General features: G+C 61.5%; 42 protein-coding genes (1 of these 42 running past the window's edge). 21 read left to right on the plus strand and 21 right to left on the minus strand.

Annotated elements, in window-relative coordinates; genetic code table 11:
- From HX851_RS43905 to HX851_RS43955, 11 genes are all read right to left on the minus strand, one after another.
- On the minus strand, positions 1-224 hold the 5' end (the start) of the coding sequence (locus tag HX851_RS43905; protein WP_177065436.1) for a multifunctional CCA addition/repair protein. It extends 1,006 nt beyond the left edge of the window; 224 of the gene's 1,230 nt are visible here — the first part of the coding sequence; its start codon is at positions 222-224; the stop codon falls past the left edge of the window.
- A 64-nt stretch (positions 225-288) separates the two neighbouring features.
- Complete coding sequence (locus HX851_RS43910; protein WP_177063027.1) at positions 289-1,860, minus strand: SpoVR family protein; 1,572 nt, start codon at positions 1,858-1,860, stop codon at positions 289-291.
- Positions 1,857-3,128: a YeaH/YhbH family protein gene (locus HX851_RS43915; protein ID WP_017128690.1), complete on the minus strand. Its 1,272-nt coding sequence runs from the start codon at positions 3,126-3,128 to the stop codon at positions 1,857-1,859. The genes HX851_RS43910 and HX851_RS43915 overlap by 4 nt, the downstream gene beginning before the upstream one ends.
- A gap of 138 nt (positions 3,129-3,266) precedes the next feature.
- Positions 3,267-5,189 (minus strand): PrkA family serine protein kinase, encoded by a 1,923-nt coding sequence (locus HX851_RS43920; protein WP_177063028.1) that lies wholly within the window; start codon positions 5,187-5,189, stop codon positions 3,267-3,269.
- Positions 5,190-5,489: 300 nt separating this feature from the next.
- Positions 5,490-5,819: a thiosulfate sulfurtransferase GlpE gene (gene glpE, locus HX851_RS43925; protein ID WP_177065444.1), complete on the minus strand. Its 330-nt coding sequence runs from the start codon at positions 5,817-5,819 to the stop codon at positions 5,490-5,492.
- 35 nt (positions 5,820-5,854) lie between these two features.
- Complete coding sequence (locus HX851_RS43930) at positions 5,855-6,730, minus strand: symmetrical bis(5'-nucleosyl)-tetraphosphatase (RefSeq protein ID WP_177065446.1); 876 nt, start codon at positions 6,728-6,730, stop codon at positions 5,855-5,857.
- A complete protein-coding gene (apaG, locus tag HX851_RS43935) occupies positions 6,730-7,110 on the minus strand; it encodes a Co2+/Mg2+ efflux facilitator ApaG/CorD (RefSeq protein ID WP_177063031.1) in 381 nt (126 codons plus the stop codon). The genes HX851_RS43930 and apaG overlap by 1 nt, the downstream gene beginning before the upstream one ends.
- A gap of 119 nt (positions 7,111-7,229) precedes the next feature.
- On the minus strand, positions 7,230-8,048 hold the full coding sequence (gene rsmA / locus HX851_RS43940; protein WP_177063032.1) for a 16S rRNA (adenine(1518)-N(6)/adenine(1519)-N(6))-dimethyltransferase RsmA: 819 nt from the start codon (positions 8,046-8,048) through the stop codon (positions 7,230-7,232).
- Positions 8,045-9,034, minus strand: coding sequence for a 4-hydroxythreonine-4-phosphate dehydrogenase PdxA (gene pdxA / locus HX851_RS43945; RefSeq protein WP_177063033.1), 990 nt, complete (start codon positions 9,032-9,034; stop codon positions 8,045-8,047). The genes rsmA and pdxA overlap by 4 nt, the downstream gene beginning before the upstream one ends.
- Entirely contained in the window at positions 9,031-10,347 is a 1,317-nt protein-coding gene (locus HX851_RS43950) for a peptidylprolyl isomerase (protein ID WP_177063034.1), read from the minus strand. The genes pdxA and HX851_RS43950 overlap by 4 nt, the downstream gene beginning before the upstream one ends.
- Positions 10,328-13,156 carry an LPS-assembly protein LptD gene (locus HX851_RS43955; protein ID WP_177065448.1) on the minus strand — a complete coding sequence of 943 codons (2,829 nt, stop codon included), beginning with the start codon at positions 13,154-13,156 and terminating at the stop codon, positions 10,328-10,330. The genes HX851_RS43950 and HX851_RS43955 overlap by 20 nt, the downstream gene beginning before the upstream one ends.
- Before the next feature lie 131 nt (positions 13,157-13,287).
- On the opposite strand from HX851_RS43955, the gene HX851_RS43960 reads away from it, so the two are divergent.
- The 3 genes from HX851_RS43960 to HX851_RS43970 are packed head-to-tail and all read left to right on the plus strand — an operon-like array spanning position 13,288 to position 15,753.
- Positions 13,288-14,313: an aminoglycoside phosphotransferase family protein gene (locus HX851_RS43960; RefSeq protein ID WP_177065450.1), complete on the plus strand. Its 1,026-nt coding sequence runs from the start codon at positions 13,288-13,290 to the stop codon at positions 14,311-14,313.
- Complete coding sequence (gene murU / locus HX851_RS43965) at positions 14,310-14,984, plus strand: N-acetylmuramate alpha-1-phosphate uridylyltransferase MurU (RefSeq protein ID WP_177065452.1); 675 nt, start codon at positions 14,310-14,312, stop codon at positions 14,982-14,984. Before HX851_RS43960 ends, murU begins: the two co-directional genes overlap by 4 nt.
- A 1-nt stretch (position 14,985) precedes the next feature.
- Entirely contained in the window at positions 14,986-15,753 is a 768-nt protein-coding gene (locus HX851_RS43970) for a TerB family tellurite resistance protein (protein ID WP_177063038.1), read from the plus strand.
- Between the two features lie 27 nt (positions 15,754-15,780).
- Here HX851_RS43970 and HX851_RS43975 read toward each other — a convergent pair whose 3' ends face one another.
- Complete coding sequence (locus HX851_RS43975) at positions 15,781-16,767, minus strand: alpha/beta hydrolase family protein (protein ID WP_177063039.1); 987 nt, start codon at positions 16,765-16,767, stop codon at positions 15,781-15,783.
- Between the two features lie 73 nt (positions 16,768-16,840).
- Between HX851_RS43975 and HX851_RS43980 the strand changes: the two genes are divergently transcribed.
- The 14 genes from HX851_RS43980 to HX851_RS44045 all read left to right on the plus strand — a co-directional run bounded on the left by HX851_RS43980 (position 16,841) and on the right by HX851_RS44045 (position 32,743).
- Positions 16,841-19,261 carry a PAS domain-containing sensor histidine kinase gene (locus tag HX851_RS43980; RefSeq protein WP_177063066.1) on the plus strand — a complete coding sequence of 807 codons (2,421 nt, stop codon included), beginning with the start codon at positions 16,841-16,843 and terminating at the stop codon, positions 19,259-19,261.
- Between the two features lie 26 nt (positions 19,262-19,287).
- Positions 19,288-19,917 carry a response regulator gene (locus tag HX851_RS43985; RefSeq protein WP_177063040.1) on the plus strand — a complete coding sequence of 210 codons (630 nt, stop codon included), beginning with the start codon at positions 19,288-19,290 and terminating at the stop codon, positions 19,915-19,917.
- Positions 19,918-20,236: 319 nt separating this feature from the next.
- The gene (locus HX851_RS43990; RefSeq protein WP_177063041.1) at positions 20,237-21,361 is read left to right on the plus strand and encodes an ABC transporter ATP-binding protein; all 1,125 of its coding nucleotides are present in this window, start codon (positions 20,237-20,239) and stop codon (positions 21,359-21,361) included.
- 70 nt (positions 21,362-21,431) lie between these two features.
- Entirely contained in the window at positions 21,432-22,475 is a 1,044-nt protein-coding gene (locus HX851_RS43995) for an ABC transporter substrate-binding protein (protein WP_177063042.1), read from the plus strand.
- A 222-nt stretch (positions 22,476-22,697) separates the two neighbouring features.
- Positions 22,698-23,945 (plus strand): ABC transporter permease, encoded by a 1,248-nt coding sequence (locus HX851_RS44000; protein WP_177063043.1) that lies wholly within the window; start codon positions 22,698-22,700, stop codon positions 23,943-23,945.
- Between the two features lie 13 nt (positions 23,946-23,958).
- Positions 23,959-24,783, plus strand: a complete 825-nt coding sequence (locus HX851_RS44005; protein ID WP_017128672.1) for an ABC transporter permease — start codon at positions 23,959-23,961, stop codon at positions 24,781-24,783.
- A 210-nt stretch (positions 24,784-24,993) separates the two neighbouring features.
- On the plus strand, positions 24,994-26,142 hold the full coding sequence (locus tag HX851_RS44010; protein ID WP_177063044.1) for an iron-containing alcohol dehydrogenase: 1,149 nt from the start codon (positions 24,994-24,996) through the stop codon (positions 26,140-26,142).
- Between the two features lie 116 nt (positions 26,143-26,258).
- Positions 26,259-26,933, plus strand: a complete 675-nt coding sequence (gene rpe / locus HX851_RS44015) for a ribulose-phosphate 3-epimerase (protein ID WP_177065454.1) — start codon at positions 26,259-26,261, stop codon at positions 26,931-26,933.
- Positions 26,930-27,748: a phosphoglycolate phosphatase gene (locus tag HX851_RS44020; RefSeq protein ID WP_177063046.1), complete on the plus strand. Its 819-nt coding sequence runs from the start codon at positions 26,930-26,932 to the stop codon at positions 27,746-27,748. Before rpe ends, HX851_RS44020 begins: the two co-directional genes overlap by 4 nt.
- Before the next feature lie 70 nt (positions 27,749-27,818).
- Entirely contained in the window at positions 27,819-29,306 is a 1,488-nt protein-coding gene (gene trpE / locus HX851_RS44025) for an anthranilate synthase component I (RefSeq protein WP_177063047.1), read from the plus strand.
- Positions 29,307-29,319: 13 nt separating this feature from the next.
- On the plus strand, positions 29,320-29,913 hold the full coding sequence (locus HX851_RS44030) for an aminodeoxychorismate/anthranilate synthase component II (RefSeq protein ID WP_177063048.1): 594 nt from the start codon (positions 29,320-29,322) through the stop codon (positions 29,911-29,913).
- A gap of 9 nt (positions 29,914-29,922) precedes the next feature.
- Complete coding sequence (gene trpD, locus HX851_RS44035; protein WP_177063049.1) at positions 29,923-30,972, plus strand: anthranilate phosphoribosyltransferase; 1,050 nt, start codon at positions 29,923-29,925, stop codon at positions 30,970-30,972.
- Entirely contained in the window at positions 30,969-31,808 is an 840-nt protein-coding gene (gene trpC / locus HX851_RS44040; RefSeq protein ID WP_177063050.1) for an indole-3-glycerol phosphate synthase TrpC, read from the plus strand. The genes trpD and trpC overlap by 4 nt, the downstream gene beginning before the upstream one ends.
- Positions 31,809-32,041: 233 nt before the next feature.
- Entirely contained in the window at positions 32,042-32,743 is a 702-nt protein-coding gene (locus HX851_RS44045) for a lipoate--protein ligase family protein (RefSeq protein WP_177065456.1), read from the plus strand.
- Here the strand turns inward: HX851_RS44045 and crp are convergent.
- Entirely contained in the window at positions 32,740-33,390 is a 651-nt protein-coding gene (gene crp, locus HX851_RS44050) for a cAMP-activated global transcriptional regulator CRP (RefSeq protein ID WP_017128663.1), read from the minus strand. The genes HX851_RS44045 and crp overlap by 4 nt on opposite strands.
- A 207-nt stretch (positions 33,391-33,597) precedes the next feature.
- Between crp and HX851_RS44055 the strand changes: the two genes are divergently transcribed.
- Complete coding sequence (locus tag HX851_RS44055; RefSeq protein WP_177063052.1) at positions 33,598-34,020, plus strand: OsmC family protein; 423 nt, start codon at positions 33,598-33,600, stop codon at positions 34,018-34,020.
- Between the two features lie 273 nt (positions 34,021-34,293).
- Here the strand turns inward: HX851_RS44055 and coq7 are convergent, their stop codons facing one another.
- From coq7 to hemJ, 6 genes are all read right to left on the minus strand, one after another.
- Entirely contained in the window at positions 34,294-34,941 is a 648-nt protein-coding gene (coq7, locus tag HX851_RS44060; RefSeq protein WP_177063053.1) for a 2-polyprenyl-3-methyl-6-methoxy-1,4-benzoquinone monooxygenase, read from the minus strand.
- Between the two features lie 239 nt (positions 34,942-35,180).
- Complete coding sequence (locus HX851_RS44065; protein WP_007956318.1) at positions 35,181-35,519, minus strand: histidine triad nucleotide-binding protein; 339 nt, start codon at positions 35,517-35,519, stop codon at positions 35,181-35,183.
- A 79-nt stretch (positions 35,520-35,598) separates the two neighbouring features.
- Positions 35,599-36,387: an SDR family NAD(P)-dependent oxidoreductase gene (locus HX851_RS44070; protein WP_177063054.1), complete on the minus strand. Its 789-nt coding sequence runs from the start codon at positions 36,385-36,387 to the stop codon at positions 35,599-35,601.
- Between the two features lie 61 nt (positions 36,388-36,448).
- Positions 36,449-37,339 (minus strand): DUF805 domain-containing protein, encoded by an 891-nt coding sequence (locus HX851_RS44075; RefSeq protein WP_177065459.1) that lies wholly within the window; start codon positions 37,337-37,339, stop codon positions 36,449-36,451.
- Positions 37,340-37,414: 75 nt separating this feature from the next.
- A complete protein-coding gene (locus HX851_RS44080; RefSeq protein ID WP_177065461.1) occupies positions 37,415-38,383 on the minus strand; it encodes an NAD(P)H-dependent flavin oxidoreductase in 969 nt (322 codons plus the stop codon).
- Between the two features lie 33 nt (positions 38,384-38,416).
- Positions 38,417-38,845 (minus strand): protoporphyrinogen oxidase HemJ, encoded by a 429-nt coding sequence (hemJ, locus tag HX851_RS44085; RefSeq protein ID WP_177063057.1) that lies wholly within the window; start codon positions 38,843-38,845, stop codon positions 38,417-38,419.
- Positions 38,846-38,979: 134 nt separating this feature from the next.
- Here hemJ and argC point away from each other — a divergent pair, with 134 nt between their 5' ends.
- Both argC and erpA read left to right on the plus strand, forming a co-directional pair.
- The gene (gene argC / locus HX851_RS44090; RefSeq protein ID WP_177063058.1) at positions 38,980-40,014 is read left to right on the plus strand and encodes an N-acetyl-gamma-glutamyl-phosphate reductase; all 1,035 of its coding nucleotides are present in this window, start codon (positions 38,980-38,982) and stop codon (positions 40,012-40,014) included.
- 169 nt (positions 40,015-40,183) lie between these two features.
- A complete protein-coding gene (gene erpA / locus HX851_RS44095) occupies positions 40,184-40,534 on the plus strand; it encodes an iron-sulfur cluster insertion protein ErpA (protein WP_003176443.1) in 351 nt (116 codons plus the stop codon).
- A 75-nt stretch (positions 40,535-40,609) separates the two neighbouring features.
- On the opposite strand, the gene HX851_RS44100 is transcribed toward erpA, so the two are convergent.
- A complete protein-coding gene (locus tag HX851_RS44100) occupies positions 40,610-41,713 on the minus strand; it encodes an anhydro-N-acetylmuramic acid kinase (protein ID WP_177065462.1) in 1,104 nt (367 codons plus the stop codon).
- Positions 41,714-41,716: 3 nt separating this feature from the next.
- On the minus strand, positions 41,717-43,135 hold the full coding sequence (locus HX851_RS44105) for a peptidoglycan DD-metalloendopeptidase family protein (protein ID WP_177063060.1): 1,419 nt from the start codon (positions 43,133-43,135) through the stop codon (positions 41,717-41,719).
- A 210-nt stretch (positions 43,136-43,345) separates the two neighbouring features.
- Here HX851_RS44105 and tyrS point away from each other — a divergent pair, with 210 nt between their 5' ends.
- Entirely contained in the window at positions 43,346-44,545 is a 1,200-nt protein-coding gene (gene tyrS / locus HX851_RS44110; RefSeq protein WP_177063061.1) for a tyrosine--tRNA ligase, read from the plus strand.
- The last annotated feature ends 57 nt before the right edge of the window (positions 44,546-44,602 follow it).

Below are 44,602 nucleotides of genomic sequence, written 5' to 3' on the forward strand. Positions count from 1 at the left end.
GTAAAGCCGCCGTAGCCACGTCCGCTTTTGCGTTCGGTGCGGGCCAGGGCGTATTCCTCGCCGCTCTTGGGGTGAAGAAAGACCGGGAAGTCGGCTCCGACCGGGCGAAAGCCCTTGGCGAGCATGTCTTCAGTGGTTGCGCCGACCACGACCCAGTCGATATCGGTGACGGGCTGGCCCAGCAGGCGATCACGAACCGCGCCGCCGACTTTATAGATCTGCATGAAAAACCTCCGTTAGCGCGACAGGATAACCTGTGTGTCCGGCCAACGGAGGCATCGCATGTGCTCAAAGGTGAATGACGGCCAGGTCCAGTCGACCGTAGTCACCCTCGCTGTGCTCGCCTCTGGGCGGTACGTGGTGGGTCTTCATGATCTGGTCGCCCTGCAGGGTTTCCAGGTGGATGTCGAAACCCCAGAGGCGGTGCAGATGCTTGAGCACCTCCTCGGTCGAGTCGCCCAGGGGTTTGCGGTCATGCTGTTGATGGCGCAAGGTCAGCGAGCGATCGCCACGACGGTCGATGCTCCAGATCTGCACGTTGGGTTCGCGGTTGCCGAGGTTGTATTGCGCGGCCAGGGTTTCACGAATGGTCCGGTAGCCGCCTTCGTCGTGGATGGCCGGGACCAGCAGGTCGTCGCGCTGATCGTCATCGAGGATGCTGAACAGCTTGAGGTCACGGATCACCTTGGGTGACAGGTACTGCAGGATAAAACTCTCGTCCTTGAAGCTGCTCATGGCGAACTTGATGCTGGACAACCAGTCGCTCCCGGCCAGTTCCGGGAACCAGCGGCGATCCTCCTCCGTCGGCTCCTCGCACATCCGCCGGATATCCCGATACATGGCGAAGCCCAGGGCGTAGGGGTTGATACCGCTGTAGTAGGGGCTGTCGAAGCCGGGCTGGAAGACCACGCTGGTGTGGGAGGTGAGGAACTCCATCATGAAGCCCTCGGTGACCAATCCCTCGTCGTAGAGATCGTTCATCAGGGTGTAGTGCCAGAACGTCGCCCAGCCTTCGTTCATCACCTGGGTCTGGCGCTGCGGGTAGAAATACTGGGCGATCTTGCGCACGATCCGGACGATTTCCCGTTGCCAAGGCTCCAGTAATGGCGCGTGTTTTTCGATGAAGTAAAGGATGTTCTCCTGGGGTTCGGCGGGGAAGCGCGCGTTGTCCTTGTCGCTGAACTTGTCCGCGCCCTTGGGAATGGTGCGCCACAGGTCGTTGATCTGCTTCTGCAGGTGTTCTTCGCGATCCTTCTGCCGCCGCCGCTCCTCTTCCGCGGAGATCGGGTAGGGGCGCTTGTAGCGGTCGACACCGTAGTTCATCAGGGCGTGGCAGGAGTCGAGCAAGTCTTCCACCGCATCGATGCCATGGCGTTCCTCGCATTGCATGATGTACTGCTTGGCAAAGACTAGGTAATCGATGATCGAGCTGGCATCGGTCCAGGTACGGAACAGGTAGTTGCCCTTGAAGAAGCTGTTATGGCCATAGCAGGCGTGGGCGACCACCAGTGCCTGCATACAGATGGTATTTTCTTCCATCAGGTAGGCGATGCAGGGATCGGAGTTGATCACGATTTCGTAGGCCAGGCCCATCTGGCCGCGGCTGTAAGATTTTTCCGTGCTGAGGAAGTGCTTGCCGTAGGACCAGTGGTGATAGCCCAGGGGCATGCCCACCGAGGCGTAGGCGTCCATCATCTGTTCTGCGGTGATCACTTCGATCTGGTTGGGATAGGTGTCCAGGGCATAACGTTCCGCGATACGGCTGATTTCGCGGTCGTAGGCCTGGATCAACTCGAACGTCCATTCCGAACCGGTGGAAATGGGTTGGCGCCTCTGTTGTTTCTGCTCTCTGGCGGTCATGTCACTAACCTGCGCTGGAAGAGTTCACGGAAGACCGGATAGATATCGCCGGCCGACACCAGCTGTTGCTGGGCAAACGTATCGCTGAACGCCTCGCTGATGCGCTCGTATTCGTACCACAGGGCCTGGTGTTCGCGGGGGGTGATCTCTACGTAAGTGTAGTACTGCACGAACGGCATGATCTGGTTGATCAGGATGTCGCGGCAGATCGGTGAGTCGTCGTTCCAGTTGTCACCGTCGGAGGCCTGGGCCGCATAGATGTTCCATTCGTTGGTCGGATAGCGCTCGGCCATGATCTCCTGCATCAGTTTCAGCGCGCTGGACACAATGGTGCCGCCGGTTTCCCGCGAGTAGAAGAACTCCTCCTCATCGACTTCCCGGGCGCTGGTGTGATGGCGGATGAACACCACTTCGATCTTGTCGTAGTTCCGCTTGAGAAACAGGTACAGCAGGATAAAGAAGCGCTTGGCGATGTCCTTGGTCGCCTGGGTCATGGAGCCGGAGACGTCCATCAGGCAGAACATCACCGCCTTGGAGCTGGGGTTGGGTTGCTTGACCAGCAGGTTGTATTTCAGGTCGAAGGTGTCGAGGAATGGCACGCGATGAATGCGTGCGCTGAGTTTCTCGATTTCCGCCTCGATTTCCTGGATATCGCCGAAATTGTCCGGTTCTTCACGTCTCAGTCGCTCAAGTTCGGCCTTGGCTTCCTTGAGTTTCGCGCGACTGCTGCCGGACAGGGCGATCCGCCGCGCATGGGCCGAGCGCAGGGTGCGGATGATATTGATGCGCGAGGGGTTACCCTCGTTGCTGATCCCGGCGCGGACGGTCTTGAAGGTGTCGGTGCCGGTGAGATTGCGTTTGACCAGGTTCGGCAGTTCCAGGTCTTCGAACATGAATTCGAGGAATTCTTCCTGGGTGATCTGGAAGACGAACTCATCCATCCCCTCGCCGGAATTGCCGGCCTTTCCGGGACCGCGGCCACCGCCGCCGCCCGGTGGCCTGGGGATATGCTCGCCGCTGGTGAATTCCTTGTTGCCGGGATGAACCACGGTCTGTTTGCCGCCGCGCCCATGGTGCAGCACCGGCTCATCGATATCGCGACCGGGAATGCTGATCTGCTCGCCGTGTTCCATGTCGGTGATGGAGCGGCGGCTCACGGCTTCCTCGACCGCCTTTTTGATATGGTCACGATAGCGCCGCAGGAAGCGCTGACGGTTCACCGTGCTCTTGTTCTTGCCATTGAGACGTCGGTCGATCACATAGCTCATGAGGAGCCCTCCGGGCAGCTTCAAGTTACAAGCTTCCAGCGGCAGGCTGGAAGCTTAAAGACAAGCGGTCGGCCGCGACGGTCGCGGGCACGTTCGACAGCGTGCCCGCGACCTGCAGCCTGGCGCTTGCAGCTGCCTTTACTGCGACTTCCTGACCCGCAGGTACCACTCGGAGAGCAGGCGTACCTGTTTGTCGGTGTAGCCGCGTTCGACCATGCGTGTGACGAAGTCGTTGTGTTTCTGCTGGTCTTCCTTGCTTGCCTTGGCGTTGAAGCTGATGACTGGCAGCAGGTCCTCGGTGTTGGAGAACATTTTCTTCTCGATCACCACCCGCAGCTTCTCGTAGCTGAGCCAGGTCGGATTCTTGCCGTTGTTGTTGGCCCGGGCGCGCAGGACGAAGTTGACGATCTCGTTGCGGAAATCCTTCGGATTGCTGATGCCGGCCGGTTTTTCGATTTTCTCCAGCTCTTCGTTCAGGGCGACGCGGTTGAGGATTTCGCCGGTTTCCGGGTCGCGGTATTCCTGGTCCTGGATCCAGAAATCGGCGTACAGCACATAACGATCGAAGATGTTCTGGCCGTACTCGCTGTAGGACTCCAGGTACGCGGTCTGGATTTCCTTGCCGATGAACTCGATATAGCGTGGTGCCAGGTATTCCTTGAGGAAGCGCAGGTAGCGCTCGCGGGTTTCGGCCTGGAACTGTTCCTGTTCGATCTGCTGCTCCAGCACGTACAGCAGGTGCACCGGGTTGGCGGCGATTTCATGGGGATCGAAGTTGAACACTTTCGACAGGATCTTGAAGGCGAAGCGTGTCGACAAGCCGTTCATGCCTTCGTCGACGCCCGCGCTGTCGCGGTATTCCTGGATCGACTTGGCCTTCGGATCGGTATCCTTGAGGTTCTCGCCGTCGTAGACCCGCATTTTCGAGTAGATATTCGAGTTTTCCGGCTCCTTGAGGCGCGAGAGCACGGTGAACTGGGCGAGCATCTTCAGGGTGTCGGGTGCGCAATGGGCCTTGGCCAGGGAGCTGTTGAACAACAACTTGTCGTAGATCTTCACTTCGTCGCTGACCCGCAGGCAGTACGGGACCTTGACGATGTAGATCCGGTCGATGAAGGCTTCGTTGTTCTTGTTGTTACGGAAGGTATGCCATTCCGATTCGTTGGAGTGGGCCAGCAGGATCCCGGTGAAGGGAATGGCGCCGAGGCCTTCGGTACTGTTGTAGTTGCCTTCCTGGGTCGCGGTCAGCAGCGGATGGAGCACCTTGATCGGTGCCTTGAACATTTCCACGAACTCCATCAGGCCCTGGTTGGCCCGGCACAGTGCGCCCGAATAGCTGTAGGCATCGGCGTCGTTCTGCGGGAATTCTTCCAGCTTGCGGATATCGACCTTGCCCACGAGGGCGGAGATATCCTGGTTGTTCTCGTCGCCCGGTTCGGTCTTGGCCACGCCGATCTGGTTGAGGATCGACGGGTAGAGCTTGACCACGCGGAACTGACTGATGTCGCCGCCGAATTCGGCCAGGCGCTTGGTGGCCCAGGGGGACATGATGGTGTTCAGGTAGCGCCGGGGGATGCCGAAGTCTTCCTCGAGGATCGCACCATCTTCCGTGGCGTTGAACAACCCCAGTGGCGACTCGAAGACCGGTGAGCCCTTGATGGCGTAGAAGGGGACTCTCTCGATCAGCTGTTTCAGTTTCTCGGCCAGGGACGACTTGCCGCCGCCGACGGGACCGAGCAGGTAGAGGATCTGCTTCTTCTCTTCCAGGCCTTGGGCGGCGTGGCGGAAATACGAAACGATCTGGTCGATGCATTCTTCCATCCCGTGGAAGTCTTCAAAGGCCGGATAGCGACGGATCACCTTGTTGGAGAAAATGCGCGACAACCGTGAGTTGGTGGACGTGTCCAGCAGTTCGGGTTCGCCGATTGCCAGTAGCAGCCGTTCGGCCGCCGACGCGTAGGCGCTGCGATCCTTTTTGCACAGCTCGAGATACTCCTGCAGCGTGAGTTCTTCTTGCCGTGTGGATTCGAAGCGTTGTTGGAAATGGCTGAATATGCTCATGACGTCACCTCGCTCGATACTTGGAGCCGGTGCCGGATCAGTCAGTCAAGTGCTGGCATGCAACCACGGAACAGTTGCTGTTTACCCCCCAGAACACCTCCAAGGCGACGATAGCCTTGAAAATTACTACCGATGACCCGTACGCCGGTGTACCGGCTCTCCCCTGATTTGGATGGCCTGGGCTTAAGGATAGTTCGGAATCCGGGAGATCAAGGTGAGATGCGCAATTAGTTGCGCCTGACCGTTCGTCAGCAAACGCTCTAGCCCGCTATTTGCGCGGGCTGGAGCGGAAGAAAAAAATTATTCGGAAATATCTTGGGCGGTTTCCGACGGAAAGGTCGCACGCCACAGCTCGAAGCCGCCATCCAGGCTATAGACGTTGGAGAAGCCCTGGCTGACCAGATAGGCCGCTGCACCCTGGCTGGAATTGCCGTGGTAGCAGCACACCACCAGGGGCTGGTCCAGGTCGGCCTTGGCGATGAAGTCGTGCAGGGAGTGATTGTCCAGGTGTCTCGAGCCACTGATGTGGTTCTGGGCAAATGCCTGCGGATCGCGGACGTCGACAACCACGGCACCTTGCTCACGCAGGGCCTGGGCTTGTTCGGGGGGGATGCGTTTGAATTCGCTCATCATGGGCTCCGTCTGGGGCGAGTAGGTCGTACAGTTTAGCGATAGAGCCAGGCCCGGAATCGCTCGGCCAGGGTCGGTGGCGGCGCGACGCCGCCCTGGGTGTCGCATTTGCAGCTCAGGCGTTCACCGGTATCGACGTTCATCAGGGTCATTGCTCCGCCCCAGACGCAGCCGGTATCGAGGGCAAAGATCCCCGGCTCGTCGCACTGGCCTTCGAGGGCCGCCCAATGGCCGAAGATGATCTTCAGGCCCTGGGTCTTGCGTTCCTTATAGCTGAACCACGGCGCGTAGCCGGCCGGTGCCGTGTCGGCGCCTTCCTTGCCCTTGAGATCAAGCTTACCTTCGGCGGTGCAGAAGCGCATGCGCGTGAAGTAGTTGGTGATCACCCGCAGGCGTGCGACACCGTGCAGGTCGCCATCCCACTTGTTCGGCTCGTTACCGTACATGCCATCCAGGAAGGGTGCGAACAGATTGTCGTCACGCAGGGCTTCTTCGACTTCCGCGGCGAGCTTCAGGGCTTTCTTGAGCGTCCACTGCGGTGGAATGCCGGCGTGAACCAGGGCCACATTACGCTCCGGGTCATGGTGCAGCAGTTTTTGCCGACGCAGCCAGTCGAGCAGGTCCGGGCCATCGGGCGCCTCGAGGATCTCGCGCAGGGTGTCGCTTTTCTTCAGGCGTTCGATGTTCCGTGCGGCAGCCAGCAGGTGCAGGTCGTGGTTGCCGAGCACACACACCAGGGACTCACGCATGCCATATAGGAAGCGTAGGGTTTCCAGGGATTGCGGGCCGCGGTTGACCAGGTCGCCCACCAGCCACAGGCGATCCTGGGCCGGATCGAACTTGACCCGCTCCAGCAGGCATTTGAGTGGTTCCAGGCAGCCTTGCAGATCGCCGACGGCGTATACCGCCATCAGTGCAGGGCTCCGGGCACGGCCAGGCGGAACGGGGCGATGATCGCATCGAAGTGCTGGCCGTCTTCGGCGAGCATCTGGTAGCTGCCCTGCATGTTGCCGACCTTGGTCGTCATCACGGTGCCGCTGCTGTAGGTGTGGCTATCGCCGGCTTCGATCAGCGGCTGCAGGCCGACCACGCCGGCACCACGGACTTCCTCGACATGACCGTCGCCATCGGTGATCACCCAATGCCGGGAAAGCAGCCGGGCGGGCAGTTGGCCGTTGTTCTGCACGGTAATCGTGTAGGCAAAGGCGAAGCGGTTCTGCTCGGGCTGTGATTGTTCAGCGAGGAAGCGGGTGACGACGCTGACGTCGACCTGGTAACGAGGATCGGGCATGCGAGAGGCCTTGGAAGCAAAAGCGGAAGACGCGACTGATGGTGCTCAGTCTAGGTCAAGTGCCGGGTAGTAGGCCAGATATGGAATCCGGCGGCGTACCCGGGCGCGATAATGCGGTGTCAGTCGGCGACGGTTGTCGTGTCGGATTGTTCGCTGAGCTTGTCGGCCAGGCGTACGAAAGCGGCGAGGTCCAGTTGTTCCGGGCGCAGGCTGCCATCGACACCGGCGGCTTCGATCTCGGCGCTGCCGAGCAGAGCCTTGAGCGTGTTGCGCAAGGTCTTGCGCCGTTGATTGAAGGCTTCGCGAACGACCCGCTCAAGCAGGCGATGGTCCTTGGCCGGGTGTGGCAGCACGGCGTGAGGCACCAGGCGGACAATGGCCGAGTCGACTTTCGGCGGCGGATTGAACGCGCCAGGGCCGACGTTGAACAGGTGTTCCACGCGGCAATGGTACTGGACCATGATCGACAGGCGACCCCAGTCGCCGCCACCCGGGCCGGCTGCCAGGCGCTCGACGACTTCCTTTTGCAGCATGAAATGCATGTCGCGGATCAGGCTGGCGTTGTGCAGCAGGTGAAAAATCAGCGGTGTGGAGATGTTGTACGGCAGGTTGCCGACCACCCGCAGGCTGCTCGGCGCTGCGTTCAGGCTGGTGAAGTCGAATTTCAGCGCATCGCCCTGATGCAGGTTGAAGTTAGCCTTGCCGGCGAACTGCTGGTTCAGGATCGGGATCAGGTCCTTGTCCAGTTCAACCACATCCAACTGTGCGCCACTGCCCAGCAAGCCTTCGGTCAAGGCGCCCTGGCCTGGACCGATTTCCAGCAGGCGGTCTTCGGGCTTGGCATGGATGGCGCGCAGGATGCGGTCGATCACCCCGGCGTCGTGCAGGAAGTTCTGCCCGAAACGCTTGCGCGCCCGGTGTTGGTATTGCTCGCTCATAAACGGGTCTCGGCCATCTGGTAGGCGGTTTCCAGGGCGACTTGCAGGCTGCCGGTATCGATTTTGCCGCTGCCGGCCAGATCCAGGGCGGTGCCATGGTCGACTGAGGTACGGATGATCGGCAAGCCCAGGGTCACATTGACTGCCGCGCCGAAACCTTTGTATTTCAGTACGGGCAGGCCCTGGTCGTGGTACATCGCCAGCACCGCATCGCAGTGCTCCAGATATTTGGGGGTAAACAGAGTGTCGGCGGGCAGCGGGCCACGCAGGTCCATGCCGTCGCTGCGCAGACGCTCCAGGGTGGGTTCGATGATGTCGATCTCTTCGTGGCCCAGGTGGCCGCCTTCGCCGGCATGGGGGTTGAGCCCGCAGACCAGGATGCGCGGTTGGGCAATGCCGAATTTTTCCTTGAGATCGGCATGCAGGATGCGTGTGACGCGCTCCAGGCGTTCCGGGGTAATCGCGTCCGCCACCTGGCGCAAGGGCAGGTGAGTGGTGACCAGCGCCACTCGCAGTCCGCGGGTGGCCAGCATCATGACAACCTGGCGGGTGTGGGTCAGGTCCGCAAGGAACTCCGTGTGGCCGGAGAACGCGATTCCGGAATCGTTGATCACGCCCTTGTGCACCGGTGCGGTGATCATGCCGGCGAAATCGCCGTCCAGGCAGCCTTGGCCAGCGCGGGTCAGGGTCTCCAGGACAAAGGCCGCATTGGCCTTGTCCAGTTGCCCGGCGATGACCGGGGTCGCCAGTGGCGTATCCCACACATACAGGCTGCCTGCCGCTGCCGGTTGGTCCGGCCAGTTGTCCGGCCCCACCGGCAGCAGGTCGACGGCCACGGCCAGTTGCGCGGCCCGCTCGGCGAGCAGGTCACGACTGGTAATGGCAATCAGGGGATGCGGTTGGGACTGCGAGGCGAGCAGCAGGCAAAGGTCTGGACCTATGCCCGCCGGCTCGCCGGGTGTCAACGCGAAACGCTTGGGTTTCACTGGGCCGCCTGGTCTGCGCCAGGGAGCTTGATTTCAACGTAGGCCTCGTCACGGATCTGACGCAGCCAGGTTTGCAGCTCTTCATCGTACTTGCGGTTACGCAGCACGGTCATGGCTTGCTGTTCGCGTGCCTGCGTGGTGCTGTCGGTGGCGCGACGGCCAAGGACTTCCAGCACGTGCCAGCCATATTGGGTCTTGAACGGCTTGGACAGCACGCCTTGCGGCGTTTTTGCCATGACTTCCTGGAACTCCGGAACCAGTACCTTCGGGTCGATCCAGTTCAGGTCGCCGCCGTTGAGGGCGGAGCCCGGATCTTCCGAGAAACTCTTGGCCAGGGTGGCGAAGTCTTCGCCATTCTGGATGCGTTCGTAGAGTTTCTGGGCCAGGGCCTGGGTCTCGGCTTCGCTGCGAATGGCGTTCGGCTTGATCAGGATGTGACGAACATGCACTTCGTCGCGCATCTGGGTTTCGCCGCCACGCTTCTCCAGCACCTTGAGGATGATGAAGCCGCCTGGAGTGCGCGCAGGTTCGGTGATATCACCGATGGGCATGCTGCTCAGCAAATGGTCGAACGGTGGCGGCAATTGCGCCGGCTTGCGCCAGCCCATGTCACCGCCTTCGAGGGCGTTGTCGCTGCCGGACTTGGCAATGGCCAACTGGGCGAAATCGGCACCCTGCTTGAGCTGCCGGTAAACGTCCTGGGCCTGTGCTGCCGCGGCCTGGATAGCCTGAGAGCTGGCGCTGTCCGGTGTGGCGATCAGGATATTGGCCAGGTGCAACTCTTCGGAGAGTTGCATTTTGCCCAGGTCGGAAGCGAGGAAGTTTTTCACTTCCTGCTCGGAAACCTGGATCCGTTCGGCAACCCGGCGCTGGCGTACGCGGCTGATGACCATTTCGCGGCGGACCTGGTCCCGTGCGTCCTCATAGGAGAGGCCGTCGTGGGCCAGTGCGGCCTTGAACTGATCCACCGACATGTTATTGCGTTGGGCAATGGTGCCGATGGCCTGGTTCAGTTCTTCGTCGGAGATACGGATGCCAGAGCGTTCGCCGATCTGCAGTTGCAGGTTTTCGACGATCAGGCGTTCGAGGACCTGCTGGTCCAGGACGCTGGTCGGTGGCACGCCGCCGCCACGCTTGGCGATGCTCTGCTGGACTTCGTGGACACGCTGGTCCAGTTGGCTCTGCATGATCACGTCGTTGTCGACGATCGCCACGACGCTGTCGAGGGGCTGCACGGCGGCGTGAACCGCCGCACTCAGGACCAGCGCGCCCAGCATCAGCGGGCGCAGACAATCAGAAAGCTTGATCTTCACGTTCACGATAACCTTGGATGCCTTTGTCGAGGAAGCTCTCTAGTTTGGCGCCAGTAACGCCGCCGAGGCCCTTCAGAACAATTTGGAGGAAGATGCCATGGTCGCCTTTCTCGTTTTGCGGGGCGTCTTGGCTGAACTCGTCATACTTGACCCAGTAACGGTTGATCAGGCGCAGTTTCCAGCAGCAGTTGTCGTACTCGAAACCACCGAAGGCTTCCAGCGTGCGGTTGCGGTTGTAGTCGTACTGCCAGCGGCTGATGACGTTCCACTGCGGCACGATCGGCCAGATCACCGAGAAGTCGTGCTGCTGGATCTTGTAGTAGTCCTTCACGAAGCCAGGCGTGCCCGGGGTGCCGTAGTCGCCGCCGAACTGCCATTGACCGGTGTTCTGGTTGTAGATGACCTGGTCGTTGCGATAGCGATAGCCGGCGTTGAAGACCTTGTTCGGGTTGTCTTCAGGCTGGTAGTGGAACATCGCGCTGCCGGAACGCGGGCTGTGGCTGTCCGGGTCCCAGTTGTAGTCGGCTGTCGCACGCCAGTCGTGGTTGAAACGGTAGGCGTATTCCAGGGCGTAGGGCGAGACATTGGCCTTTGCATCCGCGCGAGTGTGGAAGTCCACGCCCGGCAACTGGACGGTACGGTCCTTGAAGTACAGTGCCTGGCCGACACTGATGCGTTGACGCTCGAAGCCATTGTCTTCGATCCAGCGGCTGGTGAGACCCAGGGACAACTTGTTCTCGTCACCGACGCGGTCCGAACCGGAGAAGCGGTTGTCGCGGAACAACGAGGAATAGTTGAAGCTGTATTCGCCAGTATCGAATACCGGGATGTTCTTCTGGTCTTTCTCAGGAACATAGAGATAGAACAGGCGCGGTTCCAGGGTCTGGCGATAGTTGGTACCAAACAGGCTGGTGTTGCGGTCGAAGTACAGGCCGCTGTCGATGCTGGCGATCGGAACGCTGCGGCTCTGTGAACTGTTGAAGGTTTCGCCGAGGGCTGAAGCATTGCCGGTATTCTTGACCAGGTCGTCCCTGCCTTGGGAACCCAGGTCCAGATCATACTGGGTGTACTGGTACTTGAGCGATGGCGTTATGTAGCCATAAGTCCAGTTCATCGGCAGGCTGACACCCGGCTTGAGGTTCAGGCGAGTGCCGTTGGCACGCGCGAGGCCGACCACGTTGGTGTCCAGGCGAGGAGTGCCGCCTGTGGGATTCCCGTTGACGTCGAACGGTCCGCCATCCTTGTCGAAGAAGTTGCCGGTTTCCAGGCTGCGCTCGAAACGTACCGCTTCAGTCTCGTAGGTGAAGTCGAGACCTTCAGGGTGGTAAGGCAGCGTACCGTTGAAGGTGATCTGCGGCAGTCGGTTGTAAGGCGTGATGTTCGACACGCTCGCCAGCTGGTAGGCCTGCACATTGAGTCGAGCGGTGTAGTCGTCACCGCGGTAGCTGACAGCGCCCTGCTGGTTGACATAGGAGCTGGAGTCCTTGACGCCGATCTGGTCGCTGGTCAGGTCCTGGAAGTAATAGGGATCGCTGATCTTGGTGTAGTCGACCTCGGTCAGTACACGCGAATCCAGGCCACCCTTGTGCTGCCAGTTGATCATGTAGCGGGTTTTTTCGGAGTCGGTCTGCTTCGAACGATCGTTGCTGTCGTCGTTCAGGTACGCGCCGCCGAACTGGCCTTCGCTGGACTTGGTCAGGTAGCGGAATTCGCCTTCCATCAACAAGCCGCGCTTGGTCATGTAGCGTGGGTACAACGTGGCATCGTAGTTCGGGGCCAGGTTGAAGTAGTACGGCGTGACCATCGTGAAGCCGTTGTCGCTGTCGGAGCTGAAGCTCGGCGGCAGGAAACCGGACTGGCGGCGGTCATCGATCGGGAAGTAGATGTACGGCGTGTACAGGACTGGAATGTCCTTGACCCGCAGTGTCACGTTGGTCGCGGTACCGAAGCCGGTCGCCGGGTTCAAGGTGATGTTGTTGCCCTTGAGCTGCCAGGCGTTGCTGTTCGGTTCGCAGGTGGTGTACGTACCGTCCTTGAGACGGATGATCGCGTTTTCGGCGCGCTTGGCATACAGCGCACTGCCGCGGATACGCGATTTGTGCAGGACGTATTCGGCGTTGTCGACCTTGGCTTCGCCGGTGTCCAGTTGCACGTCGGCGTGATCGCCGACCAGCAAGGCACCGTTGTCGCGGACACGAACGTTGCCGTTCAGCTCGCCACGGTTCTCTGCCTGGTACAGGCTCGCTTCATCGGCCTCGACCTGCATGCTGCCCTGGCGCATGACCACGTCGCCGGCCAGGCTGGCGACCTGCTGGTCCTGCTCGTAACGGGAAGCCTTGGCACCGATAAAGGTCGGCGCATCACTTTTATTCGTCTTGTCATTCATGCCAGGACGAATCGGTTCGATATAGGAACCAGAGCAGTAAGGACCGGTTTCGGCCAATTGCGCAGGTGTCAGCTTCTCGCGGGGTACCCAGTCGAGGTGACTGTAGTCGGCACTGCGCGATTTCAGGCCGCGGCCCTTGGCTTCGGTGACCAGCTTGGTGGCCGGTGCGGAATCGCCGCCGGAACCGCTGTCAGCCGTGGCCTCGGTGCTGCCGCCGACCGAGCCGGCTTCATGCACGGGACGCGGTGGCAACTGGGCGGTGGTCGCCTTGGGCGCACAGCTCCAGGCGCCCGAAGCGGACGCCGAACAGTCATACTGTTCAGCAGCGACGACGAACGAAGTGGCTAAAGGTTGCAGTGCCAGCAAACCGCCGGTGACCAGCAACGGAAACTTTCTACGAAACGCGGGGGATTTCAATGCCATCTTATTAGTCCGGGCTTCCTGCGTGCCATCTGCCCGCGGTAAAGGGCCGCACGCCTATCGATGGTCTGAAAAAGATGCTGGATAATAAAGCATGACCCGCTTGACGGCTAGCGCCGTCGGAGACCCTTGTAATGCCTGACCAAGATCTACGCTTGCAACACCTGAAAGTTTGGCTGGACAAGCAGTTGGCAACGCTATTCCTGGCTGAAGGCTGGGGTGTCGTGCCCGCCGCCACATTGACCGCGGCCAGCAGCGACGCGAGTTTCCGCCGGTATTTCCGCTGGGAAGGCGAGGGCCGCAGCTTTATCGTGATGGACGCTCCGCCGCCCCAGGAAAACTGCAAACCCTTCGTGGATATCGCCCATTTGCTGGCGAAATCCGGCATCAACGTGCCAAAAATTCATGCGCAGGATCTGCACAACGGATTTCTTTTGCTCAATGACCTGGGCAACCGGACCTATCTGGATGTGATCGACGTCGAAAACGCCGATGCCTTGTTCACCGATGCCATTGAGGCCCTGCTGGCTTTTCAACAGTTGCCGATGAACGCCGGGTTGCCGAGCTATGACGTCGCGTTGTTGCGCCGCGAGCTCGAACTCTTTCCCGAATGGTATGTGGGACGTGAACTGGGCATCAGCTTCAGTCCCGTGCAACTCGAGCGGTGGCAGCGGATCAGCACGCTGTTGATCGACAGCGCGCTGGCACAGCCGAAAGTGCTGGTGCACCGCGACTACATGCCGCGCAACCTGATGCTGAGCCAGCCGAATCCGGGTGTGCTGGATTTCCAGGATGCGGTCTATGGTCCGGTGACCTATGACATCACCTGCCTGTTCAAGGACGCCTTTCTCAGTTGGCCCGAAGCGCGGGTCGGTGAGTGGTTGCATGGCTACTGGCAGCAAGCCGGGCGGCTGGGTATTCCGGTCCAGCCGGACTTCGAGGCGTTTCACCGTGCCAGCGATCTGATGGGCGTGCAGCGCCACCTGAAAGTGATCGGGATCTTTGCCCGTATCTGCCACCGCGACGGCAAGCCGCGCTACCTGGCGGATGTGCCACGCTTCTTTGCCTATATAGAAGCGGTACTGGCCCGCCGTCCGGAACTCGCCGAGCTGGGCGAGTTGTTGGCCAGCCTGCGCTCGCCTGCCGGTGCCGTTGTATGAAGGCGATGATTCTGGCGGCGGGGAAAGGCGAGCGCATGCGTCCGCTGACCCTGCACACGCCAAAGCCGCTGATTCGTGCCAAGGGCGTCCCGTTGATCGACTACCACCTGCGGGCTCTCGCTGCGGCGGGCTTCCAGGAGATTGTCATCAACCATGCCTGGCTGGGGCAGCAGATCGAGGACTACCTCGGCGATGGTTCGCGTTATGGCCTGAGCATCGCCTATTCGCCGGAAGGTGAGCCGCTGGAAACCGGTGGGGGTATCTTCCGGGCGCTGCCGTTGTTGGGAGATGAACCCTTCCTGGTGGTCAACGGCGATATCTGGACCGACTATGATTTTTCGACATTGCATCGTCCGCTGGCCGGCCTGGCGCATCTGGTGATGGTCGACAATCCGCCTCATCATCCGGCGGGCGGAGACTTTGTCTTGAGTGACGGTCAGGTGCGTGATGATGAGTCGGGTGCGGCCAGACTGACCTACAGCGGTATTTCCGTGCTGCATCCCGAGCTGTTTGCCGGATGCGTTGCGGGGGCGTTCAAGCTGGCGCCGTTGTTGCGCCAGGCCATGGCCCGGGGGCGGGTCAGTGGAGAGCACCTGAAGGGACACTGGGTTGATGTCGGCACCGTCGAGCGTCTGGCACAAGTCGAGCAATTGCTGGAAGAGAGACACTGATATGTTGTGGCCAGGGACTCTGATTGGAGCCGGGGCGGGCTTTGCCATTGCCAGTATTCCGGGGGCCATGTTGGGCGCGCTGCTGGGGCAGGCGCTGGATCGGCGCCTGCAATTGCACAGCCTGGCGCATCTGCGCGAGCGCCTGGGCGGCAAGCCGGCATTGCGCAACGACGAGTTGTTGTTTGTCTTGCTCGGGCGCCTCGCCAAGAGCGATGGGCGGGTAGTGGATGGTCACATCCAGCAGGCTCGCCAGGAAATGCGTCAGTTGGACATGGGCGAGGCGGCACAGCGCCGGGCGATTGCCGCGTTCAATCGCGGCAAGTCGGGGAGTGACCGCCTGCGCGGTTACCTGCGCCACCTCAAGGCACAGCCCCATGCGGCGGAAGGTGTGCTGCGCGCCTGCTGGCGCATGGTCTGGGCCGATGGCCGGGCCGGGCGCGAAGAGCGTGAACTGATTCTGCTCTGGGGCAAGTGGCTGGGCTGGACTTCGCAGCAGATCCAGGCCCTGGCCAGCGACTACGAGCCCACGCGCAAGCCGCTGATGAGCAGTGCCGGGAGCTATCAGGACGCACTACGGATCCTGGGGGTCGCACCCACCAGCGAACCGGCGCAGATCAAGCGGGCGTATCGGCGCCTGTTGAGTCGGCATCATCCGGACAAGGTGGCGGGTGGCGGTGCGACGCCCGCCCAGGTGCAGGACGCCACCGAGAAAACCCGCGAGCTGCACCAGGCCTATGCGCTGATCCGCGAGCGGCGGGATTTTCGCTAGCGTGTTTCCACAGGAGCAGCCAGGGAACTACTGGCTGTCGTCCTGGGGATTCAGGTAACCGCGAATACGGCGAAACAACTGTTCCTGCCCCGGATTACCCGGCAGCGCCTTCAACGACACCTGGGTGTAGCTGGAGGTCTTCTGGCGCTTGCTGGCTTGCAGGCGTTGCAAGGCGGCTTTGCGATCCAGCGGGTTGTCCTGATAGAAGAAATCGGCGGTCGCCAGTTTCAGCCCCGGCGTCAGTTGCCCCAGGTCCGGTTTGGCACTGACTGGCGTCTGTGCCGCCACCAGTACCAGCTTCTGTACTTGCGGCGAGGCCTTTTCGAGCATGTAGCGGGTTGCCCAATAGGCACCGGTGCCATGACCGAGCAGGACGATACTGCGGGCATTCTGCTGTTGTGCATAGGCGATGGCAGCGTCGAAGCGGGCAAAGATCCGTTCGGCATCGGCCTTGAGCGGGTCTTCGCTATTCTCCACCACGGGCTGGTCGGGGCTATCGGCTTCGGCGCTGGCCGCCTGTTCGATGGGTTTGGCGGTGGTGCTGGCGTCCTTGCTGTTGGCGGATGCCGGCTCCGCGGGTTTTGCGGCTTCGACTACCCGCGGCAGGCTGGCTTCGCTTTGCAGGTCCGGGAGTGTCAGACTCAGGCTGCTCCACTGGGCGTCCGGCAGTTTGCGTCGTAACGGCCCGATTGCTTGAGGCCAGTCAGCCGTTTCACCGGCACCCGGGATTATGATCACCGCACCGGTCGGTGAGGGCGTGTTGGCCGGCTTCCACAAGGCGAGGAAGGTGTCGCCCGCAGCTTGCAGTTGTTGTTGCTCCTGTTGCGGCAGCTGTCGTTCCAGTGCGGTCGCGTCTTCCTGGCTGCGTTCGGCCAGTGGCTGGCGCTCGACCGGCTTCTCGGCGGGGGCTGGCGCCGCTGCGGGGGCCGGATCGGCCGCCAGGACCGGTGCGGCAAGCGGTAGTATCAACGACAGGCACAGCGCGGGGAGTGCCGAGCGGTAGACAGGGGGCATCGGATTTTCCAGGCCAGAAGTAATCCTGGCAGCCTAATGGGTTGGTCAGTATTTGTCAGTGTGGATGAGTCGTATCATGCGTTTTTGCTGCCTGTGGGTTATCGGCTGTTTGTGTTTTCCCTTGATGGCTTTTCCCTCGGGGGCCTGGGCCGCGCCTGCGCCTCATGGGGCAGACCTGCCGCTGTCCACCACCCAGCAGCAGTGGCTTGATGAGCATCGGGAGTTGCGTGTCGGCCTGGTACTGCAGGCGCCCTACGCCCAGTACGACCGACGATTGCAGCGGCTGTCGGGGGCCAATGTCGAGCTGATGGCCTGGCTGGCGAAGGCGATGAATGTGGAACTGACCTGGCGTAACTTTCCCGATCAGGCCCAACTGGAAAAAGCCTTGGGCGAGGGGGAGATCGATCTTGCCCCGGGCTTGACCCAGACGCCGGCCGGCCTGCGTCTGTGGTTGTTCTCCGATCCCTACATGCGTGTGCCGCAGTTGGTGGTGGGCGAGCGTAACGGTGCCGGTGCCGTCGAACTGGAAAAACTCGACAGCCAGACCCGCGTCGCCGTACGCATGCCCAGTCCGATTGCCGATTACCTGCGCAGTACCTATGGCAATCTCAATCTGCAGGGCGTGCCGCTGGAGCGCCAGGCGTTGCAACTGTTGTTGAGCCAGCAGGCCCGTTATGCGGTGGTCGACGAGGCCCAGCTCAGCCGGTTGTCCGGCGAGGAAGAGTTTGCCGGATTGGCGGTGGTGGGGGATATCGGCCTGCCGCAACTGCTGCGAGTAGCGACCCGACGAGACTGGCCGGAGTTGGCAGGGATCGTCGAAAAGGCCTTGCATGCGGTGCCGGCCCGGGACCTCGACCAGTTGCATATGCGCTGGTTGCAGCCCAAGTACCCGCGGCTGTCCGCTTCGCCGGGGTTCTGGCAGAACCTCTGCCTGTTGCTGGTGGTGATGTTGCTGGCGAGCCTGGCGATCGTGTTCTGGTTGCGTCGCCAGCAGCGCAGTCTTGAGCAGGCCCTGCTGGCCTCTCGTGAAGATCTCGCCTTGCGCGAGGCCAGCGAGGAGGCCCTGCGCCTGACCCAGTTCTCCATCGACCAGAGCACGGTGGGTATTCTCTGGGTCAACTGGGACAGCCATGTGCGCTATGCCAACCGGGCGGCGGAAGCCATGCTGGGCTACCCGCCGGGCGCCTTGTTCGATCGGCCCCTGATCGATTTCGAACCGAACCTGCACATGGACCGCTGGCTGAACCTGTGGAAACGCGCCCGGGCCAGTGACGAGGCGCCGCAGAGTTTCGAGACCCGATGCCTGCGCGCCGATGGCAGCATCCTGCCCGCCGATGTGTCCCTCAGCTTCCTGCGCTTTCGCGACGGCGAGTACCTGGTGGTCTACATCAACGATGTCACCGAGCGCCGTCGCGCCCTGGCGGCCTTGCAGGAAAGCGAGGCACGACTCAAGGGCATCGCGGCGAATGTCCCTGGCCTGGTGTTTCGCCTCGAACGCGTGCCGCAGACGGGCGAACTGTATTTTCCCTATATCAGCGAGGGCAGCGAAAGCCTGGTGGGTTATCCACCGGCCACCCTGCGCCAGCCGGATATCGGCCTGCGCAGCCTGGTACATAGGGATGACCGTGCCGATTATCACCGTGTCCAGGACCTGGCCGTGGACTCCGGCAGCGACTGGTCCTGGCAGGGGCGGATCATGACCCGCGAAGGCCGGCAACGCTGGGCGGAGATCAAGGCCATCACCCGGCGCCTGGAGGACGGTACGGTGGTCTGGGACGGGATCGTCTGGGATATCAGCGAAAGCAAGCGGATCGAACTGGAGCTGGCCAGTTCGCGGGAACAACTGCGCGAGCTATCGGCGCACCTGGAGAGTGTCCGGGAGGAAGAAAAGGCCCGTATCGCCCGGGAGGTCCATGACGAACTGGGGCAGATGCTGACCGTGCTCAAGCTGGAAACCTCCATGTGCGAGCTGGCCTACGCGCAACTGGATCCCGGGCTGAATGAGCGCCTCAACAGTATGAAAAGGTTGATCGCCCAGTTGTTCCAACTGGTACGGGATGTGGCGACGGCCCTGCGCCCGCCGATTCTCGATGCCGGTATTGCCTCGGCGATCGAGTGGCAGGCCCGGCGCTTTGAAGCGCGGACGCAGATCCCGTGTCTGGTGCAGGTCCCGGAGAATCTGCCGAGGCTCAGCGATGCCAAGGCCATCGGCCTGTTTCGGATCCTTCAGGAGGCCTTGACCAATGTCATGCGCCACGCCCAGGCGCATACTGTTGAACTGACACTGGCGATTGACGGCCAGGACCTGTGCCTGAGTATCAGTGACGATGGCGTGGGTTTTGTTGCTCCCAGTGGGAGGCCGACATCCTTCGGGGTGGTGGGTATGCGTGAGCGGGTGCTGATGCTCGGTGGCAGTCTGTTGCTGGAAAGCAGCGTCGGCGAGGGCACGACCCTGAGTGTCCGTGTGCCGTTGGATCGGCCTTTGGATGTATGAACCCTTTGATCGAGCAGGAGTAGCGCGTGATCCGTGTACTGGTAGCTGAAGACCACACCATTGTCCGTGAGGGCATCAAGCAATTGATCGGCCTGGCCAAGGATCTTCAGGTCGTGGGCGAGGCCAGTCACGGCGAGCAGTTGCTCGAGACGCTGCGGCATACGCCCTGCGAGGTCGTGCTGCTGGATATCTCGATGCCCGGCGTCAATGGCCTGGAGGCCATTCCGCGGATCCGGGCGTTGAGCAATCCGCCGGCGATCCTGGTGTTGTCGATGCATGACGAGGCGCAGATGGCTGCACGGGCGCTCAAGGTCGGCGCCGCCGGCTATGCCACCAAGGACAGCGATCCGGCCCTGTTGCTGACGGCCATCCGCAAAGTGGCGGCCGGCGGCCGTTATATCGATCCGGACCTGGCCGACCGGATGGTCTTCGAAGTCGGCCTGACCGATTCCCGTCCCTTGCATGCCCTGCTGTCGGAGCGGGAGTTCTCGGTATTCGAACGCCTGGCCCAGGGCGCCAATGTGAACGATATCGCCCAGCAACTGGCCCTGAGCAGCAAGACCATCAGCACCCACAAGGCCCGATTGATGCAGAAGCTCAATATCACCTCCCTTGCCGAACTGGTGAAATACGCCATGGAGCACAAGCTGCTCTGAGCTTTATGTAGGAGCCGGCTTGCCGGCGATGGCGTCCGAATCATCGCCGCAGGACTCAAGGGCCTCATCGCCGGCAAACCGGCTCCTACAGAAGGTGCGCATATCCATTTACGACAGCTCTCGGGTGGCCTTTGACGCTGCTCCGGGCGTCAAAGGCGGGATCAATCCCGGGTCTTATCCAATCGCGCCATCCTTGTAGGGCGATCCCTACCCCAATTCTTCCAGACGGCTGAGGACAATCTCTCACCCCCCCCGATTTGCGCTGCCGCAAGGGTTCACTAGGCTTAGACCACGGCAGTCAAAAACAAAAGGTGTGGGTATGAGCGAGGTCGATTCAAGCGCTGGGGCGAAGGACATTCTGGTCAGCTTTCGTGGTGTGCAGAAGAGCTACGATGGCGAGAACCTGATCGTCAAGGACCTCAACCTGGACATTCGCAAGGGCGAATTCCTTACCCTGCTCGGGCCCTCCGGTTCCGGCAAGACCACCAGCCTGATGATGCTGGCCGGGTTCGAAACCCCGACCGCCGGCGAGATCCAACTGGCCGGGCGCTCCATCAACAACGTGCCGCCGCACAAGCGCGATATCGGCATGGTGTTCCAGAACTATGCCTTGTTCCCCCACATGACCGTCGCCGAGAACCTGGCGTTTCCGCTGACCGTGCGTGGCCTGAGCAAGACCGACGTCAGCGAACGGGTCAAGCGGGTCCTGGGCATGGTCCAGCTCGACAAGTTCGCCCAGCGCTACCCGGCGCAACTGTCCGGTGGTCAGCAACAGCGGGTGGCGCTGGCCCGGGCCCTGGTGTTCGAACCGCAACTGGTGTTGATGGACGAACCGCTGGGGGCACTGGACAAACAACTGCGTGAACACATGCAGATGGAGATCAAGCACCTGCACCAGCGCCTGGGCGTGACCGTGGTCTATGTGACCCACGACCAGGGTGAAGCCCTGACCATGTCCGACCGGGTGGCAGTGTTCCATCAGGGCGAAATCCAGCAGATCGCCCCGCCGCGCACGCTCTATGAAGAGCCGAAGAACACCTTTGTCGCCAACTTCATCGGCGAGAACAACCGCCTCAACGGTCGCCTGCACAGCCACACCGGCGATCGCTGCGTGGTCGAGCTGGGACGCGGGGAAAAGGTCGAGGCGCTGGCGGTGAATGTCGGCCAGGCCGGCGAGCCGGTCACCCTGTCGATCAGGCCGGAGCGCATCAGCCTCAACGGCTCCAGCGAGTCCTGCGTCAACCGTTTCTCGGGCCGCGTGGCCGAATTCATCTACCTGGGCGACCACGTTCGTGTGCGCCTGGAAGTCTGCGGCAAAACCGACTTCTTCGTGAAACAACCCATTGCCGAGCTGGATCCGGCACTGGCGGTCGGCGATGTCGTCCCCATTGGCTGGCAGGTCGAGCACGTTCGCGCGCTGGACCCGTTGCTCGACGCCGGCTGAGCGCTGTAACCCAAGAGGCGAACCCATCGCCCCGTGCTTCACCAACCTGCACTCGTGGAGAGAAGAATAAATGCTCAAATCCCTGAAATTCAGTGCCCTCGCGTTAGGGCTGATGTGCGCGGCAAATGCCATGGCGGCGACCGACCTGACCGTGGTGTCCTTTGGTGGCGCGAACAAGGCGGCCCAGGTCAAGGCCTTCTATGCTCCTTGGGAAGCCCAGGCGGGCAACGGCAAGATCGTTGCCGGCGAGTACAACGGCGAGATGGCCAAGGTGAAGGCGATGGTCGACACCAAGAGCGTGTCCTGGGACCTGGTGGAAGTCGAGTCGCCGGAACTGTCCCGTGGTTGTGACGAAGACATGTTCGAGCAACTGGACCCGGCCCTGTTCGGCAAGGCCGAAGACTACGTCAAGGGCGCCATCCAGCCTTGCGGCGTCGGCTTCTTCGTCTGGTCGACCGTGCTCGCCTACAACGCCGACAAGCTGGCCTCCGCACCTACCAGCTGGGCCGATTTCTGGGATACCAAGAAATTCCCGGGCAAGCGCGGCCTGCGCAAGGGTGCCAAGTACACCCTGGAATTCGCCCTGATGGCCGACGGTGTCGCACCGAAGGACGTCTATAAGGTGCTGGCCGGCAAGGATGGCCAGGACCGTGCGTTCAAGAAGCTCGATGAGCTCAAGCCCAACATCCAGTGGTGGGAAGCCGGTGCCCAGCCGCCGCAGTACCTCGCCTCCGGTGACGTGGTCATGAGCTCGGCCTACAACGGCCGGATCGCTGCCGTACAGAAGGAAAGCAACCTGAAAGTGGTGTGGAACGGCGGCATCTACGACTTCGACGCCTGGGCCATTCCAAGGGGGCTGGACAAGGCGCGTGCCGATGCAGCGAAGAAGTTCATCGCGTTCTCGGTCATGCCGCAGCAGCAGAAGACCTACTCGGAAAACATCGCCTACGGTCCGGCCAACACCCAGGCCGTACCGTTGCTGGCCAAGGACATCCTGAAGGATATGCCGACCACTCCGGAAAACATCGCCAACCAGGTGCAGATCGACGTCAGCTTCTGGGCTGACAACGGCGAGCAACTGGAACAGCGTTTCAACGCCTGGGCCGCGAAGTAACGGAACACGGTCTCGCAGACGCTGCATAACCCTGTAGGAGCCGGCTTGCCGGCGATGACCGCCGATCAGGCGATGTAAGCCTTACGGGCCTCATCGCCGGCAAGCCGGCTCCCACAGGGACTCTGTTCAACCCGTTGGGTTTGTGTGTTTCAGAAGAACAGCAGGCAGTGTCCCGTAACGGGATACCGGCCGTTGTCACAATAAAGTATTCCGGAGTTCGCCATGGCCATCACCGTTCCTCTGAACGAGGGGACCAGTCCCACCCTGAAGCAGCGCCTGGCGCGTGCCGAGAGGGTCAACCGCTGGAAGGCCCAGGCCTTGATTGCGCCGCTGGTGCTGTTTCTGTTGCTGGTGTTCCTGGTCCCTATCGTGGCGCTGCTCTATAAAAGCGTCGGCAACCCGGAGGTGGTTGGTGCCATGCCACGGACCGTGGCCGCCGTCGCTGCCTGGGATGGCAAGAGCCTGCCCGGCGAGCCGGTGTACAAGGCCCTCAGCGAAGACCTGGGCGAAGCGCGCAGGAATCAGACCCTGGGCGATCTGTCCAAACGCCTGAACATGGAACTGGCCGGCTATCGCAGCCTGCTGACCAAGACCGCCCGTGCCTTGCCGTTCAAGACCGAACCGGCCTCTTATAAAGAAGCGCTGGAAGCCCTCGATGAACGTTGGGGCGACCCGGCGTACTGGCAGGCCATCCGCCGCAATACCAGTAGCATGACCCCCTATTACCTGCTGGCGGCCGTCGACCATCGGATCGACGACCTCGGCGAACTGGCCCCGGCCACGCCGGACCAGGCGATCTACCTCGATATCTTCGCCCGCACGTTCTGGATGGGGCTGGTGATCACCGCGATCTGCCTGGTCCTGGCGTACCCGTTGGCCTACCTGCTGGCGAATCTGCCGGCGCGCAAGAGCAACCTGTTGATGATCCTCGTGCTGCTGCCGTTCTGGACGTCGATCCTGGTACGGGTCGCGGCCTGGATCGTGCTGCTGCAGTCGGGTGGACTGATCAACAGCGCCCTGCTGGCCATGGGCGTGATCGACAAGCCGCTGGAGCTGGTCTTCAATCGCACCGGGGTCTACATCTCCATGGTGCACATCCTGCTGCCGTTCATGATCCTGCCGATCTACAGCGTGATGAAAGGCATCTCGCCGACCTACATGCGGGCGGCGATTTCCCTCGGCTGTCATCCGTTCGCCAGCTTCTGGCGGGTGTACTTCCCGCAGACCTATGCGGGTGTCGGCGCCGGCTGCCTGCTGGTGTTCATCCTGGCGATTGGTTACTACATCACCCCGGCGTTGCTGGGCAGTCCGAACGACCAGATGGTCAGCTATTTCGTCGCCTTCTACACCAATACCAGCATCAACTGGGGCATGGCGACGGCACTGGGCGGCTTGCTGCTGCTGGCCACCGTGCTGTTGTACCTGATCTACAGCCGGCTGGTCGGTGCAAGCCGCCTGCGCCTGAGCTAAGGAGAGAATCGAAATGCTGAGTCCGTACATGTCGCCCGTCGAGCGGGTCTGGTTCTACAGCTTGCGCATCCTGTGCGGGTTGATCCTGCTGTTCCTGATCCTGCCGGTGCTGGTGATCATTCCGCTGTCGTTCAATTCGGGCAGCTTCCTGGTCTATCCGCTGCAAGGCTTTTCCCTGCACTGGTACCAGGATTTCTTCGGCTCCGCCGAGTGGATGCGCGCCTTGAAGAACAGCATCATCGTGGCGCCGGCGGCGACCGTGCTGGCGATGGTTTTCGGCACGCTGGCGGCGATCGGCCTGACCCGTGGAGACTTCCCGGGCAAGTCGCTGGTCATGGCGTTGGTGATTTCACCGATGGTGGTGCCGGTGGTGATCATCGGGGTCGCCAGCTACCTGTTCTTCGCTCCGTTGGGCCTGGGCAACAGCTTCTTCTCGCTGATCGTGGTGCACGCGGTATTGGGCGTACCCTTCGTGATCATTACCGTCTCGGCGACCTTGCAAGGCTTCAACCACAACCTGGTAAGGGCCGCGGCCAGCCTGGGGGCATCGCCGTTGACCACGTTCCGCCGGGTGACCTTGCCGTTGATCGCGCCGGGGGTGATTTCCGGGGCGTTGTTCGCCTTTGCCACCTCGTTCGATGAAGTGGTGGTGACCCTGTTCCTGGCAGGTCCCGAGCAGGCGACACTGCCGCGGCAGATGTTCAGCGGGATTCGCGAGAACCTCAGCCCGACCATCGCCGCCGCCGCGACGCTGCTGATTGTCTTCTCGGTGATCCTGTTGCTGACCCTGGAGTGGTTGCGCGGACGCAGCGAGAAACTGCGTACCACCCAGGTGTAAGCAGGACGCTGCGAACTTTGTGGGAGCCGGCTTGCCGGCGATGAGGCCCTTGAGAGGTGTACCGTTCTTGCCGCCGCCATCGCCGGCAAGCCGGCTCCCACAGGTTCAGTACTCCTGCCGTTTTTCCGTTGATCTTCTCAATGGTAGAAAAAGACCATTCCCAGCTATTCTTGCTCGTGCCCTGATCACCACAACAAGAAGGCCGCGACCATGAGCATTTCCGCATTCAAGATCGCCCATAAATTGATCACCGGCTCCGGCGCCATCGAGCAACTGGCCGATGAACTGACCCGGCTGGATGTCGATAATCCGCTGATCGTGACCGATGCCGCACTGGTCACCTCCGGGACCGTCGAACTGGCCCTCGCCCATCTGGGCGGACGCAGCTATGAGATCTACGACCGGGTGATGCCCGACCCGGAAATCGCCATTGTCGAGGACTGCATGCAGGTCTACCGCGAAGGTGGGCACGACGGCCTGATCGGCCTCGGGGGCGGCAGTGCCATCGATATCGCCAAGAGTGTCGCCGCCTACGCCGGTTATCACGGCGCCCTCGAAGACCTGTTCGGCATCGACCAGGTGCCGCGCAAGGGGCCGCCGCTGATTGCCATCCCGACCACCGCCGGCACCGGCTCCGAAGTGACCAATGTGGCGATCCTTTCCGACAAGCAGGCCCAACTGAAGAAAGGCATTGTCAGTGACTACCTGCTGCCGGACGTGGCGCTGGTCAGTCCGCAGATGACCCTGACCTGTCCCCGTGGCGTGACTGCCGCCAGTGGTGTCGACGCGCTGGTGCACGCGGTCGAGGCCTACCTGTCGCTCAATGCCTCGCCGATCACCGACGCGTTGGCCATTGGCGCCGTCAAACTGATCGCCAGGGCCTTGCCCAAGGCATACGCCAACCCGGCGAACCTGCCGGCACGCGAAGACATGGCCACCGCCAGCCTGATGGCCGGCATGGCTTTCGGCAATGCCGGCGTCGGCGCGGTGCATGCATTGGCCTACCCCCTCGGCGGACGCTTCAATATCGCCCACGGGGTGAGCAATGCGCTGCTGCTGCCGTATGTCATGCAGTGGAACAAGCTGGCCTGTGTCGAGCGCATGCAGGACATCGCCATCGCCATGGGGGTGAATGTTTCCGGCCTGAGTACCATCGAGTCGGCGGACAAGGCGGTCGCCGCCATGAGCGAATTGTGCCGTGCGGTGGAGATCCCGGTCGGCCTGAACAGCTTCGGCGTACCTCTCGATGCGATCCCGGCGATGGCCGTGGAGGCCGCGGGTATCGAGCGCCTGATGCGCAATAACCCGCGTCGCCTGAGTGCGATGGATATCGAGAAGATCTACCGCGCCGCCTACTGACGTCGCAGGACAACTGCCTCCTGACGGTGCGGCCAATCATCGCGGTCACGGTGCGCGTGGCGAAGCAGGAGGTATACAATGCGCGCCACCGTGATTCTGCTCAAAAAAGGTGCGTCATGCAGCCCTTCGCAATTGCTCCGTCGATTCTCTCCGCCGACTTCGCCCGCCTGGGCCAGGAAGTGGACAATGTTCTCGCCGCCGGCGCCGACATCGTTCACTTCGATGTCATGGACAACCATTACGTCCCCAACCTGACCATCGGCCCGATGGTCTGCGCGGCGTTGCGCAAATACGGCATTACCGCACCGATCGACGCGCACCTGATGGTCAGCCCGGTGGACCGTATCATCGGCGACTTCATCGAAGCCGGTGCGACCTACATCACCTTCCACCCGGAAGCCACGCTGCACGTCGACCGTTCCCTGCAGATGATCCGCGAAGGCGGTTGCAAGGCCGGCCTGGTGTTCAACCCGGCGACGCCGCTCGACGTGCTCAAGTACGTGATGGACAAGGTCGACATGGTCCTGCTGATGAGCGTCAACCCGGGCTTCGGCGGCCAGAAGTTCATCTCCGGCACTCTCGACAAGCTGCGCGAAGCGCGGGCGCTGATCGATGCCTCGGGACGCGATATCCGCCTGGAAATCGACGGTGGCGTGAATGTGAACAACATCCGCGAAATCGCCGCGGCCGGGGCTGACACCTTTGTCGCCGGCTCGGCGATCTTCAACGCCCCGGATTATCGGGAAGTGATCGAGAAGATGCGCGCCGAACTGGCGCTGGCTCGCCCATGAGCGGCTTCGAGCAGCTCTTTCCGGGCCGTCTGCCCAAGCTGGTGATGTTCGATCTGGATGGCACATTGATCGATTCGGTGCCGGACCTGGCGACGGCGGTGGACAAGATGCTGCTCACCCTGGGACGTCCCGCCGCGGGCCTTGCGGCCGTACGCGAATGGGTCGGCAACGGCGCCCTGGTACTGGTGCGCCGGGCATTGGCCGGCGGCCTCGATCATGCGACGGTGGCCGACAGTGAAGCCGAGCAGGCCCTGGAAATCTTCATGGACGCCTATGACGGTGGTCATGACCTGACCACGGTCTACCCCGGCGTGCGCGAAACCCTGAAGTGGATGCAGAAGCAGGGCGTGGAAATGGCCCTGATCACCAACAAGCCTGAACGCTTTGTCGCGCCGTTGCTCGATGAAATGAAGCTGGGGCGGTTTTTTCGCTGGATTATCGGCGGCGATACCCTGCCGCAGCGCAAGCCCGACCCTGCCGCGCTGTTCCATGTGATGAAAATGGCGGGTATCCCGGCGTCGCAGTGCCTGTTCGTCGGCGATTCACGCAATGATGTGCAGGCCGCCAAGGCGGCGGGTGTCATCTGCGTGGCGCTCAGTTATGGCTACAATCATGGCCGGCCGATCGCCGAAGAAGAGCCGGCGCTGGTCATCGACGACTTGCGCGCACTGATTCCCGGTTGCCTGGAAGCTGGCGCTGAGCTAATGTCGGCGGACTGTCTTCAATCCCCTCCTGGAAACGCCATCGTGGTGGTCACTCGCAAACTCTGGATGAAAGTCATCAAGGCCCTGGCCCGTTGGCGTTGGCGCGCCTGACATGATCCTGGCCGCCTGTGCGGCGCGTTTGCATACCTGACTGTTTGAACCTCAAGCCACGAGGCATATCATGACCCGCGAAGAATTCCTGCGTTTGGCCGCTGCCGGCTATAACCGCATCCCGCTTGCCTGCGAAACCCTGGCCGACTTCGATACCCCGCTGTCGATCTACCTGAAACTGGCCGACCAGCCCAACTCCTATCTGCTGGAATCGGTGCAGGGCGGCGAGAAATGGGGCCGCTACTCGATCATCGGCCTGCCGTGCCGCACCGTGCTGCGCGTGCATGACCACCAGATCAGCGTGACCCATGACGGCGTCGAGATCGAAAGCGCTGAAGCCGAGGATCCCCTGGCCTTCGTCGAGGACTTCAAGGCCCGCTATAATGTACCGACCATCGCCGGACTGCCGCGCTTCAACGGCGGCCTGGTGGGCTACTTCGGTTATGACTGCGTGCGCTACGTCGAGAAGCGCCTGGGCAAATGCCCGAACCCGGACCCGCTGGGCGTACCGGATATCCTGCTGATGGTCTCCGATGCCGTGGTGGTCTTCGACAATCTGGCCGGCAAGATGCACGCCATCGTCCTCGCCGATCCTTCCCGGGACAATGCCTACGAAGAAGGCCAGGCGCGCCTGCAGGAACTGCTGGAGCAATTGCGTCAGCCGATCAAGCCACGTCGCGGACTCGAACTGGACCGTCCGCCGGCTGCCGATCCGGTATTCCGCTCGAGCTTTACCCAGAGCGACTACGAACGCGCGGTCGATACCATCAAGGAATATATCCTCGCCGGTGACTGCATGCAGGTAGTGCCGTCCCAGCGCATGTCCATCGACTTCAAGGCCGCGCCCATCGACCTGTACCGGGCGCTGCGCTGCTTCAACCCGACGCCTTACATGTACTTCTTCAACTTCGGCGATTTCCATGTCGTCGGCAGTTCGCCGGAAGTGCTGGTGCGGGTCGAAGACAACCTGATCACCGTGCGGCCGATCGCCGGCACCCGTCCGCGGGGCGCTACCGAAGAGGCCGACCAGGCGCTGGAAGAAGACCTGCTGTCCGACGACAAGGAAATCGCCGAGCACCTGATGCTGATCGACCTGGGGCGCAACGATACCGGGCGGGTGTCCGAGATCGGCTCGGTGAAGCTCACCGAAAAGATGGTCATCGAGCGTTATTCCAACGTCATGCATATCGTGTCCAACGTCACCGGTCAGCTCAAGAGCGGCTTGACGTCCATGGACGCACTGCGGGCGATCCTGCCGGCGGGCACCCTGTCCGGTGCGCCGAAGATCCGCGCCATGGAAATCATCGATGAACTCGAACCGGTCAAGCGCGGCGTATACGGCGGCGCGGTCGGTTACTACGCCTGGAACGGCAATATGGACACCGCCATCGCCATTCGTACCGCGGTGATCAAGAATGGTGAACTGCATGTGCAGGCCGGTGGCGGCATCGTCGCCGACTCGGTGCCGGCGCTGGAGTGGGAAGAAACGCTGAACAAGCGTCGCGCGATGTTCCGTGCGGTCGCCCTCGCTGAACAAACCCCCGCGTCCGACGCCTGAGGAGCTTTTTGTCATGTTGCTGATGATCGATAACTACGACTCGTTTACCTACAACGTCGTGCAATACCTCGGCGAGTTGGGCGCGGACGTCAAGGTCGTGCGTAACGACGAACTGACCGTGGCCGAAATCGAAGCCCTCAAGCCCGAGCGCATCGTGGTTTCGCCGGGCCCTTGCACGCCGACCGAAGCGGGCATTTCCCTGGAGGCGATCAAGCATTTCGCCGGCAAGCTGCCGATCCTCGGCGTCTGCCTGGGCCACCAATCCATCGGCCAGGCTTTTGGCGGCGATGTGGTACGTGCCCGCCAGGTCATGCACGGCAAGACCAGCCCGTTGTTCCACGAGGGCAAGGGTGTGTTCGAGGGCCTCAACCTGCCGTTGACCGTCACCCGTTATCATTCCCTGATCGTCAAGCGCGAAACCCTGCCTGACTGCCTGGAACTGACCGCCTGGACCCAACTGGCGGACGGCTCGGTCGACGAGATCATGGGGCTGCGCCACAAGACACTGAACATCGAAGGGGTGCAGTTCCACCCCGAGTCGATTCTTTCCGAGCAGGGCCACCAGCTGTTCGCCAACTTTCTCAAGCAGACCGGCGGCACGCGCTAAGGACTTTTCATGGATATCAAGACTGCCCTGAGCCGTATCGTCGGCCATCTGGACCTGAGCACCGAAGAAATGCGCGACGTCATGCGTGAAATCATGACCGGGCAATGCACCGAGGCGCAGATCGGCGCCTTCATGATGGCCATGCGCATGAAGAGCGAAAGCATCGATGAAATAGTCGGTGCGGTATCGGTCATGCGCGAGCTGGCGGACAAGGTCGAGCTCAAGAGCCTCGACGGTGTGGTCGACGTGGTCGGCACCGGCGGCGATGGCGCCAACATTTTCAACGTGTCCACCGCCTCGGCCTTCGTGGTCTCGGCGGCCGGGTGCACCGTTGCCAAGCACGGCAACCGCGCGGTGTCGGGCAAGAGCGGCAGCGCCGACCTGCTCGAAGCGGCCGGTATCTACCTGAACCTGACGCCGGTCCAGGTGGCACGCTGCATCGACAATGTCGGCATCGGCTTCATGTTCGCCCAGACCCATCACCGCGCCATGAAGTACGCGGCCGGCCCGCGTCGTGACCTTGGCCTGCGCACTCTGTTCAACATGCTTGGCCCGCTTACGAATCCGGCCGGCGTGAAACATCAGGTGGTGGGGGTTTTCAACCAGGCGCTTTGCCGTCCATTGGCTGAAGTCTTGCAACGCCTGGGCAGCAAGCATGTACTGGTGGTGCATTCCCAGGACGGCCTGGACGAATTCAGCCTGGCGGCGCCGACCTATGTGGCCGAGCTGAAAAACGATGCAATAACAGAATATTGGGTTCAGCCCGAAGACTTGGGTATAAAAAGCCAGAGTCTGTTCGGCCTGGTGGTGGATAGCCCGGAAGCGTCCCTGGCGTTGATCCGTGATGCGCTGGGTCGCCGCAAAACCGAGAATGGCCAGAAAGCCGCGGAGATGATCGTGCTCAATGCCGGTGCCGCGCTGTATGCCGCCGATCATGCCAGCAGCCTGAAAGAGGGCGTTGCCCTGGCTCACGACGCGCTTCACACCGGCCTGGCCCGTGAGAAACTCGAAGAGCTGGGCGCGTTCACCGCCGTGTTCAAGCAGGAGAATGAAGGATGAGTGTGCCGACCGTTCTGGAAAAGATACTGGTCCGCAAGGCCGAGGAAGTCGCTGAGCGCCGTGCTCGCGTGAGCCTGGCCGAGTTGGAGAATCTGGCTCGCGCCGCTGACGCACCGCGTGGCTTCGCCAAGGCGCTGATCGAGCAGGCCCGGCTGAAGCATCCGGCGGTGATTGCCGAAATCAAGAAGGCCTCGCCGAGCAAGGGCGTCATCCGCGAGAACTTCATCCCGGCCGATATCGCCAGGAGCTACGAGAAGGGCGGGGCGACCTGTCTTTCGGTACTGACCGACGTGGATTATTTCCAGGGGGCGGACCTGTATCTGCAGCAGGCCCGTGGGGCCTGCAAGTTGCCAGTGATCCGCAAGGACTTCATGGTCGATCCGTACCAGATCGTCGAAGCCCGGGCGATGGGCGCCGACTGCATCCTGCTGATCGTTTCCGCGCTGGACGATGTGCTGATGGCCGAGTTGGCCTCGGTGGCCAAGGGCGTCGGCCTCGATGTGCTGGTGGAGTCCCATGACGCCGCGGAGCTGGAGCGGGCGCTGAAACACCTCGATACGCCGTTGATCGGTATCAACAACCGTAACCTGCACACCTTCGAGGTCAGTCTCGAAACCACTCTCGATCTGCTGCCGATCGTGCCGCGCGACCGCCTGGTGATTACCGAGAGCGGTATCCTCAATCGTGCCGACGTCGAGCTGATGGAAATCAGCGAGGTGTACTCGTTCCTGGTTGGCGAAGCGTTCATGCGCGCGGAAAGCCCGGGCGATGAGCTGCAGCGACTGTTCTTTCCGGAGCGCGGATCGCCCGTGGTCAGCGGTTCTACCCTCGATTGAATCGAGCTGTTCGTATGCAGGAATGGGCTCGTTTGCAATGTGAGCCTTTATGAGCGCTTTTTGTGGGAGCGGGCTTGCCCGCGAAGCTCTTGGCGGTCTTGAGGGCCTCTTCGCGGGCAAGCCCGCTCCCACACAACCTGCTCCCACACAACCTGCTCCCACACAACCTGCTCCCACACAACCTGCTCCCACCGGCCTTGCTTGCAGGCACGATAAAGAGGGATCTTCTTGCCATGACACTGCCCGTTACCCTTACCGTCGAAGCCGGCCTGCGTGCCGAACAGGATTTGCTGGCGGCGGTCTGTGCCGGCGAGCAGGAGTGGGGGCTGTTGTTCTGGCAGCCCACCGATCATGCGCTGGTCATGCCCCGGCGCCTGAGCCGCCTGCCGGGCTTCGAGGCTGCCTGCGACGCGTTGGCCGCCAGCGGCTGGCCGGTGTTGTTGCGTGAGACCGGTGGCGAGCCGGTGCCGCAATCCGCCTCGACGATCAATATCGCCCTGGTCTATGCACCGCCGCGCAGCGAGGGTGATCAGAACCGGATTGAAACCGGCTACCTGCGTTTGTGCCAGCCGATCTGCGATGTGCTGGACGAGTTGGGCGGGACTGCGTCCCTGGGAGAAATTGACGGTGCGTTTTGCGATGGCCGCTATAACGTCAACCTCAATGGTCGCAAGATGGTCGGTACTGCCCAGCGCTGGCGGCAAAGCCGGGGCGGAACCCGTCCGGTCGGGCTGGTGCACGGGGCGATGCTGATCGACGACGAACGCGATTCGATGGTCGCGGCGGTCAATCGTTTCAATCAGGTGTGCGGGCTGGAGCAGCGTGTACGGGCTTCAAGCCATATCGCCTTGCATGAAGTGTATCCGGCCCCGCTATTCCTTGAGCGCCTGGCCGGGCTGTACCAGCAGATGCTGGCGGACATGCCGTCCGCCTAGCGGGTGCCGAACACCACCATGGTCTTGCCTTTGACGTGCACCAGGTTCTGCTCTTCCAGATCCTTGAGCACGCGGCCGACCATTTCCCGTGAGCAGCCGACGATACGGCCGATTTCCTGACGGGTGATCTTGATCTGCATGCCGTCCGGGTGCGTCATGGCGTCCGGCTGCTTGCACAGTTCCAGCAGGCAACGGGCGACACGTCCGGTGACGTCGAAGAACGCCAGGTCACCGACCTTGCGGGTGGTGTTGCGCAGGCGCTGGGCGATCTGTCCGCTGAGAGCGTAGAGAATATCCGGGTCCTGCTGGGCCAGCTCGCGGAACTTGCAGTAGCTGATCTCCGCCACTTCACATTCGATCTTGGCGCGCACCCAGGCGCTGCGCTCCTGTTCGTGGCCGGCCTGCTCGAACAGGCCCAGCTCACCAAAGAAATCGCCGGCGTTGAGATAGGCGATGATCATTTCCCGCCCGTCATCGTCCTCGATCAGGATGGTGACCGAGCCTTTGACAATGAAAAACAGGGTTTGCGAGCGATCACCGGCGCAAATGATATTGCTCTTGGCCTGGTAACGTCGGCGCTGACAATGCATCAGCAGTTTATCGAGGTTCTTGATCTTGGGGGCGGAAGCGGAAGCCAGAGCAACCATGGTTGTATCCCGAAAAGACTGCACGGTGTGGTTTGTTTTTTTAGTCGTAGCTCGAAAGCTGGCAGAACGCCAGCGATTTGGCGCCAGCTTAACAGACACATTGTGTCGAGATTTGGGAATTTACCGGGTCGACCAGCCGGTCGTCGCCTGGACGCGTCTGGCGCTGTGCTAAGCTGGCGACCCTTTTTTAGCAGTGGAGTCTTGGCGATGAAGGCACGCATCCAATGGGCTGGCGAAGCCATGTTCCTCGGAGAGTCGGGTAGCGGGCATGTGGTGGTGATGGACGGCCCTCCGGAAAGCGGCGGCCGCAACCTGGGTGTACGTCCGATGGAAATGCTCCTGCTGGGGTTGGGCGGTTGCAGCAATTTCGATGTGGTCAGCATCCTGAAGAAGTCGCGCCAGGCCATCGAAAGCTGCGAAGCCTTCCTTGAAGCGGAGCGGGCGACCGAAGACCCGAAGGTGTTCACCAGGATCCACCTGCATTTCGTGGTCAAGGGCCGTGGCTTGAAGGAGGCCCAGGTCAAACGGGCGATCGAACTGTCCGCCGAGAAATACTGTTCGGCCTCGATCATGCTCGGCGCCGCCGGCGTTGCCATCAGCCATGATTACGAGATCATCGAACTCGGCTGAGTCTTTAGGAGCCGGTTTGCCGGCGATGGCGTCTGTTCGGGCGATACCGCTCTCAAGCGGTCTCACCGCTGGCAAGCCAGCTCCCACAAAGTGATTGCCAACTCAGCGCGTTGATCGTTCCCACGCTCTGCGTGGGCATGCCGCCCGTGACGCTCTGCGTCACAGATCTGGAGCGGACGCAGAACGTCCCGTGAGGCGTTCCCACGCTGGAGCGTGGGAACGATCGGTTGGCCCCGTTGCCGGCAAACCGGCTCCTACAAGACCTTGTTTCGTTCAGATGCGGTAAGTGCTCTTGGTCATGACCTTGGCCAGCAGGCTCATGCCGAATTTCACCGGTGCCGGGAAACGGAAACCACCGGCGTCGAGTGCGGATTCGGCATGGTGCTCTTCGTCGATGCGCATCTGTTCGAGAATCGCCCGGGATTTTTCATCTTCGACGGGCAATTGTTCGAGATGCTCGTTCAGGTGTTTGCAGACCTGGTCTTCGGTCGCCGCGACGAATCCCAGGCTGACCTTGTCGCTGATCAATCCGGCAACCGCGCCGATACCGAAGGACAGGCCATAGAACAGCGGGTTCAGCACGCTGGGATGGCTGCCCAACTGGCGGATGCGTTGCTCGCACCAGGCCAGGTGATCGATTTCTTCCTCGGCAGCGTGTTCCATCGCCTCGCGTACATGGGGCAGCTTGGCGGTCAGCGCCTGGCCCTGATACAGCGCCTGGGCGCAGACTTCACCCGTGTGGTTGATGCGCATCAGTCCGGCGACGTGACGGGTGTCGTCCTCGCTCATCTGCGCTTCGGGCTGGACGATGGCCGGCGACGGGCGATACGGCTGGCCGCTGAATGGCAGCAAGGTGCGCATGGCGGTATCGGCTTGCAGTAGCAGACGGTCAATCGGCGAGTAGTGACGTTGGGTAGTCATGCTGACCTCCGGAGGAATCTCGGCCTGCAGTTTACCGCAATCGAGCGGGGAAGGTTTGCGTTGGGTCATGGGGTCGAGACGAGGGGCATGATTTTGCAGGCACCGCCAGACCTGTAGGAGCCGGCTTGTCGGCGATGAGGCTCTTGAGATTGCTAAAAGCTTCACGGCGGTGCGGCGTCCCGACAAGCCCGCTCCTACACAAGCCAGCGCCTACAGGGGATTGCATGTTCCCTGGGGTATCAGCCCGGCGGCCAGTTCATCTGGCGTTGACCCAGCACATGCATATGGATGTGATAGACCGTCTGTCCACCCATCTCGTTGCAGTTCATCACCACGCGGAAGCCTTCTTCGCAGCCCAGTTCCAGCGCCAGGCGCTGGGCGGTGAACAGGATATGCCCGGCCAGCGCCTTGTCATCCTCGGTGAGGTCGTTGAGGGTGCGCACCGGCTTTTTCGGAATCACCAGGAAATGCACCGGGGCCTGCGGGGCGATGTCGTGGAAGGCCAGGACCTGGTCATCCTCGTAAATGATCTTCGCGGGTATTTCTCTGTTGATGATCTTGGTGAACAGAGTATCCACAGCTGTTTCTCCATTGGGTGGGGGCGGGCCAGAGTCTGTCTGCAGCGGGCCTTGAGTTCAAGTGTCGGGCGTTCAAGTGTCAGCGCGGGCAATAGGCGCGGGTCACCCAGCCGGCAAGTTTGCGCACCATCCAGCGGCTGCCCAGGCGCGGGGCACGAGACAGCCAGCGGTTGCGCCAACCGGGGATGATCACCGCGCGATTCTTTTCCAGGGCGCGGACGGTATAGAGCGCGACCTCTTCGGGGCTCATCATCAGTTTGCTGTCCCGGAGCTTGTCGACTTGCAACTGGGCGGTGTCGAAGAAGGCGGTGCGGGTCAGGCCGGGACAGAGCACCGAGACCTTGATCCCGGTTTTTTTCAGTTCCTCGCGCAGGCCTTCGCTGAAATGCAACACATAGGCCTTGCTGGCGTAATAGCTGCTCATCCACGGCGCGGGGTGAAACGCGGCGATGGACGCCACATTGAGGATCTGCCCGCCGCCTTGAATCGCCATCAGGTTGCCCAGGGAATGGCACAGGCGGGTGAGGGCGAGGATGTTCACTTCGATCAGGTCCTGCTCGGTGCCCCAGTCCTGGGCCAGGAACGGACCGCAGGTGCCGATACCGGCACAATTGACCAGCAGGTCGATCTGGCGCTCGCCTTCCTCCAGCTCCAGCAGGAATCCGGACAGGCGCAGCGGTTCGCCCAGGTCGCAGGCACGGAACAGTACTTCGACGCCGAAGCGCTGGGTCAACTCGATGGCAATACTTTCCAGCCGATCACGTTGACGGGCAACCAGGATCAGGTTGCGACCGCGGCGCGCCAGGGCTTCGGCCAGGGCCAGGCCGATACCGCTGGAAGCGCCGGTGATCAGGGCGTAACGGGTCATGCAATTCTCCATGGCAACGGCGCACAGCCTTGGGACAGGGAGGTCGCAAGGTCAGCGCTGTTTATTCTTTCTCATAGTCTACAGCGGGCGCGGCGGCTTCGGCTGCCTCGTCGCTGTTGTCGGACTGGCTGGCCGCTTCATTGTTGTAGCGATCCTCGATGTCCTTCACTCCGCCGCCTGCGCCAAAGACGATAATGGCGACGATACCGATCACCGCCAGGACCGACAGCACCTTTACCGCTGTGCTGTTGGGCGGCGGCGGGGCGCCGTATTGGTTGGCACCGGCATTGCCCGGGTAGAACATCAGGACGAAGGGAAACACGCTGCCGATAAAGGGCACCAGCGTCAACAGCCAGAGCCAGCCGGACCAGCCGATATCGTGCAGGCGTTGTATGGCGATCTGCACGGTAACGACAATGAAGACGGCCAGTGCGATGAGGGCCAGGCTGATCCCGGCGAAGTTGGACCCGCTCAGGACGATGGCAATCACGGCGACCGCGATTATCGCGATGAACGTGGCAACCATGCTCCACGCCAGGTAGCGCAGCCGCCCGATTCGTCCCTTGATGGTAAAGGCCTTGAGCGGGCCGAAGGTCGGCAGGCTATCACCGACCTGGGCGGTTGGCGGTGCATAGGGCGAATCCGCGATACGGGTGGCCGGCGGTGCGACACTGGCGGGGAGTTCGTTGATATCCGCCAGGCTCAGTTCTACGACCGGCGCTTCCTCTTCGATGCGGGCATCGATACCGGTCTTGCGCAGGGCTTCGAGGTAGGAGTGTGCCTCGGCGGATGAAAGATCGCGCTTGAGCGCAATCGGTCGGCCGCTGAACAGTTTCTCCACGGAGGCGACATCGGTCTTGAACAGTTCGGCCAGGTTGAACTGGGCGGTGGTTTGTTCCACTCCGGGCAGCAGGGCGCCGTCGAATACGATTTTGAAGCGGTTGTTGCTCATGGGTGGCGTCCTTGTCGCGGCAGTGATGGCGCGTAGTGTAGGCCCGCAAGGTGCTTGCAGGCCATCGGGCTTTCGCTAACGTGGCCAGCGCTGTGGCAGCCGGGCGGCGAGAGCCTGGGCCTTGCGGTATTCGTCGTCGAGTCGCTCGATCAACTGGTCGACGCTCGGCAGGTCGCCGATTTCACCGACGCCCTGGCCTGCCGACCAGACAGTCTTCCAGGCCTTGGCTTCGTCGCTGAGGGGCTTGAGCTTCGAACCGAAATTGACTTCGCCCTTGCCCTGCAGTGCGGCGAGGTCGAAGCCGGCATTTTCCAGGCTCTGGCGCATGAAGCTGGCCGGCACGCCGGAGACGGCGGCGGTATGCACGATGTCGGCGGCCCGGGAGGTCAACAGCATCTCTTTATAGGCTTCTGGGGCATGGCTTTCCGTGGTGCCGATAAAGCGCGTGCCGAAATAGGCCAGGTCGGCCCCCAGCAATTGTGCGGCGAGAATCTCATGGCCATGGTTCAGGCAGCCGGCCAGCAGCAGGGTCTTGTCGAAGAACTGCCGGATCTCGGCGATCAGCGCAAATGGGCTCCAGGTCCCGGCATGGCCGCCAGCGCCGGCGGCGACCGCGATCAAGCCGTCGACACCCGCTTCAGCGGCTTTTTCCGCGTGGCGTCGGGTCGTCACATCATGGAAGACCAGACCGCCATAGCTGTGGACCGCATCCACCAGTTCCTTGACCGCGCCCAGGCTGGTGATGACGATCGGGACCTTGTGTTCGATGCAGATCTGCAGGTCCGCCTGCAGGCGCGGGTTGCTGTTGTGCACGATCAGGTTGACGGCATAGGGCGCCGGATTGTCCAGCTGTGCCAGCCCGGCTTCGATTTCCTCCAGCCAGGCCTTGAAGCCGCTGCTTTCCCGTTGGTTGAGTGCCGGGAAGCTGCCCACCACGCCGTTGCGGCAGCACGCCAGCACCAGTTGCGGGTTGGAAATCAGGAACATTGGCGCAGCCACGACAGGCAGGCGCAGACGTTGTTCGAGCAGAGCGGGCAGCGACATTGGCGGTACTCCGAGAGTGAAGGCTGGTTGGATTCAGAACGGTCTGACCACGACCAGAATTACAATAGCCAGCAATATCAGAACCGGCACTTCATTGAACCAGCGATAAAAGACATGACTGCGGGTGTTCTCGCCACGGGCAAAACGTTTCACCTGGGCGCCGCACATATGGTGATAACCGATCAGCAGCACCACCAGGGTCAGCTTGGCATGTATCCAGCCGCCCTGGCTGAAGATACTGGGGTTGAGGGCGATCAGGCCGCCGCCGAAGATCAGTGTGGCGATCATCGCCGGCCCCATGATTCCCCGGTACAGCTTGCGCTCCATGACGCTGAAGCGTTCCTTGCTGATCGTATCCTCGCTCTGGGCGTGGTAGACGAACAGGCGGGGCAGGTAGAACAGGCCGGCAAACCAGCAGACGACACTGACGATATGAAAGGCTTTGAGCCATAGATAAAGCATTTTTGGTTATTCCCAGGTTCACGGTAGGCCGAATAGTAGAGGCTTGAGCGTCCGCACGTCACCTTGACGGTTGTCGCAGGCGCGCGCGGCCCCTATTATCGTGGGCTTTCCAGTGGTTTCGTTGAGGGCAGGTCATGGTCAAGGTCGGTATCGTCGGCGGCACGGGTTACACCGGTGTCGAATTGCTGCGTCTGCTGGCACAGCATCCGCAGGCAGAAGTGGTGGTCATCACTTCTCGATCCGAGGCTGGCCTGGCCGTCGCCGACCTGTACCCGAACCTGCGCGGTCACTACGATGGCCTGGCGTTCAGCGTGCCGGATATCAAGACCCTCGGTGCCTGTGACGTGGTGTTCTTCGCCACGCCTCACGGTGTCGCTCACGCCCTGGCCGGTGAGTTGCTGGCAGCCGGGACCAAGGTGATCGACCTGTCCGCGGACTTCCGCCTGCAGGACGCCGATGAATGGGCCAAGTGGTACGGTCAGCCGCACGGTGCGCCGGCGCTGCTGGACGAAGCGGTGTATGGCCTGCCGGAAGTGAATCGCGAGAAAATCCGCCAGGCGCGCCTGATTGCCGTGCCCGGTTGTTATCCAACCGCTACCCAGCTGGGTTTCCTGCCGTTGCTCGAAGCCGGGCTGGCGGATACTTCGCGGCTGATCGCCGACTGCAAGTCCGGTGTCAGTGGCGCCGGTCGTGGTGCCAGTGTCGGCTCGCTGTATTCCGAGACCTCGGAAAGCCTGAAGGCCTATGCCGTCAAGGGCCACCGCCATCTGCCGGAAATCCGCCAGGGCCTGCGCCTTGCGGCGGGCAAGGACGTCGGCCTGACCTTCGTGCCGCACCTCACGCCGATGATTCGCGGCATTCACTCGACGCTCTATGCAACCGTGGTGGATCGTTCCGTCGACCTGCAGGCACTGTTCGAGAAGCGTTATGCCGACGAACCGTTCGTTGATGTGATGCCGGCCGGCAGCCACCCGGAAACCCGCAGCGTACGTGGCGCCAACGTCTGCCGGATCGCGGTGCACCGTCCACAGGATGGTGACCTGGTGGTCGTGCTTTCGGTGATCGACAACCTGGTCAAGGGGGCTTCGGGTCAGGCGGTACAGAACCTGAACATCCTGTTCGGCCTGGATGAGCGCCTGGGCTTGTCCCATGCCGGCATGCTGCCGTAAGGCGTCACTCTCGCTTAACAGAAGGGCCCGTCAAGCGGGCCTTTTTGCATTTCGTGATGCCGTGCGGGTTGATTGATATACCCTAACAATAGTTGACCGCTTTTCTAGGAGAAGCGGATAATGCGCGTCATCACGCATTATGGCGGCGTAACGCCGGGAGATAGTCAGCATGAGCGTCGAATCCTTCACCCCCACGGCTTTGCAATTCACCCACGGTGCCGCGCACAAGGTGAAGAGCCTGGTCGATGAAGAGGGTAATGATCGCTTGAAGCTGCGCGTATTCGTTACGGGCGGCGGTTGTTCAGGGTTTCAGTACGGCTTTACCTTCGATGAAGATGTCGCCGATGACGACACCATTGTCGAGCGCGAAGGCGTCAGCCTGGTGGTCGATCCGATGAGCTTCCAGTATCTGGCGGGCGCAGAGGTGGATTACCAGGAAGGCCTGGAAGGCTCGCGGTTTGTCATCAAGAACCCGAATGCCACCACTACCTGTGGTTGCGGCTCGTCGTTCTCGATCTGATCGATTAGTAAGTGTTTCACCCTCGACGCCGCGAATTTCGCGGCGTTTTGCTGTGTGTCTTTTAGCTGCGGAGGCTCAGGCGGGGTAGATCGCGCCCAATACCCGCAAGCCACGTGCGCCGGTGACGCTGGGACGGTTGGTCGGGATGCCTGCGAGGCAGCAATGGGCCAGCCAGGCGAAGGCCATGGCTTCCACCCAATCGGGATCGACGCCATGACTTGCGGTGCTGGCAACCGTGGCGCCTGGCAGCAATTGTCCCAGGCGGTTCATCAATGCCTCGTTGTGGGCGCCGCCGCCGCACACCAGCAGTTCCTGTGTGCCAGCCTGCGCGCCGGTCAGTGACGCGATGATGGTCTGCGCCGTGAGCTCGAGCAGGGTGGCCTGAACGTTTTCGGGCTTGAAGGCAGGTAGTCGTCCCAGGTGCTGCTTCAGCCAATTCAGGTTGAAAACTTCGCGCCCGGTACTCTTGGGGCCGGTGGTGCGGAAGAAGGGATCGCCAAGCAGTGCTTGCAGCAGTGTCGGTTCGACCTGGCCGCTGGCCGCCCATTGGCCGTTTCTGTCGTAGGTCTGACCGCGCTGGTCATGGATCCAGGCATCCAGCAGCACGTTGCCGGGGCCGCAGTCGAAGCCTGACACGGGCTTGCCCGGCTCGATCAGGCTCAGGTTGCTGAATCCGCCGATATTCAACACCGCACTACTCTTCAGTGCTGCACTATTGCGTTCTTCGAACAGCGCTTCATGGAAGGCTGGAACCAGGGGCGCACCTTGCCCACCGGCCGCCACGTCGCGCCGCCGGAAGTCGCTGACGACGCTGATGCCGGTCAGCTCCGCCAGCAGTGCCGGATTGCCGATCTGCACGGTAAAGCCGCGGGCGGGTTCGTGACGGATGGTCTGGCCATGGCTGCCGATGGCGCGAATCGCCTCGGGCGTCAGTGACTGTTGTGCGAGGAGCGTATTGACGCCTTGGGCGGCGAGAGTTGCCCAGTGGTGTTCGGCGATCGCGGCCCGGGCAATTTCATCCGGGCCGCTGGCGCACAGGCCGAGCAACTCGGCGCGCAGGGCGTCGGGCATGGGAATGTAGTGGGTCGCCAGCAGTCCGATCCGTGTGCTCAACTCGACCAGCGCGATATCCAGCCCATCGAGGCTGGTGCCGGACATCACGCCGATATAGAGCGCCATGATTCAGCGCTTGGCCGAGGCGAGCTTGGTGGATTTCTCCTGGTCCATACGCGCCATCAGCGGCTGGCTCTGGGCAAGGAAGCGTGCACGCTCGGATTTTGCGATCGGATCGGCCATGGGCAGCTTCTGGCCCAATGGATCGACGTGGACGCCGTTGACCTGGAATTCGTAGTGCAAGTGCGGACCGGTGGAAAGGCCGGTGGTGCCGATATAGCCGATCACTTGGCCTTGCTTGACGTTGCTGCCGGTCTGGATGCCCTTGGCGAAGCCCTGCATATGGCCATAAAGCGTGCGATAGGTATTGCCGTGCTGGATGATCACGGTATTGCCGTAGCCGCCTCGGCGACCGGCCAACAGTACCTTGCCATCGCCCGCCGCCTTGATTGGCGTGCCACGTGGGGCGGCATAATCGACACCTTTATGGGCACGGATCTTGTTCAGGATCGGGTGTTTGCGACCCATGGAAAAGCGCGAGCTGATACGCGCGAAGTCCACCGGCGTGCGAATGAAGGCCTTGCGCATGCTGTTGCCGTCAGCCGTGTAGTAGCTGCTGGAACCCTGCTTGTTGGTGTAGCGCACCGCGGTGTAGGTCTTGCCACGGTTGGTAAAGCGGGCGGAAAGGATATTGCCGGTGCCGACGGTCTTGCCATTGACCACTTTCTGTTCGTAGATCACCTCGAATTCGTCGCCTGGGCGGATGTCCTGGGCAAAGTCGATGTCGTAGCCGAACACGCTGGCCATCTCCCGGGTCAGGCTGTGGGGCATGCCCGCGCGCTGGGCCGAGAGGGACAGGGAGCTGTTGATGACGCCATGGACATAAGCCGACTGCACGGTGGGCTTGGTGACCACGCGGTTGAAGGTAAAGCCCTTCGGGCCCTTGGTCAGGGTGATGCTTTCCAGGTCACTGACCTTGCTGTGCAGGTTGTTCAGCTGGCCATCGGGGCTCAGTTCGAACTCCAGTTTCTGACCGTGCTTGAGTTGGGAAAACTGCTTGGCTTGTTTATCGCTGGCGAGGACCTCATGTACTGAGGCAGCAGGCAGGCCGACCTTCTCGAACAGGGTGGAGAGTGTATCGCCACGGGCCACGATCACTTCCCGGTGGCCGGGTGTCTTTTTCTCTTCTACGGCAGGCGCCGTCTCGGTCTTGGCGGTGTCCTTGGTGTCTTCGGCGCTGTTGTCGATCTGGGCGAAGGGCGATGGATTGCCTTCATTTGTGGCTTGGTCGAGGTCTACAGCGTCATTGTCTTGTGTCAGTTGAGCCGCAGGACTTTCCAGTTCAAGGCTCAGGGTCGTCTTTTTGGCTTCGACATCGCTGGAAGGGAATACCAGCAGCGCCAGGCTGAGGAGGGCGGCGATACCACTTGCGGCTAGCAGGTGGGTCTTCGGATAAAGCGGCGGCGCTTTAGACGGTTCTGTGGTCATAGGTAATTTGACTTTGAAGAAGATGAATTGGAAAAGATGAATGACATGATGAAGATGAAATAACTGTATAAAATATAACCAAAACATCTCTGAAGCAAGTCTGTCATGTGCAGACGCGCCCAAGCTTGCCCGTACGCCGGGCAAAACTTGTATTTGGGCGGCGATCTTGTATGGTTGGTTCCCTTTGAGTCTGAGCCTTGCAGGTTGGTTATGAAGTCGGTTGAAGAGCAGCTAGCGCTGATCAAGCGTGGTGCGGAAGAGATATTGGTCGAGTCGGAACTGGTCGAGAAGCTCAAGCGCGGCCAGCCGCTGCGTATCAAGGCCGGCTTCGACCCGACGGCACCGGACCTGCACCTGGGTCATACGGTGCTGATCAACAAGCTGCGCCAGTTCCAGGAGCTGGGTCATCAGGTCATCTTCCTGATCGGCGATTTCACCGGGATGATCGGTGATCCTAGCGGCAAGAGCGCAACGCGCCCGCCGCTGACCCGTGAGCAGGTGCTCGATAATGCCGAAACCTACAAGGCTCAGGTATTCAAGATTCTCGATCCGGCCAGGACCGAAGTGGCGTTCAACTCCACCTGGATGGATCAGATGGGGCCGGCGGACTTCATTCGCCTGACCTCGCAGTACACCGTGGCGCGCATGCTCGAGCGCGACGATTTCGACAAGCGCTATACCAGCAACCAGCCGATCGCCATCCATGAGTTCCTCTATCCGCTGGTGCAGGGGTATGACTCCGTCGCTCTACGCGCGGATGTCGAGTTGGGTGGTACCGATCAGAAGTTCAACCTGCTGATGGGGCGCGAGTTGCAGCGCGCCTATGGGCAGGAAGCTCAGTGCATTCTCACTATGCCATTGCTCGAAGGGCTGGATGGCGTGAAGAAGATGTCCAAGTCCCTGGGTAACTATGTGGGCATCCAGGAAGCGCCAGGTGTCATGTACGGCAAGCTGGTGTCCATTCCCGATGCTTTGATGTGGCGCTACTTCGAGCTGCTGAGCTTTCGCTCGATGGATGAGATCAACCAGTTCCGCAAGGATGTCGAGGCGGGCGCGAACCCGCGTGATATCAAGATCAAGCTGGCGGAAGAAATCGTCGCGCGTTTCCATGGCGAGGAGGCAGCGGCCAATGCTCACCGTGGTGCCGGCAACCGCATGAAGGATGGCGAGCTGCCGGACGATCTGCCGGAAGTCGAGCTGAGCGCGGCTGAAGACATGCCGATCGCGGCGATCCTCAACAAGGCGGGCCTGGTCAAGAACTCGGCGGTCGCTCGTGACCTGCTCGGGTCGGGTGGTGTGCGTATAGATGGTGAGGTTGTCGATCGCACCTTTATATACAAGCTGGGTGCTACCCATGTTTGCCAGGCCGGGAAGAAGGCGTTTGCACGTATTACGCTGAAATCCGAATAAACCTGAAATTAACCCTTGACGGCGAATTCTACAGGCCTATAATTCGCCCCACTTCCG

This window comes from Pseudomonas gingeri, assembly GCF_013385635.1.
In the GTDB taxonomy this organism is placed as follows: domain Bacteria; phylum Pseudomonadota; class Gammaproteobacteria; order Pseudomonadales; family Pseudomonadaceae; genus Aquipseudomonas; species Aquipseudomonas gingeri_A.

Coding starts and splice junctions, on each gene's coding strand:
- HX851_RS44080 (WP_177065461.1), bottom strand. CDS start 38,383: ATGTCGCTGCCCGCTCTGCTCGAACAACGTCTGCGCCTGCCTGTCGTG.
- murU (WP_177065452.1), top strand. CDS start 14,310: ATGAAGGCGATGATTCTGGCGGCGGGGAAAGGCGAGCGCATGCGTCCG.
- HX851_RS44010 (WP_177063044.1), top strand. CDS start 24,994: ATGAGCATTTCCGCATTCAAGATCGCCCATAAATTGATCACCGGCTCC.
- HX851_RS43910 (WP_177063027.1), bottom strand. CDS start 1,860: ATGACCGCCAGAGAGCAGAAACAACAGAGGCGCCAACCCATTTCCACC.
- apaG (WP_177063031.1), bottom strand. CDS start 7,110: ATGCCCGATCCTCGTTACCAGGTCGACGTCAGCGTCGTCACCCGCTTC.
- HX851_RS43960 (WP_177065450.1), top strand. CDS start 13,288: ATGCCTGACCAAGATCTACGCTTGCAACACCTGAAAGTTTGGCTGGAC.
- trpD (WP_177063049.1), top strand. CDS start 29,923: ATGGATATCAAGACTGCCCTGAGCCGTATCGTCGGCCATCTGGACCTG.
- HX851_RS44100 (WP_177065462.1), bottom strand. CDS start 41,713: ATGGCGCTCTATATCGGCGTGATGTCCGGCACCAGCCTCGATGGGCTG.
- trpE (WP_177063047.1), top strand. CDS start 27,819: ATGACCCGCGAAGAATTCCTGCGTTTGGCCGCTGCCGGCTATAACCGC.
- HX851_RS44055 (WP_177063052.1), top strand. CDS start 33,598: ATGAAGGCACGCATCCAATGGGCTGGCGAAGCCATGTTCCTCGGAGAG.
- HX851_RS44070 (WP_177063054.1), bottom strand. CDS start 36,387: ATGACCCGTTACGCCCTGATCACCGGCGCTTCCAGCGGTATCGGCCTG.
- coq7 (WP_177063053.1), bottom strand. CDS start 34,941: ATGACTACCCAACGTCACTACTCGCCGATTGACCGTCTGCTACTGCAA.
- hemJ (WP_177063057.1), bottom strand. CDS start 38,845: ATGCTTTATCTATGGCTCAAAGCCTTTCATATCGTCAGTGTCGTCTGC.
- HX851_RS44020 (WP_177063046.1), top strand. CDS start 26,930: ATGAGCGGCTTCGAGCAGCTCTTTCCGGGCCGTCTGCCCAAGCTGGTG.
- rpe (WP_177065454.1), top strand. CDS start 26,259: ATGCAGCCCTTCGCAATTGCTCCGTCGATTCTCTCCGCCGACTTCGCC.
- HX851_RS43970 (WP_177063038.1), top strand. CDS start 14,986: ATGTTGTGGCCAGGGACTCTGATTGGAGCCGGGGCGGGCTTTGCCATT.
- HX851_RS43955 (WP_177065448.1), bottom strand. CDS start 13,156: ATGGCATTGAAATCCCCCGCGTTTCGTAGAAAGTTTCCGTTGCTGGTC.
- rsmA (WP_177063032.1), bottom strand. CDS start 8,048: ATGAGCGAGCAATACCAACACCGGGCGCGCAAGCGTTTCGGGCAGAAC.
- glpE (WP_177065444.1), bottom strand. CDS start 5,819: ATGAGCGAATTCAAACGCATCCCCCCCGAACAAGCCCAGGCCCTGCGT.
- HX851_RS44105 (WP_177063060.1), bottom strand. CDS start 43,135: ATGACCACAGAACCGTCTAAAGCGCCGCCGCTTTATCCGAAGACCCAC.
- HX851_RS44005 (WP_017128672.1), top strand. CDS start 23,959: ATGCTGAGTCCGTACATGTCGCCCGTCGAGCGGGTCTGGTTCTACAGC.
- HX851_RS44045 (WP_177065456.1), top strand. CDS start 32,042: ATGACACTGCCCGTTACCCTTACCGTCGAAGCCGGCCTGCGTGCCGAA.
- HX851_RS43915 (WP_017128690.1), bottom strand. CDS start 3,128: ATGAGCTATGTGATCGACCGACGTCTCAATGGCAAGAACAAGAGCACG.
- HX851_RS43990 (WP_177063041.1), top strand. CDS start 20,237: ATGAGCGAGGTCGATTCAAGCGCTGGGGCGAAGGACATTCTGGTCAGC.
- HX851_RS43920 (WP_177063028.1), bottom strand. CDS start 5,189: ATGAGCATATTCAGCCATTTCCAACAACGCTTCGAATCCACACGGCAA.
- HX851_RS43995 (WP_177063042.1), top strand. CDS start 21,432: ATGCTCAAATCCCTGAAATTCAGTGCCCTCGCGTTAGGGCTGATGTGC.
- HX851_RS44030 (WP_177063048.1), top strand. CDS start 29,320: ATGTTGCTGATGATCGATAACTACGACTCGTTTACCTACAACGTCGTG.
- HX851_RS44000 (WP_177063043.1), top strand. CDS start 22,698: ATGGCCATCACCGTTCCTCTGAACGAGGGGACCAGTCCCACCCTGAAG.
- HX851_RS43975 (WP_177063039.1), bottom strand. CDS start 16,767: ATGCCCCCTGTCTACCGCTCGGCACTCCCCGCGCTGTGCCTGTCGTTG.
- HX851_RS43930 (WP_177065446.1), bottom strand. CDS start 6,730: ATGGCGGTATACGCCGTCGGCGATCTGCAAGGCTGCCTGGAACCACTC.
- HX851_RS44075 (WP_177065459.1), bottom strand. CDS start 37,339: ATGAGCAACAACCGCTTCAAAATCGTATTCGACGGCGCCCTGCTGCCC.
- crp (WP_017128663.1), bottom strand. CDS start 33,390: ATGGTTGCTCTGGCTTCCGCTTCCGCCCCCAAGATCAAGAACCTCGAT.
- argC (WP_177063058.1), top strand. CDS start 38,980: ATGGTCAAGGTCGGTATCGTCGGCGGCACGGGTTACACCGGTGTCGAA.
- tyrS (WP_177063061.1), top strand. CDS start 43,346: ATGAAGTCGGTTGAAGAGCAGCTAGCGCTGATCAAGCGTGGTGCGGAA.
- trpC (WP_177063050.1), top strand. CDS start 30,969: ATGAGTGTGCCGACCGTTCTGGAAAAGATACTGGTCCGCAAGGCCGAG.
- erpA (WP_003176443.1), top strand. CDS start 40,184: ATGAGCGTCGAATCCTTCACCCCCACGGCTTTGCAATTCACCCACGGT.